This is a genomic window from uncultured Microbacterium sp. (genome assembly GCF_947488465.1).
Classification (GTDB): Bacteria; Actinomycetota; Actinomycetes; order Actinomycetales; family Microbacteriaceae; genus Microbacterium.
In genome coordinates, this window is record NZ_CANKZA010000004.1 from 1 (window position 1) to 57003 (window position 57003).

The window sequence follows — 57003 nt, forward strand, 5'->3', positions numbered from 1 at the left end:
CTCCACTCTCGCAACCGGAGGCCTTCACCCCTCAGAAATCACGAGCGATTCACGCAACAACGTCCCTGGACATCACAGTTAGCTGGGCGCCGAAAACGTTCGCTGGAAACCAGGCGGACACGGTCACAGCAGTACGACCGGATGAACTCAGCCGCGATAGGCGTCAAGCATCCGTCCGACCAAGCCGCGAACGGCGGCGGCGACCTGTGCGGCATCCTCGACGCCAGCACGGTCGTCGATCGCGAGTCGGGCGAGCGGTGACTGGTCGCGGAGCTGCGCACTGAGCCAGTCGACCGCTGCCGTGGTGACGGGCAAGAGATCTGGATGCGCGTCGACCAGGTCACGGAGAGATCGTCCTATGTCGTCGGCGGGGATGTTTCGAACAAGACGGAGGAGGTCTCCGGCGTCTTTGGACGACAGCCGGTCTCTCCGGTCGTCCTCGACGCGCTCTTGGATCTTGATCGACTTGGCCACCACGAGCGCTGCAGGTCCCGCGACGCGAACCAGCACCTCACGAGTGTCGGCCGGGACGAGCGAGGTGAGCAGGACGGGTGAGTTGTCGAAGAGCGCGAGTTCCAAGCCGCGGGTCCGACGGGCGGTGCGCCGACCGTGTCCATCGAGTGGTGCCGTGCGTCGGGTGCTGGGGCTGAGCGCCCCTTCGGGCACCATCAGATCTACGACGACGCCATCGGCGGAGACCCAGCTGCCAGGATTGCCTGACGGTGACGGCGTGAATCCCGCATCGCTGAGCGCCTCGGAGATGTCGGGCTGCGTAGCGAGCAGTTCGGGATCGAGCGCAAGGTCGGCATCCGTAGTGTAAGTCGGTCTCGGATCTCCGAGTGGCGCGTTTACATAGACGGCCTGCGCGCCGACGAGCACCACGGCGTCGAGGTGCGGGTGGATCGACTCGAGCGCGTCCAACAGCACCCGGCGGGCTACGACGTACTCGGGGCTCGCTGACCCGTCACTCATTCCGTTGCCTCTGCGTCAGTCAGCATGGCAAGATCTTCGCCCATCGCCGTAAGTCGACCTCCCGCGGCGAGCAGATCCCCGACGATTCGCCAATGTCGCGCGATGGCAGGATCAGCGTCCTGCGATCCTTCACGTCCGTCGCTCAAGAAGTCGCAGCCGGCAACGAGGATGCCACCGCGACGATCAGGCGCAAGGTCCATTGTCCGTTCGACGCTCGCGATGTCGTCGGTGTACAGCCAGATGCCCACCGGGGGAAGCGGCGCCACTCGACCATTCCTGGTGAACTCTGCCGCCGCGGCACGACTGCCCGTCAGCGCGTACCGGATGTCGGACCGGCGGAGACGTTCGATCGCGAGGTCCTCTCCCAGCAGCGACAGGTAGCGGCCAGGTTTGAACGTCGACACAAACCCGTAGTCCTGCGCCCACCGCGTCGCCAGCGCGATGCGATCGGGAACGCGAATGCCCGCCGTACTCACCTCGAGCACTCCGTCGGTGCGAAGAAGGTCGATGACGCGACTCGCCGTTCCCACGCCAGTTCCTGTTTTACGAGCGGCTTCTCGCACTGATGTAGCGCCGCCGTCAGAGAGGAGGCTGACAACGACCTCCGACGCAGCCTTCCCCTTCAGGGATCGGAGACTTTGCTGGTCGCCGCTGGTATCAGGATCAGGATCTCGAGATGCGCCGATTCGGTCGATCCATACGGGGGGTTCGACGCTGCGGATGAGCATGTTCCCGGTGGCGTCCCAGTACGACCACCCCGACTTCCTCAGCTCGTCACGCACCGACGGTGACAGGAATGGCGCGACCAGGGCGTTCACTGCCGTGGAGCGCCTTTTGGCGAGCCTCGTGACATCGGCGCGCGTGCGGGGCGGCATGAGCTTGACCTCCACGTTCAAGGTGATGGCAGCGTCGCCGAACTCGACCATCGCGATGTAGTCTGCGAAACCGCCCGCGCCCTCGCGCTGCACCGAGCCGAGCCGACCGCCCACATCGAAGAGGGCCTTCGTGAAACTCTGAAACAGACCCTCCGTTCCAGGAGTTCTACCGTTCCGCATAAACTGGAACATATCGATTTCTGGAACATACGTCAAGCTGATTCGCCTCAATAGGAGCTCTCGATTGCACCATGGAGGACCCACAGCCCACGTGCTCCGCGTGGACACAATGTGGACACAAGCCGCGTAGCTCAAGACCGGTTCCGCTGATCAGAACCGAACGACACGAGACTAGATCGCAGCTCGCACTCTCTTAATTTTCCGAGGCGTGACGGCACAACCGGCGTGATTCCGCGCTTCTCGAGCGTCAACGAAATCAGCGCAACCGCAGTTTCGACTCCCGCCGTCGCGTCTCTGAAAGCGACTTCTTACGATCCGCGAACGAGCGAGGATCTGGCCGCCGCACTCGTCCGCAGCGGGCGTACCCTGAGTGCGTGATGGCGGAACCCCCGGGCGGGATCGGCACTGTGTCCCTGACCGATCGACGGGTCCTCGTGGTGGACGATGATCCGACGGTCTCTGAAGTCGTCACCGAGTACCTGCGCGCCGCCGGATTCGTCGTGGACCATGCCGCAGAAAGTCATTACCGAATGCAGACAGTCCAGGTCAGGCGCCCACAGCGCAGACCGCTCTAGGCTGCCGTGCTCGAACCTGCCCGGAGCCGCCGCATCACATTGCGCTCGACGAGCACCGGTACATAGGTGCGCAGTCGCACGGCGTCGAACGCTTCGAGTTCTTCCGCGATCAGCGCGAAGGCCTCCTCCTCCGCGAGAAAGGGGAAACGATGGCCCAGACGCTCCGCCAAGTAGACGAGCGCCTCAAACTCGTTCTCGGGGTTCGTGTGGCTCATACACCCATTTTCCTCCGATCACGCGCGAAGCGACAGGGTCAGAATGGTCCCCTCGACCACGCCATCCGTCGCTACGGTGGACGCGGGACCGCATCGGCCCACGATTCCAGGAGGCGTCCGGACATGAAGGTCGTAGCGGTCTACAGCACGAAAGGCGGAGTCGGTAAGACCACCGCGGCGGTCAATCTCGCGTGGGAGGCGGCGAAGAACTTTCGGGTGTTGCTGTGGGATCTCGATCCGCAAGGAGCCACGGGTTTCCTCCTCCAGGTGAAACCGAAGAAGGTCAAGGGCGGTGTCAGCGCCCTGGTGGCCGGCCAGAGCAAGGTGTCCCACGCGATCCGCTCCACCAGCTATGACAATCTCGACGTCCTGCCGGCCGACGCGAGCTACCGAGACCTCGACCTGGTGTTCGACCACGCGAAGAAGTCTGAGCAGCGAATCGCGAAGATTCTCGCGCAGGTCGACCGCGACTACGACGTCGTGATCCTCGACTGCCCGCCCGGCGCCGCTCTCGTCGCGGAGAACGCAGTGTTCTCGGCGGATGCTGTCGTGGTCCCCCTCGTGCCGTCACCGCTGTCGATGCGGTCCCTCGAACAGGTCAGCGCGTTCCTGGCGGAATCGGTGTCGAAGGCGCGAATGGTCGCGTTCCTGTCGATGGTCGACCGCCGCAAAACGCTGCATCGTGAGGCGGTTGAAAAGCTGCCCGCGACACAGAAGTCGGTCAGCGCCGTTGTGGTTCCCGCCACGGTGCAGGTGGAGCGGATGGGAACGGAGCGGGCACCCGTCGGCAGCTATGCGCCCCGCGCCGAAGCAGCACAGGCCTACGGTGACCTGTGGGCGCTGGTGGAGAAGACCGTGAAGCCGAAGACAGGCACGCGCAAGCGCTGAGCCGGACCCGTCGCTCAGGGCGCGGACAGCCCCAGCGCCGGTTACATCTTTCCGACGGTGATCTCCAGCCCTGCCGTCAGTGCGTCGCCTGTGTGCCCCGCGCCGGGGATGACGTCGTAGGTGACGGCCATCCCCGCGGCCTTCGCCGCGGGGAGACGGTTTCGGCCGCCTGTTCGTAGTCGGGGTCGTCTCCGCCGGCAGTGAAGGCAGCGGTCATCCCGGCATACGCCCCTGGGTTGGCGGCGAAGATATTCACCGGTTTGGATGCGTCGAATGCGGCCTGGCTGCCGCTGTAGATGGTCTGGGTCACATTGTCGGCTTGTTCAGAACCGGGGTACGGTTCGCCGGAGATGTACATCACGTTCCTCCACGCGCGAGGGTCTTCCGCCGCGAACGTGATCGCGCACCCTCCGCCGTTCGAATAGCCCCCGATGACCCAGTAGCGAGGATCGTCGATGACGTGCAGGTTGTTGCGCACCCAGGCCACGACATCCTCGGTGATGTAGGTCTTCGCGTTGCCGTACGCCGTCGAATCTGCGCAGGCGGTGTCGACGACGGCCGAACGGCGCCGACGGCAACCGCCACAACTGTCCCGATTGCCTGTCGGGCATTCAGGCGTCGCACGAGGAGCACGAGCGCGAGCACCACGGACAGGTCGAGGAGGATCCACGGCACGGGGCCATCGATGATCGGCGCGGTTCTCAGACGCGCGGGCTCTTGATGAGCGCGCCCGCTGCGAGGAAAACCACGGCGGCCGCCGGTTGGATGCCGTTCCACAGTCCCTCGTCGAGAGGCAACGGGGAGACCGGGTTCCAGACGACGGCGATGACCACGAACACCGGAATCCACCACCACTGCTTCGCCTGACCGGAAAACCAGGCGATGATCAGCGCGAGAATCGACACCGCATAGCGGACGAACATGTCCCACTCGAGCGTGAAGAGCACCGGCGCGAGGAACAGCACGATCGCCGCGAGGATGCCCGGTGCGAGCGCGTTGCGCTGGAAGACCGGCGTCTGGTCTTTCTGCGACATCAGGCGATCCGGGTTCCGGGCGGCAGTGCACGCGCGGGGGTGCGGGTGCGCGCCCACGCCCACCACAGGAGCCCGCCCGCCAGCACGACCTGCACCCCGAGTCCCACGAACCAGCTCGGCACCGTGTTCGCGATGGTCTCCTCGTAGTCCGGCCCCGAGTAGACCCCGTCGGTGTAGTACTCGGGATCGCATTCGTCCCAGCCCGACTGCTCGGACATCGGGATCTGGGCGGAGCGCACGCTGTACTTCAGCCATCCGAACATGTCGACCGGATATCCGGACTCGTCGAAGCGGGTCGGCACGGCGTCGGCGAGGATGACGAACGGGTTGGCGGCCAGCATCCACCAGACGTAGTCGTAGCGCGGCATGCGCGAGGTGCTTTCCTGCCATTCGCCGCACACCATCTGGTCCGGGTCGCCCCAGCAGTCGTCCGAGCCGTCGCGGCAGACCGGGTTGCCGGTGTCGGAATCGTATTCGGCGGTGCGGTAACTGGTGGTGTACTCGGTCGAGACGGCGGCCCCGATCAGGCCGAAACCGATCACCGATCCGGCGACGAGCGCCATCACGACCAGGTACGTGGCCGCGACCGAGAACAGCGGGCGGGCGAGGATGCCGGACAGTGCCACCCCGATCGCCGAGATCACCCCGGTCTGAACGATCAGCACGACGAGCGAGACGATGACGGTGAGCGGGTCGACGTCTCCGGCAAAGGTGGCGACGACCAGGAACGGTGCCGCCACGGCGGTGAAGGCAAGACCGGTGATCCAGGCGGCGACGAACTTGCCGAGCAGGATCTCGCCGGTCGTGGCGAGCGTGACCTGGACGGGGGCGAGCGTCGCCGCGTCTCGGTCGCCGTTGATCGAGTTTCCCGAGAGAGTGGGCGAGACGAGCACGACGAGCAGGAGGGTGATGTAGACGACGATCGAGTACACACCGGGGCCTCCCGCGCCCCACCCGCCGTACGAGAGGAATGCGAGCGCCGTCACGCCGAGGAGGAGGAGCGCGAAGATCCCCAACAGCACGTACCAGGCGACGGTACGCACCCGCTGCGTGAGCTCGAGGCGGGAGATCGTCCAGAGCCGCGAGAGGGTCATCGCGCACCTCCTTCGAGGTCGAGGAAGGTGTGTTCGAGCAAGCCCGTCGCGGCGGAGAACTCCGCAACCGGGAGTCCGGCGTGCACGAGGGCGGCCAGCCCGCCGGCGGCACCGGCATCCGAATCGAACGCGACCAGCAGATCGCGCCGGTCGATCGGGATGAGTGCGGCGTCGAGGCCGAGCGCCTGGGCGACGGGAACGACGGCGGCGCGCGCGTCGAGATCGGCAATGCGAACCCGCCAGGTGCGCTGACGCCCGGCGGCCGCGGCGACCCGGTCGGCGCTGACGGTCTCACCCTGCACGAGGAAGACGGCGTCGTCGACGACCTCCTCGAGCTCGGAGAGGATATGGCTGGAGATGAGGATCGTCCGGCCCTCGGCCGCCAGGCGGCGCAGGAGCGTGCGCAGCTCGATACGCGCTTGCGGGTCGAGCCCCGAGGCCGGTTCGTCCAGCAGCAGCACGCGCGGATTGTGGACGAGCGCGCGGGCGAGTCCCAAACGCTGTTTCTGCCCCCGCGACAGCACCCGGGCCGGCGCGTCGGCGAGGTTCGCGAGCCCGACCTCGTCGATCAGTCGCGCCGCGCCCGCGGTCGCCTGATCACGGTCGAGGTCGTAGAGGCGCCCGGTCGTGATGAGCGTCTCTCGCACCGTCAACGATCCCCACGCGCCGAGCGCGTCCGGCATCCACCCGAGGAGAGCGCGAGCCGCGGCCGGATCAGCCACGGGGTCGACACCCCCGATCCGGAGCTCCCCCGCGTCGGGGGCGAGGAGCGAGGCAAGCATGAGGAGGAGCGTGGTCTTGCCCGACCCGTTGGGTCCGACGAGCCCGGTCACCGCGCCCTCCCGGGCGTCGAGGGTCACGTTGCGGACGGCGTGGACGTTCCCGAACGAACGGCGCACGCCACGGGCGACAATGCCGGCGTCTGTCATGTCTTCACCCTACGGGTGCGGGGCGGCGTCACCGCGACGACTGCGTGCCGCGGAAGAACGCGACTCCGAGATCGGCATGGTCGACGAAGAAGCCGTCGACTCCCGCATCCGCAAGGAACTGCCACTCCGCCTCGTACTCGCCGAAGGCAGCCTTGTCTCGACCCCGACGGAACTGGCCGACCAGGAAGGCATTTTCCGGGCGGCACGTCCAGGTGAAGACACGCAACCCCCGCGCGTGGGCATCGGCGACAACGGGTGCCGGCTCACCGACGCGGCCCCGGCGATCCGGCGCCAGGATGCTCCTCTTATCGAGGCTGATCCCGTCCACCCGCCCGACGAGAGCGTCGAGGCCCGCCGGTGTCATGACCGAGCGGTAGGTCGGCGCCGACGCTCCCTGTGCCGCGACGAGGTCGGCGGGCTGTCCCGCGGCCTCGAGGAGATAGATGTAGCTCGCGCGCACGCCCCGCTCGCGGAGCTGTGTGAGGACGCTCGATTCGAATGCCTCGATCGTCAGCGGCCAGCGACCGCCGTCCCAGCCAGCCGCGCCGAGCTCGTCGGCGATGATCCCCGCGTAGTCGAAGCCCAGCCCGGTGAGATAGGTGGCGTGCTTGATCTCCAGCACGACCCCGATCTCCCGGCCCTGGTCGAGTGCGGCCTGCGCCACGAGGTCGAGCACATCGCGCAGGCGCAGAATCGGCTGCTCCCCGTCGAAGCTCGCACTCCCCGGCCGTAGCCGCGGCAGACGCTCGCGGCAACGGAGGATGCTGAGTTCGGCCCAGGTGAAGTCCTCGGCGAACCAGCCGGTCAGCTCCGCTCCGTCGACGGTCTTGGTCGTGCGGCGCTCGGCGAACTCGGGGTGGTCGGCGACATCCGTGGTCGATCCGATCTCGGTGTCGTGCCGGACCACGAGCACCCCGTCGCGCGACAGCACGATGTCGGGTTCGACGGCATCCACACCCAGCGCCAGCGCCAGATCGTAGGACGACCGCGAGTGTTCGGGCCGATACCCGGGTGCACCGCGGTGACCGATCACGAGAGGACGACGGCGCGGCATGTCTCCAGGGTAGTCAGCGGCGACGGCGCTTCCCTTCATAGCGCCCTCACAGCGCAAGATCTGCCGCCCCGGACAGGATTTCGATACTCTGGTATTCCGCAGGATTTCACTGCGGCACACTTCGCATTGGAGAGAGACCACCATGGCCTCGAGCAGCAACCCCGCATTCAGCAACCCCGCGTTCCAGGAACAGCGGCCGGGGCTGACCCCGCCGGCTGCCCAGACCCAGTTCGGCACCGCGTCCGCACAGTCCGTCGACATCGCCACGCAGGCACAGATGGAAGGTGCCTACGCCTCCCCCGCCGCCGGGTCGGTAGAGACCGGCCGCATGACGGTCGAGGACACCGTCATCAAGACCCTCGCCCTGTTCGGCATCCTCCTCGTCACCGCCGTCGTCGGCTGGATCTGGACGATGTCCGGAGTCACGGCCGACAACCCCACCGGTGTCAACATGGCCCCGTGGATCATCGGCATGCTCGGCGGCTTCGTGCTGTCGATGGTCGTGATCTTCACGTCGCGCAAGAAGATCCGCCCCGCGCTCATCTTCGGCTACGCCGCGTTCGAGGGTCTCTTCATCGGTGGCATCTCGGCGTACTTCGAGTTCATCTGGCCCGGCATCGTGCTGCAGGCGACGATCGCGACCCTCTCGGTTGTCGGCGTGACGCTCGCTCTCTTCGCCAGCGGCAAGGTGCGCGCGTCGAAGAAGGCCACCAAGGTCTTCATGATCGCGATGGTCGGGTACCTGGTCTTCTCGCTCGTCAACCTCGTCATGATGATGTTCGGCGCCTTCGGCGACAACAGCGCCGGCCCGTTCGGCATCTCGAGCCAGCCGAGCTTCATCCTCGGCATCCCGTGGGGCGTCATCATCGGCGTGTTCGTCGTCATCATGGCTGCGTACTCGCTCGTGCTCGACTTCGACTCGATCCAGCAGGGTGTGCGCAACGGCGCCCCGCGCCAGTACGGCTGGCTCGGCGCCTTCGGCATCATGGTCACGGTCGTCTGGCTCTACATCGAGCTCCTGCGCATGATCGCCATCATCCGCGGCAACAACTGATCTCGCACTGACCGACAGGCCCGTCCGGCTCACGCCGGGCGGGCCTTCGTCGTGCCCGCTCAGGCCTGGGGGCTTTGCGGGACTGGGGCTTGCCAGCCGCCTGCGCCCGCGCCTGCCGCCCGCCGCCTGCGCCCGCGCCTGCCGCCCGCCGCCTGCGCCCGCGCCTGCCGCCCGCGCCCTGCGTCCTGCGTCCTGCGGACCCGCCGCCTCCCCGTATTCAGTCTGCTCGAAGGGGTGCCGCGCACGACTCCGCGCAAATCGGCGGCCAGTGCGCGCAGCGGTCACCGGCAGACTGAATACGGTAGCGGGCTGCGGCCGACCCGGCCTCGTCGGCCGGCGCACCCGTGTTCCGCAAGAAGGCTCGGTCCGTCTTCAGAAGGCTCGGTCCATATTCAGTCTGCGCAGAGCGGCACCTGCCTCGGCGCCCTGGAATTCCGCGGGGGATTCCCCGCTGAATTCACGCGCAGACTGAATACGGGCCAGCGGGAGCGGCGCCACCGGAGGCGGGAGGACCGACGGGGCATGACCAAACGACGGATGCCGGGGTCGATCCGCAGATCAGGCCCCGGCATCCGGTCAGCTCACTCCCACTCGATGGTTCCCGGGGGCTTGGAGGTCACATCGAGGACGACGCGGTTGACGTCGCGCACCTCGTTCGTGATGCGGTTCGAGATGCGCGCCAGCACGTCGTAGGGCAGGCGGGTCCAGTCGGCGGTCATGGCGTCTTCCGACGACACCGGACGCAGCACGATCGGGTGGCCGTAGGTGCGGCCGTCGCCCTGCACACCGACGGAGCGGACGTCGGCGAGCAGCACGACCGGGCACTGCCAGATCTCGCCGTCGAGGCCCGCCGCAGTCAGCTCGGCGCGGGCAATGGCATCGGCGTCACGCAGAATCTCGAGACGGTCAGCGGTAACCTCACCGACGATGCGGATGCCGAGGCCGGGCCCCGGAAACGGCTGCCGTCCGACGATCACCTCGGGCAGTCCCAGTTCGCGCCCGATTGCGCGCACCTCGTCCTTGAAGAGGGTCCGCAGCGGTTCGACGAGCTCGAACTGCAGGTCCTCCGGCAGGCCGCCCACGTTGTGGTGGCTCTTGATGTTCGCGGTGCCGGTACCGCCGCCGGACTCGACGACGTCGGGGTAAAGGGTCCCCTGCACAAGGAAGCGGATCGGCTCGCCGTCGGCCGCGGCTTCCGCGATGAGCGCCTTCTCGGCCGCCTCGAAGGAACGGATGAACTCGCGCCCGATGATCTTGCGCTTCTGCTCGGGATCGCTGACGCCGGCAAGCGCCGTGAGGAATTGCTCCCGCGCGTCGACGGTGACCAGGCGCACACCGGTCGAGGCGACATAGTCCTGCTCGACCTGCTCGCGCTCGTCCTTCCGGAGCAGCCCATGGTCGACGAAAATGCAGACCAACTGGTCACCGACGGCCTTGTGCACGAGCGCCGCAGCGACCGCGGAGTCGACGCCACCGGAGAGGCCGCAGATCACGCGGCCGCTCCCGATCTGGTCCTGGATGCGGGCGACCTGCTCGGCGATGACGTTGCCGCTGTTCCAGTCGGCCGCGAGCCCCGCCGCCTTGTGCAGGAAGTTGACGATGACGTCCTGGCCGTAATCGGAGTGCTTCACCTCGGGATGCCACTGCACGCCGTAGAAGCACTTCTCGGCGTTGCCGAAGGCCGCGACCGGGGTCGCCGCCGTCGAGGCCAGCACGTCGAAGCCGGCGGGCGCCTCGGAGACCTGGTCGCCGTGGCTCATCCACACGTTCTGGGTCTCGGGCTGGCCGCCGAGCAGCACGCCGCCGTCGCCTTCGAGCACGGCATCCGTCGCTCCGTACTCGCGGAGTCCCGTGTTGGCCACGACGCCGCCGAGCTGACGGGCCATCACCTGGAAGCCGTAGCAGATGCCGAGAGTCGGGATGCCGAGCTCCAGCACGCCGGCATCCAACGTGGGCGCTTCCGGCTCGTACACCGAGGAGGGGCCGCCGGAGAGGACCAGCGCGAGCGGGTTGCGCGCGGCGACCTCGTCGGCCGTGACGGTGTGGGGCACGATCTCGCTGTAGACGCCGGCTTCGCGCACGCGTCGCGCGATGAGCTGCGCGTATTGTGCGCCGAAGTCGACGACCAGGACAGGTCGCTGGTCGGTCTGAGTCTCGGTGGTCACCGGGTGCCTTCCGTGATGAGAGCGGATGCCGCCTCGCGCTCGGCGAGGTAGGTCTTGACCTCGCGGGCGACGCGGGCCTCCATGAAGAACGACAGGAGCGGGACGATGCCGCCGAGGGCGAGCATGATGAAGCGCGGGAAGCGCCAGCGCATCAGGCTCCAGATCCGGAAGCAGGCGAACAGGTACACCACGTAGAACCAGCCGTGCGCGACGAGGATGCCGAGCGACAGGTTGAACCCGTCGCCGGCCGACGTCAGTTCGCATCCGCTTCCGCCGGGGAGGAAGAGGGAGAACCATTGGCAGTCGGCGCCGACGATGACCGGCGCCAGCCACAGCAGCCCGCCCGAGCCGCCGGTGAACACCTCGACGTGCAGAGGCGTGTACTTCAAGATCATCTCGGCGAGCAGAAGCAGGAGCCCGACACCGGTGACGATCGAGGCGATCTGGTAGAAGGTCAGCGCCCCGCGGATCGCCGGAAAGGTGGCGAGTTTGGGCTGAGGCATGCGGTCCAGTCTACTGAACCGGCTCGGCGGCCTCTTCCAGGTCCTCGACCTCTTTCTCCCAGGCATCCTTGGCCAGGCGGTACCACATGTAGAAGGCGAAGCCGGCGAAGATCGCCCATTCCACGGCGTAGAAGATGTTGAGCCAGTTGACGCTGGACCCCTCGACGGGTGCGGGCGAGTCGATCGCGACGAGGTCGTCGGGCAGAGCGAGGCCTGTAGTGTCGATGTCGGCGACGAGGTACGCCCTGTAGACATCGAGACCCTCGACGTCGGACCACTGCCCGAGGAGGGCCGCCGGCGACATCCGCGTCATCTCGGTCGCCGCTGCACCGTCGGGCGGGAGCGCCGGGCCCTCGTCCGAGATGATGCGTCCGGTCAGCGTGGCCGTCGCTGCGTCGCCATCGGCGGCGAGAGCGGATGCCGCGGCATCGGCCGCATCCCGCGTCGGCGCCCAGGCGATCGCGACCGCCAGGAGGGCCGGGCCATCGCCTGTGCGGAACTGTCCGGTGACCCAATACCCCTCGACGCCGTCATTGAAGCGTGAGGAGACGACCAGGAAGTCGGTCGGATGCCAGGTCCCGCTCACCTCGACGCGCTGTCCGACGAGCGGCTCGGGGAGGTACTCCCCCGGCGTCGTGACGTCGGCGAGAGGCTGGACGATTTCGGTGGCGCCGGGGGGCGCCGGGTCGGTATCGATCGCGTTCCCCAGCTGCCACTGACCGAGCCAGGCGAAGACGGCGGCGACGGCGAGGGCGAACACCAGCATCCCGATCCACCAGGGACGCAGCAGGACTTCGCGGAGCGTCGGCGGGAAGACCTCGACGGCCTCCGGCGATGCCTCGCTCACGCTCGACGCCATCACTGGGCGGTATACGGCGCGACGACGACCTCGACGCGCTGGAACTCCTTGAGGTCGGAATACCCGGTCGTGGCCATCGACTTGCGAAGCGCGCCGATGAGGTTCGCCGTGCCGTCCGCGACGGGCGCGGGGCCGTAGAGAATCTGCTCGAGCGGGCCGACCTGGCCGACCTCGACGCGTCTGCCGCGGGGAAGCTTGGCGTGGTGGGCTTCGGGACCCCAGTGGAATCCCTGCCCGGGGGCATCCGTCGCGCGGGCGAGGGCGACGCCCAGCATGACGGCATCCGCCCCCATCGCGAGCGCCTTGACGATGTCGCCGGACGTGCCCACGCCGCCGTCGGCGATCACGTGCACGTAGCGTCCGCCGGATTCGTCGAGGTAGTCGCGGCGCGCGCCGGCGACGTCCGCCACTGCGGTCGCCATCGGCGCGTGGATGCCGAGGGTGGCGCGCGTCGTCGATGCCGCTCCCCCGCCGAACCCGACGAGGACGCCCGCGGCGCCCGTGCGCATGAGATGGAGCGCCGCCGTGTAGGTCGAGGCGCCGCCGACGATGACGGGGACGTCGAGGTCGTAGATGAACTTCTTGAGGTTCAGGGGTTCGAGCTCGCTCGAGACGTGCTCGGCCGACACGGTCGTTCCGCGGATCACGAACAGGTCGACGCCCGCAGCGACGACCGTCTCGTACAGGTCCTGCGTGCGCTGAGGCGTGAGCGCACCGGCGACCGTGACCCCGGCGTCGCGGATCTCGGCAAGGCGATCGCGCACCAGTTCGGGCTTGATCGGCTCACTGTAGAGCTCCTGCATGCGGCGCGTGGCATCGGCATCCGAGAGCCCCGCGATCTCGGCGAGCAACGGCTCGGGGTCGTCATAGCGCGTCCAGACGCCCTCGAGGTCGAGCACGCCGAGGCCGCCGAGCTGTCCGAGCATGATCGCTGTGCGCGGGCTCATGACCGAATCCATGGGCGCGCCGAGCACCGGAATGCCGAATCCGAACGCGTCGATCGACCAGGACGTCGAAACGTCCTCGGGGTTGCGCGTGCGCCGCGAGGGCACAACGGCGATGTCGTCGAATGCGTAGGCGCGGCGGGCGCGCTTGGCGCGGCCGAGCTCGATCTCCATGCTCACCCCCTCAGCCTACCCGGGTGCCCGCGTGCGCCAGGATGGATGCCGGAGGTCAGAATGCGGATCATCATCATCGGCGGCGGTGTGATGGGGCTGTCCGCCGCGTGGCAGCTCACCCGCCGCGGCGAGCGCCCGATCGTGCTCGAGCGCTTCGCGCGCGGGCATCACGAGGGTGCGTCGCACGGCGAGACCCGCAACTTCAACAACGCGTACGGCGAGGATCACTACCTCGATCTGCTCGCGCGCGCCCGCGAGGGATGGGACGCGCTCGGCACCGTCGACGGCGAGCCGCTGCTGCGGCTACACGGGCTCGTGTCGCACGGGGCCGGTGCGGCGCTCGGGTCTGGCAGCGGCGCGGGGCTGGCGGAGATCGCGGCCGGACTGACCGCGCGCGGGATCCCGGCGGAGCTCCTGGGTGGCGCCGAAGCCGCGCGGCGGTGGCCGGGCATGCGCTTCGAGGACACCGTGCTGTACTCGCCCGATGCGGGCGTCGCGCGGGCTGCGGCCGCGCTCCGCGAACTCGAGCGACGCACCGTCGAGGCAGGCGGCGAGGTGCGCTGGAACACGCGGGTGCGGGCGGTCTCACCAGACGCGGACGGCGTCGACGTCGTGACGGATGCCGGTGTCCTCCGCGCCGACGTCGCGATCGTTGTGGCCGGCGCGTGGACCGAAGGGCTGGTGAATGGCGGCATCCGCCTGCCGCGCCTGCGCGTGACGGAAGAGACACCCGCGCACTTCACCGCGCGGATCGCGGGGCCGTGGCCGTCGTTCAATCAGTTCGTCGCACCGGGCGCGCAACCGGCGAACGTGTACGGCATGCCGACACCCGGCGAGGGGATCAAAGTCGGGTTCCACGGCGTCGGCGACGAGATCGATCCGGATGCCCGGCCCCACCGGCCGACGTGGCAACGCGAACTCGCCGCCTATGTGGGCGAGTGGCTGCCCGGCCTCGATCCGGAGTCGGCCGTGCCGATCTCGTGCACCTACACGACGACGCCGACCGAAGCCTTCGTGCTCGATCGCGTCGGCCCTCTGGTGATCGGCGCCGGATTCTCCGGCCAGGGCTTCAAATTCGCTCCCGGTGTGGGAGCGACACTCGCCGACCTCGCTCTGGATCCGACCGCGCGCGCCGCCGCGCCCTTCCGCCTCCCGGCGTAGCGCGCCTTCCGCCTCGACCGCTGCTCCGGCTGGACCGCTCTTCCGGCTCGGCCGCTGTTCCTGCTCGACCGCTCTCCGGTCGCACGATCTCCGCAGAATGTCGCGATCTCCGCACCGGATGCCGGCATCCCCTGCGGGAATGACGACATTCTGCGGCGATCGTCGTTTCCTCCCCAGGGCGGGGCGCCGTCGAGTTGTCCCCACACGCGAGGTGCGACAGCCGCAGGAAAGAATGCCAGCGACAGGATGCCGGTATGTCCGCGCCACGGAAGTCGCTCGAGGACCTGTTCGCCCAGATGAGTGCGGTCGGGATCGCGCATCGCGCGGCGCTCCTGCAGATGGCCCTCATCCTCTGGGAGTCGGCGGCCCGCTCCGAACGTCTCGCTCCGGAGGCGCTGCGCGCGATTCGCTGGACATCCCGCGCGGCCGTCGAGATCGCTGCCGAGACCACCGGACTCGCGGACTCCGGGCTCGAGGTGATCGTCGTCCGCCCGCTGCGCTCCCTCGGGGTGCGCGTGCGGCAACAGGTGTGGATCGTGGGCAAGCCGGTCGACGCCCTCGTGGGTGAGCGACTCGCCCTGCAGATCGACGGGTGGATGCACCACTCGTCCTCCGATCAGCGCTTGTAGTTCGGGGCCTCCACGACGATCTGCACGTCGTGGGGGTGGCTTTCCTTGAGACCTGCCGAGGTGATCCGCACGAACTTGCCTTTGGCCTTGAGCTCTTCGATCGTGCGGGCGCCGACGTAGAACATCGACTGCCGCAGGCCTCCGATGAGCTGATGGGCGACCGCCGAGACCGGGCCGCGGTAGGCGACCTGACCTTCGATGCCCTCGGGGATGAGCTTGTCGTCGGAGGGCACATCGGCCTGGAAATAGCGGTCCTTCGAGTACGACGTGTTCTTGCCACGCGTCTGCATCGCGCCGAGCGAGCCCATGCCGCGATACAGCTTGAACTGCTTGCCGCCCTGAAAGACGACTTCTCCGGGCGACTCATCGGTGCCGGCGAGTAGCGAGCCCAGCATGACGGTGTCGGCGCCGGCGACGAGGGCCTTGGCGATGTCGCCGGAGTACTGCAGCCCTCCATCGGCGATGATCGGGATGCCGGCTTCGCGCGCGGCCTTGTACGCCTCCCAGATCGCGGTGACCTGCGGCACGCCGACGCCGGCGATGATGCGGGTCGTGCAGATCGATCCCGGGCCGACGCCGACCTTGACCGCGTCGACACCCGCGTCGATCAGTGCCTGTGCACCCTCGCGGGTCGCGGCCTGGCCACCGATGACGTCGATGTGGGCGAACGTGGGGTCGGACTTGATGCGCGTGACCATGTCGATGACGCCGGCGGAGTGTCCGTTCGCGGTGTCGACGACGATCACATCGACACCCGCGTCGCGCAGCGCCTCGGCGCGCTCCCACGCGTCGCCAAAGAAGCCGATCGCGGCGCCGACCCGCAGCCGACCCTGCTCATCCTTCGTGGCGAGCGGATACTTCTCGCTTTTGTCGAAGTCCTTGATCGTGATGAGGCCCGCGAGCTTTCCGTCCTCGTCCAGCAGCGGCAGCTTCTCGACGCGGTGGTGCGCGAAGAGTGCGATGACCTCGTTCGCAGCGATGCCGACGCGGCCGGTGACGAGCCCCTCGGTGGTCATGACGTCGCGAACCTTCGTGGTCTGACGCTCAAAACCCGAGACGAACCGCATGTCGCGGTTCGTGATGATTCCGACCAGCCGCCCGTCGTCGTCGACGACGGGGAGACCGGAGATGCGGTACTGGGCGCAGAGGTTGTCGACCTCTTCGATCGTGGCATCCGGTGTCGTCGTGATCGGATCGGTGATCATGCCCGACTCGCTCCGCTTGACGCGATCGACCATCGCCGCCTGGTCGGCGATCGAGAGGTTGCGGTGGATGATGCCGAGACCGCCCTCACGGGCGATCGCGATCGCGAGGCGCGCTTCGGTGACGGTGTCCATCGCGGCTGACAGGAGCGGCGTCGCGACCGTGATGCGGCGGGTGACCCGAGAGGACGTGTCGGCCTCGGAAGGGATGACGTCGGTGTGTCCCGGGAGGAGGAGCACGTCGTCGTAGGTCAAACCGACGAAACCGAAGGGGTCGTTGTAATCCATGCGCTCTCCTGCGTGCTCTCGGGATGTACCGATTCTAAGTCGCGCAGAACCCGAACAATTCCGGTCTTCTCCAGCCGAACCGCCGAGAAACCAGGCAATTGCGCCGCGACAGACCGGGGAGACCAATAGGCGAAACAAAGCCGACACATTACGCTCGTACCGTCGTGGTCACTGCCGACTGCGACCGCATCACCCAATACAGGTGCGCCGGACTGGAGGATTCGTGAGTCCCACGACCGTCACCGCACGCCATCCGATGAGATGGATCGTGCTTTTCCTGGGCGCCATGCTGGCCGCCGGGTTGCTGTTGCTCAGCAGCCCGATCGCCGCGCATGCCGCCTCCCCCGACACCCCGGGAGCCGACCAGGAACAGACCGACTTCTACTTCGGCGGTGTGATCACTTTCGACGAGAAGCCCGTTCCCGACGTGACGATGTCGATTTCCGGCGGCGGATTCGAAGCCGAGACGATCACCGACGCCGAGGGCAAATGGCGGCTGTACGTCCCCGAGAAGGACACGTACACGCTCACGATCGATGAGGACACCCTGCCGGAAGGCGTCATCGTCGACGCAACACAGCTGACCGAGGGCCTCCAGCCGATCCAGGGCACCACAGGATCGTTCGAAGTCGAGTTCGGCCTCACCAAGACGAAGATCGTGAACCTCTTCCTCGGTCAGGGCGAGCGCATCACACAGTCGTTCGTCGATCAGCTCGCCGTCCGCCTCGTCAACGGGCTGAACTTCGGCCTTCTCCTCGCTCTCGCGGCGATGGGAGCGGCCCTCATCTACGGCACGACGGGCCTGTCGAACTTCGCCCACGGCGAGATGGTGACCTGGGGTGCGCTCGTCGCGATGGTGCTCTCCACCACGTGGCAGCTGCCGCTGTGGCTCGGGATCTCCGCCGCCGTGATCGGCGGTGCCGCCCTGGGGTTGGCGACGGATGCCGGACTCTGGCGGCCGTTGCGCCGTCGCGGGCTGGGCGTCGTACAGCTCATGATCGTGTCGATCGGTCTGTCGCTCGCGCTCCGCTACGTCTATCAGTTCTTCATCGGCGGCAAGACCTACCAGCTGCCGGGTGCGAGCCCCGCCCCGATCCAATTCGGGCCGATCTCGCTCTCCTACATCGACCTGATCAGCATGGGCGTGAGCATCGTCGTCATCTGCGCGGTTGCGTACTTCCTGCTGCGCACCCGCATCGGCAAGGCCACGCGCGCGATCTCCGACAACCCGCAGCTGGCTGCGGCATCCGGAATCGATGTCGACCGGGTCGTGCGCATCGTCTGGGTCATGGCGGGCATGCTCGCCGCGATCTCGGGTGTCCTGTGGGCCTACTTCCGCCCGGGCGTGCAGTGGAACATGGGCACCCAGATGCTGTTGCTCATCTTCGCCGCGATGACGCTCGGCGGGCTCGGCACCGCGTTCGGCGCGCTGATCGGCTCGATCATCGTCGGTGTCGTGGTCGAGACCTCGACGCTCTGGATCCCGTCGGACCTCAAGTACGCCGGAGCGCTCGTGGTGCTGATCCTGATTCTTCTCGTGCGACCCCAAGGTCTGCTCGGTCGTAAAGAAAGGCTCGGGTGACCGCCATGGATTGGGCTTCCATCCTCTCCAACACGCTCAGCTACCTGCTCAGCCCGGTCACGATCGCCTACGCCCTCGCGGCGACGGGTCTGGCCGTCCACTTCGGTTACGCGGGCCTGCTGAACTTCGGTATGGCCGGCTTCATGGCCCTCGGCGCCTACGGCTACGCCATCGGCATCCTCACCTTCGGCCTGCCGTGGTACCTCGCCATGCTCCTCGGCCTCGTGCTGGCGGCAATTTTCGCCGTCGTCCTCGGTGTACCGACCCTGCGTCTGCGCGCCGACTATCTCGCGATCGTGACGATCGCGGCGGCCGAGATCGTCCGCCTGCTGTTCACGACGCAGGTCTTCGACGAGTGGACCAACTCCGCCGACGGCCTGGGCAACTACAACGGCAGCTTCCAGTCATCCAACCCCTTCCCCGTGCTTCCCACGGGCGACCGGTACGGCTGGGGACCGTGGCAGTACACGGCACAGCAGCTCTGGGTGATCGTGTTCGGCTTGCTCGCGCTGGCGCTGTCGCTCTTCGTCGTCTGGTCGCTCATGAAGAGCCCGTGGGGCCGGGTGCTCAAGGGCATCCGTGAAGATGAGGATGCCGTGCGCTCGCTCGGCAAGAACGTCTTCGCCTACAAGATGCAGGCCCTCGTCGTCGGTGGTGTGATCGGTGCTCTCGGTGGCATCGTCTACGTCCTGCCCTCCGCGGTCATCCCGTCCAGCTACACGACGGCCCTGACCTTCTTCCTCTGGACGATCCTGCTGCTCGGCGGCGCGTCGACGATCTTCGGACCGTCGGTCGGTGCCGTCATCTTCTGGATGGTCATGGCGCTGCTCGGCAACCTGCTTCCCGAGATGGCGAAGGCCGGATGGCTGCCGATGACCGACATCCAGGCCGGAACCCTCCGGTACATCCTCGTGGGCGTTGCGCTCATGCTCCTCGTGATCTTCAGGCCGCAGGGACTCCTCGGCGACAAGAGGGAGATGACCTTTGTCAAGTGATCAGAATGCGGATGCCGTCACGGCACCCGCGACGGGAAGTATCGCCCGTCCCAAGGCGACCGGGCTCGCGAAAGGCGACGCCGTGCCCGGTGTCGCCAAAGTCGACCCGATCATGGTCATCGACGGTGTCACACGGCGCTTCGGGGGCCTGACCGCCGTCGACGTCGAGCACCTCGAGATCCCGCGGAACGCCATCACGGCCCTCATCGGCCCGAACGGCGCCGGCAAGACGACGCTGTTCAACCTGCTCTGCGGGTTCGACAAGCCGAACACCGGCGAGTGGTCGTATGACGGCAAGAATCTGGCCGGCATCCCCGCCTTTAAGGTGGCGCGGATGGGCCAGGTGCGCACGTTCCAGCTCACCAAGGCGCTGTCGCTGCTCACGGTGCTCGAGAACATGAAGCTCGGCGCGCCCGATCAGAAGGGCGAACGCTTCTGGCAGTCGTTCCTGCCGGCCACCTGGCGTGGCCAGGAGACGGCGAACGAGGAGAAGGCCCGGGGCCTGCTCGCGCGCTTCAAGCTCGATGCCAAAGAGAAGGACTTCGCCGCGTCGCTCTCGGGCGGCCAGCGGAAGCTCCTCGAGATGGCCCGCGCCCTGATGAGCGATCCCAACCTGGTCATGCTCGACGAGCCGATGGCCGGGGTGAACCCCGCCCTCACCCAGTCGCTGCTCGACCACATCCTCGACCTCAAGGACCTGGGCGTGACCGTGCTCTTCGTCGAGCACGATATGCACATGGTCCGCCACATCGCCGACTGGGTCGTCGTGATGGCCGAAGGCAAGGTCGTCGCCGAGGGGCCGCCCGACACCGTGATGGAAGATCAGGCCGTCATCGACGCCTACCTGGGCAGCCATCAGGACGTCGACCTCGGTGTCGTCACCGGACGCGTCTCGGGCGAACTCGACACGTCCGCGATCGCTCTCCTGGAAGAGATCAAAGAGGACGAGGCCGCGGCGATCGCCGACGCCGAGGAGGAGAAGAAGTGACCGGCGAGACTGCTCCTGTACTGACGCCCACCGAGGGTCCGTCGACGGCTGAGATCGTCGTCGACGTCAAGGACCTCACGGCGGGCTACCTGCCCGGCATCAACATCATCAACGGCGCCAACCTCGTCGCCCGCAAGGGTGAGCTGATCGGCATCATCGGGCCCAACGGTGCCGGCAAGTCGACGCTGTTGAAGTCGATCTTCGGCATGGTGAAGGTGCGCGGTGGTGACATCACCCTGAACGGTGAGTCGATCGTCGGACTCAAGGCCGACAAGCTCGTGCACCGCGGCGTGGCCTTCGTGCCGCAGAACAACAACGTGTTCCCGTCGCTGTCGATCGAAGAGAACCTGCAGATGGGGCTCTTCCAGAACCCGAAGATCTACGCCGAGCGCCTGGAGTTCGTCACCGGCATCTTCGCCGAGCTCGGCAAGCGCCTGAAGCAGCGGGCCGGGTCGCTCTCCGGTGGTGAGCGCCAGATGGTCGCGATGAGCCGGGCACTCATGATGGATCCGTCGGTGCTGCTCCTCGACGAGCCTTCGGCCGGTCTGTCGCCCGTCCGCCAGGACGACGCGTTCATCCGGGTCTCCGACATCAACAAGGCCGGCGTGACGACGATCATGGTCGAGCAGAACGCGCGGCGCTGCCTGCAGATCTGCGACCGCGGCTATGTGCTCGACCAGGGGCGCGACGCGCACCACGGCACCGGTCGCGACCTCCTGAACGATCCCCAGGTCATCGGCCTGTACCTGGGAACCCTCGGCGAGGACGAGAAGCACTGACGCGCCCACAGCGCGCGTAGGGGGGTGGATGCCGGTTCCCGGCATCCACCCCCCTCTTTTTCGCGCCGCACCCGCGCCGCCCCTCCCCCGCGAGACGCGACATCTGCGGTGAGACGCGACGTCGCGCAGGGCGTCTCACCGGGAATGTGCCGTCTCTCACGAGGAGGCGCGGGGCGGGATGCCGGGCAACACGCGGAAAGGGCCCCGGATTGCTCCGGGGCCCTTCCGTGCGTGAGAAACTCAGCGAGTTTCGACGCGCTCGTGCATGTTGTCGGCACCGAACTGGAAGATACCGATGGATGCTTCGGTCGGGTCGCCGGCGTCGTCGAACGTGACCGGTCCGGAGTATCCGTCGTAGTCGGCCACGCCACCCTCGAGGATGATGTCGGCGCACTCGGCGAACGAGGTGCAGGTCGTGCCCTCACCGCTGCCGCCGGAGACTTCCTGGAGCTTGGTCGCGATGTCCGGACCCGTCGTCGAACCGGCGGCGAGCGAAGCCAGCGCCAGCAGGATGACCGCGTCGTAGGACTCAGCCGCGTACGAGAAGTCCTCGAGGTCGGTGTTGCCACCCTCGACCCAGGCAGCGTTCAGGCGCTCCTTGAAGTCGTCCTCGAGCACCGGTCCGGGCGTCGTGCCCTTGGCACCCTCGAGCGAGACCGACACGCCGTCGCCCCACTGCTTGAGGTTTCCGTCGACCAGGTAGAAGTTCTCGGCGCTCTGGCCGGCGTTCACCAGCAGCGGCGCGATGGTCGCGAACTGTTCGAACGTGATCAGCACGATCGCATCGGGGTTGGCCGCCGTCACGGTCGCCACCTGCGCGTCGAACGAGCTGTCGCCGTCGTTGTAGGACGCCTCGGCCACGACGGTACCGCCGGTGGACTCGAAGACCTCCTTCACGACGCCGAAGAGGCCGGTGCCGTACGCGTCGTTCTGGTAGATGATGCCGATGTTCTTGTGGCCGTCTTCGGCGACAAGGTTTCCGAGCACCTCACCCTGCAGCAGGTCGCTGGGGGCGGTACGCCAGTAGAGGTTGTCGTCTTCCCACGTGGTGAAGTCCGGCGAGGTGTTCGCCGGCGAGAAGGTGATGATGCCGGCCGCGACGTTGGAGTCGAGGAAGAGCTTGGTCACACCCGATGCGGCGGCGCCGATCATGGCCGACACTCCCGCGTTCTGGAGCTTGGGAACCGTGGTCTCGAACGCCTTGTTGTCCGCGTCACCCGAGTCACCCGGAGTGAAGTCAACCGTGAGGCCCTTTGCGGCTTCGTTGACCTCGTTGACGGCCAGCAGCACGCCGGCTTCCTCGGGCGGGCCGAGGAAAGCGAGGCTACCCGTCTGGGGCAGCACGCTTCCGATCGAGAGGGTGAGGTCCTCGGCGGGAGCGCTGCTCTCGGACGGGGTGGTGGTGGTTCCTCCGCCGGCACAGCCGGCGAGAAGGACCGCGCTGACAGCGACAACGGCGATGCCGCCGAGTGTCTTGCCGGCGCGTGAACGTGTGAAGACGCTCATTTTGCTCCTTGGTGTAGGTGAACACGGGACAGCTCAGGAACGGCCCCAGTGGGATAAACCTAACCGCAGGGCGGTCTCGCGAGTGTTGCAATGTGTTAACGACATGTAACGCGACTCAATCGTTACTTTGCCGCGCGATCACGCGGAAGGGAGCGTTCTCACACCACGGGTCCGATCGCGGCGATGCGCACCTTGCGCGCGGCCCGCAGCGAGTCGACGGTGAGGATGATCAGCGCGACCCACACCAGGGCGAATCCCATCCACCGCTCGAGCGGCATCGGCTCCTGCAGCAGCCACGCACCGGTGATGAACTGCAGAATCGGGGCGACGAACTGCAGCAAGCCGATGACGCTCAGCGGCGCGCGGCGCGCACCCGCGGCGAACAGGAGCAACGGAATCGCGGTCACCACACCCGCGAGCAGGAGCAGCGTCGTGTGCCCGAGTCCGAGCGTTCCGATCGTGAGGCCGGTCGTCGCGCCCACGACGACGAGTTGGATGCCGGCGATCGGCGCCAGCCAGAGGGATTCGAGCGTGAGGCCGCTGACGGCATCCACTTGCGGACCGATCTGCTTCTTCACGAGCCCGTACGTGCCGAACGACGCCGCGAGAGTGAGGGCGATCCAGGGGAAGGCGCCGTAGCCGACGACGATGACCATGACGGCGAGCGCGGCGATGCCGATCGCGACCCACTGCGCGACGCGGAGCCGTTCCTTCAGCACGAGCACGCCGAGAAGCACCGTGACGATCGGGTTGATGAAATAGCCGAGGCTTCCCTCGATCACGTGCCCCGTCAGGGTCGAGATGAGGAACACCTGCCAGTTCACGTAGATGAGCAGTCCGGCGATGATCGTCCAGAACACGAGGCGCCGGTCGCGGAGGATCGCGATGAGGTTCGACCATGTGCGGGTGACTGTCAGCAAAATCGCGCAGAACGCGAGAGAGAAGAGGATGCGCCAACTGACCACCTCCCACGGCCCCGTGGGCGCCAGCGTGAGGAAGTAGAGGGGCATGAAGCCCCAGAGGAAGTAGGCGACGAACGCGTAGACCCCGCCGAGTCGCTGGTCGCGGGTATGCTCGTCGGGTGTCATGGGTCCAAGCCTAGAACGGTCGTGACACTTCGCGGGCCACGCGGCATCCGACCCGCCCCTCGTCGCCGAGCCGACAAACTCCGCGCGAGCCGACAAGATCATCCCGCAAAGAAGCTGTCGGATCGCGCGCAAGGTGTCGGGTCGGGCGAAAGCGCCGGGAGGAAACGACGAAGGCCCCCGGACGGATCCGGGGGCCTTCGTCGAAAAGCGGTGTCAGCGAACGACGACGGCGAGCACGTCGCGAGCCGACAGAACGAGGAACTCCTCGCCGCCGAACTTCACTTCGGTGCCACCGTACTTGCTGTAGATGACGCGGTCGCCGACGGCGACGTCGAGCGGCACACGGTTGCCGTTGTCGTCGATGCGGCCGGGGCCCACCGCGTGGACTTCACCCTCCTGGGGCTTCTCCTTCGCGGTGTCGGGGATGACGAGGCCACTGGACGTGACCTGCTCAGCCTCGACCTGCTTGATGACGATGCGGTCTTCGAGTGGCTTGATGGAAACCGACACGGTCTACCTCTTTCTTGCTGGGCGTAGAACTTCAAGACTGATTGGCACCCACACCGGTGGAGTGCTAACTCAAGTCTAGGGCGCAGTTGGCACTCGTGCAACGCGAGTGCCAATTCTCCGGTGATCCGCCTAGGCTGGCCGAGTGGACCACGCCGAGTTGACTGCACTGCTGACCCCCGAGGGACTTCGGCTGGTCGATGAGCTCGACGGCGCCAGCGATGTGACCGGGGCAGTCTCGCGCCTGCGCGCATCCGGTCTCTCCCCCGACCTCGTCTCCGCCGCCGTCGGGCAGGCGCGACTCCGCGCCCGCGCGCGCGCCAAGTTCGGTCCGTTCGCCGACCGGATGCTGTTCACCCGCGCCGGCCTCGAACAGGCCACGCGACTGTCGGTCGCGGCTCGTCATGCCGGCCGGTTCCGCGACAACGGCGTCCGGCGCATCGCCGACCTCGGCTGCGGGATCGGGGGCGACGCGCTCGGCTTCGCGGGCATCGGCCTGGACGTGCTGGCCGTGGATGCGGATGAGATCACCGCCGCGATCGCGGCGTACAACCTGGCGCCGTTCGGCGATGCGGCGACGGTGACATCCGCGCGCGCCGAAGATGTCGACCTCTCCGGCGTGGATGCCGTCTGGCTCGACCCCGCGCGCCGCACGGTGGGGCACACCGAGACGACCCGGGTCGGCGCCGGTGACTGGTCTCCCTCGCTGGCCTGGGTGTTCGACCTGATGAGCCGGATGCCCACGGGCGTGAAGCTCGGCCCCGCGTTCGATCGCACTCTGATCCCCGACGACGTCGAGGCGCAGTGGATCAGTGTCGACGGGTCGACGATCGAACTCGTGCTGTGGTCGGGGACGCTGGCGCGAGACGGCATCCGTCGGTCGGCGCTCGTGATCCGTGGGGATGCCGCGCACGAGCTGACCGCGGCAGGAGACACCGCTGATGCCCCAGTGCGCGGGCTCGGTGAGTACGTGCACGAGCCGGACGGAGCGGTCATCCGTGCACGGCTGATCGGCGAGGTGGCTCGGTCACTCGAGGCGGGCATGCTCGATCCGAAGATCGCGTATCTGACCTCGGATGCCGCGGTCACGAGCCCGTTTGTGCAGAGCTTCCGCGTGCGCGAGAAGCTGCCGTCCGATGTGAAGGCGCTCGCGCGAGCCCTGAAGGAGCGGGACATCGGGACACTCGAGATCAAGAAGCGCGGCGTCGACATCGACCCTGCCGTGCTCCGGACGAAGCTCAAGCTCCGAGGTCCGGAGTCGGCGACGCTGATCCTGACCCGCGTCGGCTCGACGCGACTCGCGCTCCTCGCCGACCGCGTCTGAGGCGACACCGGCGTTCAGCGACGCCGGCGTTCAGCCGAAGAGCGGGCCTTGCGTCGAGGCCCACCAGAGCCACCCGGCGCTGTAGAGGACCGACAGCAGACTGAGGCACAGCGCCCAGACGGATGTGCTGCGCGATTCCCACGGCCGCCGCAGCGCGACGACGGCGAGGCCCGCACCGACGAGCCCGATGAGGAATCCCCAGCCGACCAGGAACGACACGATCAGACCGAGGATCGCGAACGTGAGCGCCCATGCGGCGCTACGCGGCAGCGGCGCCGCCACCGGTGCCCACTGGACGTCGACGACGTGGGTGGATTCGGTGATGGGGACGGGCTCGGTCATCGGGCGGTGGAATCCGCCGCGGTGCTCGCCCGGCAACGCCGAGTCGGCCGACACCGCTGCGACGGCTTCGGACGGCGCCTCGACGCGGGGAATCTTCTGCTCCTCGTTCACGCCTGCACCGCCACCTGGATCTCGGTGACCGGAAGGGTGGAGTCCGCGCCGAAGGCAAGCGTGGATGCCGGCCGCCCGCTGCGGATGAGCTCGGACGCGAGCGCCGCGATCATCGCGCCGTTATCGGTGCAGAGGCTGAGCGGAGGGATGCGGACGGCGACTCCGGCGGCCGCGGCGCGTTCGAGCGCGACGTCGCGCAGGCGCCGGTTGGCGATCACTCCCCCGCCGAGCAGCAGACGGGGAACATCGTGGCGGGCACACGCATCCAGTGCTTTCGTCACGAGCACATCGACGACGGCTTCGCGGAACGACGCGGCCACATCGGCGATGTCGACCCCGTCGGCTTCGTGCTGCTCGACCCAGCGGGCGACCGCGGTCTTCAGCCCCGAGAACGAGAAGTCGTACCGGCGAGTGGCCATGTCGGATGCGCGGGAGAGGCCGCGCGGGAAACGGATGGCGTCCGGGTTGCCGGTCGCGGCGACGCGGTCGATCTCGGGACCGCCCGGGTAGGGCAGTCCGAGGATTCGTGCAATCTTGTCGAACGCTTCGCCGGCGGCATCGTCCATCGTCTCGCCGAGCATCTCGACATCGCTGACGAGGTCGCGGACGAGGAGGAGGGAGGTGTGCCCACCGCTGACGAGCAGGGCGACGGTCGGGTACTCGACCTCCTCGCCGGTAAGGAGGTCCGCGGCGATATGGCCTACGAGGTGGTTCACGGCGTAGAGCGGCTTGTCGAGGCTGACAGCGAGCGCCTTGGCTGCGCCGACGCCGACCATCAGCGCGCCCGCGAGGCCCGGGCCGCTCGTGACGGCGACGGCATCCAGGTCTCCGAGCCGGATCCCGGCTTCGGCCACAGCCGCCTCGATCGCCGGCTGCAGCGCCTCGAGGTGCGCGCGCGCCGCGACTTCGGGCACGACGCCGCCGTAGCGGGCGTGCTCGTCCATCGAACTGGCGATCGTGTTGCTGAGCAAGGTCCGTCCGCGGACGATTCCGATGCCGGTTTCGTCACAACTGGTCTCGATCCCCAGAACCAGGGGTTCGTCGCGGCTCATGTCGTGGCCTCCGTGTGGCTCACAGGGATCGAAGCCTGCTTCTCGCACGCGATCATGAGCACACCCCTGCATCCGCGGCGGCGCGGGCTGCCCATCCGACCAGGTCGAGCTTCATGACCACGGCATCCACATCGTCGGGCTGGTAGTACCGCGGGCGGCGGGCGATCTCGAGGAACCCCTCCGAGGCGTAGAGGGCTGTCGCGACCGGATTGTCGGCGCGCACCTCCAGGAAGACCTCGCGCGCGCCGCGCTCGCGAGCGGCGCGGAGCAACGCCGTGAGCAGCTCACGACCTCGGCCGCGCCCTCGAGCTGTCACGGCGATCGCGATGGTCTGGATATCGGCGTCGGCTCCGCCCTGAACGGCACGCACACCGCCATACCCGAGGAACAGGCCGGCCTCCTCGAGGACCAGGTAGTGACTGTGAGGCGAAGCGAGCTCGTCGCGCATCATCGCGTCACTCCAGGCATCCGTCGGAAAAGACGTGCGCTCGAGGTCCATGATGGCGGCGAGGTCTTCCGTCGTCGCGTCGCGCAGACTCATGTCCCCACCCGCTTGGGCGCCGACGGCAACGTGACATCCGGCGCACGAAGATACAGCGGCTCGGGGCCGGTGAGGTCGCGGCTGGCGGCGAGCGCGCGGGCAGCGACCAGACCGATCATCGCCGCCGGGATCGCCGTCACATCGCGGCGCGCAGCACCGTGCTCGGCGAGCACCACATCGATCTGATCGCGGGGGGTCAAGGCGGCACCCACGACCCGGATCGGGAGGCCGTCGTCGTCGAGGCCCTCGTAGATCGAGTAGGCGAACTCGCGCCGACGCGCATCGGTCACGACCCCGAACCGCGGCATCTCGGCGAACGGGTCGGCCAGCAGGATCGCGAGGGCGGCGGCATCGTGGCTCGGCACCGGGATCACGGGTAGCGCCCGACCGAGGGCGAACGCCCGCCCGGCGGCGATCCCGACCCGCAGGCCGGTGAAGGGCCCGGGCCCCATGCCGGTGGCGACATGTGTCACCTCGACCGGTGCGGCGGCCACGGTCGCGCCGATCGCGCCGTGCGCCGCGTCGGCGAGGGCCTCTCGCAGCAGCACGCCGATCACCTCGGCATGCCCGAGGGGATTGTCGCTCGACACCTCGGCGCGGACCACTCCATCTGCCTCGACTACGGCGACGGCCGTGCCGAGGGAGGTGTCGATGCTGAGGATCACCTCTCCAGGGTATCCGGGCGGTGGCTCACGGTCGGCGCGAGACGCGGACGCGCCGCGGCGCGGCATCCTCCATGTCGGCGATGTGCGGGCCGCCGGTGCCGCACGCGGTATCGAGCCCCGTGCCACTCCAGCCCCGATCGATCTCGATCTCCCACCACGTGTGGGCGACCGCGGCGGCGAAGGGTGCCGCCCATTCGGCGATGACTACCGAGCGGGCGAAGTCGATGTCGAGGTCATCGAGCTCGCCGTCGGTGCCGAGCCGATACGCATCGACGTGGACGAGCGACGGCCCTCCGCGGAGAGACGGATGTGTCCGCGCGATCACGAACGTCGGGCTCTGAATCGGTCCCCGTACGCCGAGCCCTTCCCCGATCCCGCGGGTGAGTGTGGTCTTTCCGGCCCCGAGCGGGCCCGTGAGCACGACGAGGTCGCCCGCCGTGAGGGCGGCGCCGATCTCGCGGCCGAGCGTCTCCATCTCCTCAGCCGAGGTGATCTCGCGCTCCCCCAGGAACGCATCCAGCCCGGTCATTGCGCCACGCCGTTCGCTGTACAGGAGATGTGGTCAACGAGCGCGGCGCGACCCCCGCAATCACGCGAAAGGTCGGTCCGGCGCTCACCGATTGTCCTGTAGACGGAACGCCCGGTCATTGCGCCACCTGCCGACGCGGGACGCGGGGACCGATCCGCGTGACGATCTCGTAGTTGATGGTGCCGGCCGCGTCGGCCCAGGCTTCGACCGGCGGCATCCCGAGCGTCGGGTCGCCGAAAAGGACGGCCTCATCTCCCACCGTGACGGGGGTATCGCCGACATCGACTACGAACTGGTCCATCGCGATCCGTCCGGCGACGGGGAACGTCGACCCGCCGATCCGCACCGCCGCACCGCCCGAGGCGTTGCGCGGAACCCCATCCGCGTAGCCCAGCGGGATCAGCGCGAGCGTCGTGTCGCGCTCGGTCCGGTGCAGATACCCGTAGGACACGCCCTGCCCGGCGGGGACGCGGCGCACGGCCGCGACCGGCGCGCGCAGCGTCATCGCCGGCCGGAGCCCGAGTTCGGCCGAGGTCCGGTCGGTGAAGGGCGAGAGGCCGTAGATCGAGATGCCGAGGCGCACGCATCCGAGCCTCGCCTCCGGCAGGGCGATCGCGGCGTGCGACGCCGCGAGATGTCGCAGCTGGGGGGCAAGCCCGTGCGACGCGGCGAGCGCGAGCGCCTCGCGGAAGCGGCCGAGCGACGCGCGGTCATCCTCGGGCGTCGTGTTGGAGAGGTGGCTGAAGATGCCGATGACGCGGATCTTGCCGATCCGCTCGAGGCGTGCCGCCTCAGCGAAGACCACGGCGTAGTCGGCGGGGGCGATCCCATTGCGGCCGAGCCCCGTCTCGACCTTCAGGTGCACGCCGACGGCGCGCACGGCGGATGCCGCCGCTGCGGCCGCGAGGAGCTGATCGAAGCTCGAGATCCCGAGTTCGATCCCCTGCGCCGCCGCGTCGACGAACGATGTTTCCGGGGCGTGCAACCAGGCCACCACCGGCGCGTCGATCCCGGCGCGCCGGAGCGCGAGCGCCTCGCCGATGTCGGCCACGCCAATGCGCGAGGCGCCGCCGTCGAGGGCCGCGGCGGCCGAACGGACGGCGCCGTGCCCATAGCCGTCGGCTTTGACCACGGCGATGACCTCGGCATCCGTGAGACGCCGCAGGTGCCGCACGTTCGCGGTGATCGCGCCCGTGTCGATGACGGCTTCGCGGAGGACTCCCGCCGGCATCGGGCTCATGCGGCCGACTCCGCGATCACATAGGCCGCGGCAAGACCCGCATCGTGCGAGAGCGACAGGTGCAAGGCGCTGATCCTGCGCGCGGCCACGACGGCAGCCGTCGATCCGGACAGGGCGAACACGGGCTTGCCGCTCGGCTCGGACGCCACTTCGATATCGGTCCAGTGCACGCCGTCCGAACCGCCGAGGGCCTTGATCAAGGCCTCTTTGGCCGCGTAGCGCGCCGCGAGCGAATGGGGCCGGAGGCCGCGCTCCGCGGGCGAGAACAACCGATCGAGCAACCGCGGCGTGCGCTCGATCGAGCGCTCGAACCGCGGGATGTCGACGAGGTCCACGCCGATGCCCACGATCATCCCGCCAGCCTATCGCCGCTGGACTTCCGCGCGAGCCGACAGCTTCCGCGCGAGCCGACACGCTCGTCGCGCGCACAGCCTGTCGGCTCGCAGAAAGGGTGTCGGCTCGCGGGCGGGCGGGCGGGGGCCGGCTACTCGACGGTGACGGACTTCGCGAGGTTGCGGGGCTGGTCGACGTCCAGGCCCTTCGCGGTCGCGAGGCCCATCGCGAAGATGTGCAGCGGGACGACGGCCAGCAGCGGCTCGAAGAACGGTCCGGCCAGCGGGATGCGCAGCACCTCATCGGCGAACGGGAGGACGGCGGCATCACCCTCTTCGGCGACCACGATGACGCGGGCGCCACGGGCGCGGATCTCCTGGATGTTGGAGACGACCTTCTTGTGCAGTTCGGCCGATTCGCGCGGCGACGGCACGATCACGAACACCGGCTGCCCGGGCTCGATCAGGGCGATCGGACCGTGCTTGAGCTCACCGGCGGCGAAGCCCTCGGCGTGGATGTAGCTGATCTCTTTGAGCTTCAGCGCACCCTCGAGCGCGATCGGGTATCCGACGTGACGGCCGAGGAACAGCACCGACTGCGTGTCGGCCATCCAACGCGAAAACTGCTCGATGTGTGTCTGCTCCTCGGCGAGAACGCGAGAGATCTTGTCGGGGACCGCCTCGAGCTCACGCACGTGCTCGGCCGACTCGGCAGCCGACAGCACGCCCCGCACGCGGCCGATGTGCAACGCCAGCAGGTACAGCGCGGTGATCTGGGCGACGAAGGCCTTCGTCGAGGCGACCGCGACCTCGGGTCCGGCGTGGGTGTAGACGACAGCATCCGACTCGCGCGGGATCGTCGCCCCCTGCGTGTTGCAGATCGAGAGCGTCTTCGCACCGCGCTCACGCGCGTACTTGACGGCCATGAGCGTGTCCATCGTCTCGCCGGACTGGCTGATCGAGACGACGAGCGTGTCTTCGCCGATCACCGGGTCGCGGTAGCGGAATTCATGCGCGAGCTCGACATCGACGGGCACGCGCGTCCACTGCTCGAGGGCGTATTTGCCGGTCTGGCCGGCGTAGGCGGCCGTGCCGCACGCGACGATGATGATGCGACGGATGCCGGCGAACAGCTCGTCCATGCCGGAAAGCTCCGGGATGACAACGGCCCCGTCGTGCAGGCGCCCGAGAATCGTGTTGGCGACGGCTTCGGGCTCTTCCGAAACCTCCTTCGCCATGAAGGACGACCAGCCACCCTTCTCGGCGGCGGAGGCATCCCACACGACCTCGAAGGGTTCCGCCTCGACGGGGGTCCCGTCGAACGTCGAGACCTCGACGCTCGACGGCGTGATCACGACGATCTGGTCTTGGCCGATCGCCAGGGCGTTGCGGGTGTGTTCGACGAAGGCGGCGACGTCGGATCCGAGGAAGTTCTCGCCCTCGCCGAGGCCGATCACGAGCGGCGAATTGCGGCGGGCGCCGACGACAACGCCGGGCTGGTCCTGGTGGACGGCGAGCAGGGTGAATGCTCCCTCGAGGCGGGAAGCGACGGCGCGGAAGGCTGCGACGAGATCGCCGGATGCGTCGAACTCGCGGCCGAGGAGGACGGCGGCGACCTCGGTGTCGGTCTCGGAGCGGAAGGTGTAGCCCTGGCTGGAGAGCTCGTCCTTCAGCTCGGCGAAGTTCTCGATGATCCCGTTGTGGATGACGGCGAGCTTGCCGTCATCGGCGAGATGGGGGTGGGCGTTCGCGTCGTTGGGGCCGCCGTGGGTGGCCCAGCGCGTGTGGCCGATGCCGGTCGTGCCGTTGGCCATGGGGTGGGCGGCGAGGTCGTCGCGCAGCACCTGGAGCTTGCCCGCGCGCTTGCGGAGGCCGAGCTGACCGTCGCCGTCGATCACGGCGATACCGGCCGAGTCGTAACCACGGTATTCGAGGCGGGCGAGACCCGAGATCAAGATGTCCTGGCTCGGCCGCGGGCCGACGTATCCGACGATTCCACACATGGAAACCATCGTAGGCGGCATCCGGCACCCCGACCGTCGCGCCGACGTCGGAAGAAAGAAGAAGGGACCCCTGGAACTGACGCCCTTTGGGGAAGGGCGTCTCACAGGGGTCCCACGCCACGTGCCCGCGGCGGGACACCGGGGGATGTCGTCGCCGTAGCGTTGCGGGGAGCAACTCGGGGGGAATTACGCGGACGGGTCGATTCTATCGTTCACATGGCACCCGTTCCACCGAAGGACGCGCGCCGATTCATGAAAATCGCGCGGCGACTCTTCCCCCCGCGCGGACGCCGTGCAATACTCAACCCGTCAGCCTTCGGGGTGGCGGGTACCGAGGGGTCGGAATCCGCACACACGCCAGCTTGGGAGCCGGAACGGCTGACGACATGCGGACGGGGGTCCGCACGGGGGAACTGCGGGCGCGAGCTTGCGAACTGGGGACACGGGGAACAGCAATGGGGAAGCTTTGCCGTACGCATTCGCGTGCACACACTGTCGAATCACGACAATCAACATCTGATCGCGGGCCGCGGACATGACCGCCCCGGCGCTTCCCCTGAGCGGGATCAGCGCCGTGGGTGCCCCTCGGGCGATGCCACTGCTGGAACAGCGGATCATCAACCGTCGGCGGCACCACGCGCGCTCGGGGGCCCTGGACTCGGCGATCATCATCGCCGCGACGGCAGCGACCGTCACGCTCCAACTGACGACCGGAGCCGTTACGGCCGCCGGGCCCGTCCTCTACAGCGCCATCGTTCTGGCATCCGCCTGGACGATCGCGCTCTATATTCTGCGCCGGGAGGCGCACCGCCGCGGCGCCGGTGAGCGGCTGGAGCTGTGGCCGATCCTGCACTCCGCGGCGATCGGGACAGCGGCCTTGGCGGTGGTTGCAGGAGTGACCGGATGGCCGGTCCTCGCCCCGCACATCGCCCTCACACTCCCGGCGGGTGTGGCGATCCTCGTGACGTCGCGTCTCGCCCAGCACGCCTGGTCCTCACGGCCGGCCTCGCACGCGACGCTCGCCTCGCGCACGCTCATCGTGGGCAGTCGCGCCGGCATCGCCCACACCATTCAGTCGCTCCGCGGCGGCCGCTCCGGCCACGACATCGTCGGCGTGGTCGTCGTCGATGACGGCGGACTCGAACCCCTGACCGTCGACGGGACGCCGTTCACCGTCATGGGCGGAAGCGTGGACGTCGCCCAGGTCGCCCGCGATCAGTGCATCGAGACGGTCGTCGTCGCCGGCGGCGTGACGGACGATCCCGACTACGTCCGTCGGCTGAGCTGGAGTCTCGAGGGAGCCGCCACCGACCTGGTGCTCGCGACGCGGCTGGCCGATGTCGCGCAGTCGCGCATCCGCTTCGACCGCGCGCAGAGCCTCGCCCTCATCCGGGTGAGCCTGCCCCGGTTCGACCGCCCGACGATGCGAGCGAAGCGGCGGCTCGACGTCGTCGTCGCAGCCCTCGCACTGATCCCGATCGGGCTGGTCACACCGCTCATCGCCCTCGCGATCATGCTCGATTCGCCGGGCGGCGTGTTCTTCCGCCAGCGGCGCATCGGCCGCGATGGTCGCGAGTTCGACATCCTCAAGTTCCGCACGATGGGGGTGGATGCCGAGGCTCGCCGCGCGGAGCTCGCGGCTCAGAACGAGGGATCCGGTCCGCTCTTCAAGCTGAAGAACGATCCCCGGGTCACGCGCGTCGGCGCGATCCTCCGGAAGTTCTCCCTCGACGAGTTGCCGCAATTCTGGAACGTCCTGATGGGCGAGATGAGCGTCGTCGGGCCTCGACCGCCCCTCCCCGACGAGGTGCGCGACTACGACCGCGACATGATCCGTCGGCTCTATGTGCAGCCCGGGATCACGGGTCTCTGGCAGATCAGCGGCCGCAGCGACCTCACCTGGGAGCAGAGCGTGCGCCTCGACCTGCACTACGTCGAGAACTGGTCGGTCGCTGCCGATCTGAAGATCATGCTGCAGACCGCTGCGGTCATGGTCCGGCCCAAGGGAGCGTACTGATGCGGGGGCGCGTCGCGCACCGGCACCCGAAACCCGTCTCGTGCAGTTTGCGTCGCCTGGCGCGACGATCTGCACGCGACACAGATGTGGCGGCTCATGCTCGAGCCCGGACGACCGGCGATGAGGTATCGGGTGGACAGGCCACCCGCTTGCCTCGCTGTGCGCCGGCCGCGGCTCTCCCCTGACAGCAGGAGAAGTCCACATGAGCGGCGCGCCCGCCCGGTTCCCCACACCTTGGGCGGGCGCGTCGAACATCTCGCGACGAATTGTGCGGTAGCTGTTCCGCTCCGGCGGTCGGCGCGGTAATCTCGGCCCACAGGCACTGCACGTGGGGGCTTTCCGTCGGGGGACGGGGGCTGTGCAGAAGTCGGTGGGGAAAGATCGGGTTCGTCCCGGTCGTCAATGGGGGAACGTGTAATGGGGACACGATCAGATGCGCACGCGCGTCCACAGACCGGGAAGCTGTCCACGGCGATGCGCTGGACGCTCGCCGCGGTAGGCGCGGTCGTGGTGGCGGGAGTCGTGGCTACGCTCATGCTCTTTTTCGCGCCAGCAACCACACCGCAAGCGGCGACGCCATCGACATCGACATCGACCACGGCCGGCCCGGCACCGAACGCAACACCCGTCGACGGCAGCGAGGTCCAACCGCCCGCAGATCAGTCTGCGCCGTCCGACCGTCTTCCGCCCCTCCCGGTCGCGGTGCCACTGGTGACTGCCCCGCTGCCGGCGACGTCGTCGGCGCGCGGCGAACTCGTGACCGGATTCCCGATCGCCGTAGCGGGGCCGGCCCCGGGAACCGATGTGATCGAGAGCTCTGTCTCCTCGAGCGGAACGGTGATGCAGATTGCGCTCACGGCGCGAACGGACGCGACACTGGAGGACGTCACCGCCCATTACCGATCCCTCTGGGCGGGACTCGGGCTGTCCGATGCCGGAGGCGAGGACGCGCTCGCCTATGCCAGCCCGTTCTCATCCATCACCCTCGCCTTCACCGACGGCTCGGGCACCGGCACGGTATACGCGGTGTACGCGACGTTGCGGACGGAGTGACCGTGTACATCTCACTCGACAACTCCCCCGCTGCGACGACGCCCCATCCGCCGCGTGGGGTGCGGACCGTGTCGTCAACGGTCATCACTCTCGGCATCGTGTCGATGCTCACCGACATCTCGTCGGAATCCGTGTCGGCCATCTTACCGCTGTACATCACGGGCTTCCTCGGGCTCTCCACGATCGCGTTCGGCGTGCTCGACGGCATGTACCAAGGCGTGAGCGCAGTCGTACGCATCGCGGGCGGGTACGCCTCGGATCGTCTCGACCAGCCGAAGTGGGTCGCCTTCGTCGGCTATGCACTGGCAGCGGTGGCCCGCGTCGGCTTGTTGTTCTGGTCGGGCTTCGCGGCGCTCTCGGCGGTGATCACCGCCGATCGGATCGGCAAGGGGATCCGCACGGCGCCACGCGACGCGCTCATCACTGCGACGTCGGATCCTGCGTATCTCGGCCGATCCTTCGGCATCCACCGGATGCTCGACAACATCGGCGCCGCCCTCGGCCCGCTCATCGCTTTCGTGATTCTGCTGGTCGTTCCGGATGGGTTCCACATCGTCTTCGTCGCCTCGCTCGCGTTCGCCGTGATCGGTGTGGCAGTACTCGCGCTCCTCGTCCCGAACGTGCGACGCCGTCGTCGTGAGGATGCCGGGACGCGCCCCCCGCGAGTGCCGTGGCGGAGCATCGTGCGCGGTCCGATGCGACGGGTACTCGCGGCCGCAGGCATCCTCGGGCTCGTGACGATCGGCGACGGATTCGTCTACCTGGTGTTGCAGGCGCGTAGCGATTTCGCGGCCCTCTGGTTCCCTTTGCTCTATGTCGGAACGAATGTCGCCTTTCTCGCGTTGGCCGTGCCGCTCGGCCGCCTCGCGGACCGAGTCGGGCGCGCGCGTGTGTTCGTCTGGGGCCACGTGGGGCTCCTGGCGGCCTACGTCGTCGCCGCCTTGCCGTTCGCCGACATCGCCGCGACGATTCTCTGCTTGGTGTTCCTCGGGGCCTTTTACGCCGCGACGGACGGCGTGCTCTCCGCACTGGTCTCGCAGCTGAACGGGCCCGAGTCACGCGCGACCGCTATCGGGACCGCCCAGACCGTCATCGCCGTGACACGTTTCGCGTCCGCCGCAGGCTTCGGCATCCTCTGGTACGCGCTCGGGAGGGAACCCGCCATGCTCATCGTCGCGATCGTGCTGGCGGTCGCGATCCCGCTCGTCGCCATCCTCCTACGGCCGCTTCTGGGCGCGCCGCAGCCGCACGACAGCGTGGCGATGTGAGCGTGCGAGTGCGTTGGGTTCTCGTCATCGTGATCTCGGTCATCGCGCTCGGCAGCACGGGAGTGGTCGGCGCCGTCGCGTGGGCACAGTTCCAGGCGCGCCAGTCCGCACCGAGCGAAGTCGAGACGACCACCGCTACCGCCACGGGCGACCGCATCGTCTTCCGCAGCACCGCATCCGGCGCCGGGTACGGCCACGTCGCGTCCGTTCCTCGAGACGACCCGGCGGGGGCCCGCACCGTCAGCGACCTCGCGTGCGACCGGATCGACGCGACCAACGCCCTCATCTCCTGCCTGCGCATCGTGCGGGGGATCACACCGACATACACGGCGACGCTGTACGACGGTGACGGCGCGGAGAGATCCGCGTGGGCGCTGTCGGGCGTTCCGAGCCGCACACGGATCTCGCCGGCCGGAGATCTCATCGCGTCCACGGCCTTCGTCACGGGGCACTCGTACGCGACAATCGGGTTCTCGACCGAGACGACGATCCACACCGATGCCGGGGTGGACCTCGGCAATCTCGAGGACTGGACCCTCCTCATCGACGGCAGCGAGAGTGCGCCCGTCGATCGCAATTACTGGGGCATCACTTTCATCGACGATGCGTCGTTCTATGCCACCGCCGGGATCACCACGGAGGGCACGACCTACCTCGTCCGCGGCGATGTCGCGACTCGGACCCTCACCGCACTTGCGGAGAACGTCGAGTGCCCCTCGCTCTCCCCTGATGGAACACGCATCGCGTTCAAGCGGGTCACAGCGGGCGCGGGGCCGACCGTGCACTGGACTCCCGCGATCTACGACATCGCCTCCGGCGACATCACGGTTCTCCCGGAGCAGCGCAGCATCGACGACCAGATCGAATGGCTCGATGACGACACGATTCTGTATGGAATACCGCGTGAGGGCGTTCCCGGCGATACCGATGTGTGGTCACTCGCCGCCGACGGGACGGGCGACTCCGCAGTGTTCATCGAACATGCCTGGTCGCCGGCGGTGGTGCGGTGATGAACGACACCTCAGCTCTCTCGACGCGCCGCCGCTCGGGAACGCCGCAGCACGACCAGCCAGGCGATCGCCGCACCGATCGCGGCTCCGAGTCCGTTCGCGACGACATCGCGCACGCTCGGCATTCGCGCGGGCAGCAACACCTGGACGAGCTCCACGCCGACCGACAGCGCGATCGCGATCGCAGCCCCGCCCAAATGGTGACGGACCAGAAGCGTGAGCAGCAGGCCCAGCGGAATGAACATGATGACGTTCGCGGCGAACTCGATCCACCCCGACCCGAAGAACGCAAGGCCGAGGTCACCATGGAGCCAACGGCCGATCGCCGCCACGATCCCGCTGTAGGACACCGGGCTGAAGACCACGACGGCGATACCGACCAGGTAGATGCCGAGCCCCCACCACACCGCGGGCGCCGGCTTCGCAGGGTCTCTCATGGGACAACTCTGGCACGACCAGGCGCCGGCGACGCGAAGAAGATCGTGAGGGATGCGTCGTGACGCAGAGCGAGTCCAACACCACCCGAGACTCGGTCGAGTCGATTCCCGTCGGACGCTTTGTGGGGTCTAGCGAAAAGGCCGATGTGGTCATCATCGCCGTCACCTACCGCAACGAAGCCGATGTCGACGGGCTCCTCACCTCCCTACGAAGTGAAGCTTCCGCACACCGCCTGCGTGTCATCGTTGCAGACAACGATTCCCCCGACGACACCCTCGGTCGCGCGCGTGCGCACGCCGACGTCATCGCCGTTCATACAGGCGGCAATCTCGGGTATGCGGGCGGCATCAACGCCGCAATGGCCTTCGCGGGCGAGGCGGATGCGGTCCTGGTACTGAATCCAGATCTGGTGGTGAACCCGGGCGCCATTGCTGCTCTGCGCGAGCGTCTCACCCAGCCCGGTGTCGGCATCGTCGTCCCGCTGATTCTGGACGGCACCGGCGACGACACGATCTCGCTACGCCGCGAACCCTCCGTGTTGCGGTCGTTCGGCGACGCATTGTTCGGCTCACGACTACGGCGCCGACCGGGATATCTGAGCGAGCTGGTGCTCGCGCCGGACGCGTATGCCGTTGCGCATCCCATCGACTGGGCGACAGGTGCGGCGCTCCTCATCTCCAGTGAGGCCGCGTCGGCGATCGGCACATGGGATGAACAGTTCTTCCTCTACTCCGAGGAGACCGACTACTTCCGCCGCGCACGCGACGCCGGTTACGCGACCTGGTTCGAACCGACCGCGATCGTGAGGCATTCGGAGGGCGGATCGGGCGCATCACTCGCGCTCGAACAATTGCTCGCGGTGAACCGCATCCGCTACTTCGCAAAGCACCACGGCCGGTTGACGACGACCCTGTTCCATGGCACGGCCGTGCTGAACGAGATCACGCGATGCTCCGATCCCCGGCATCGGGCGATCCTGCGCACCGTGGCAACACCGCGATCGTGGCGGAGCCTTCCGCATGCGCAGAAGTCGACCGGCGGACCCGACCACGACGGAGGCGGACCACGATGAGCATGGCGATCGTCACGACCAGTCATCGGCCGGATGCGGCCACGTTCGCACGGCTGCACGCATCGGTCGTCGCGCACACCGATTCGACTACACGGCACATCGTCGTCGTCCCGCACATCGACGTGCCGTTGTTCGAGTCGATCGGATCGCCGCGACTCGAGGTATTGAGCGAACGGGAGGTCCTGCCCCGACGGTTCGTCGCCGCGACACGACTCGCCCGTATCCCGCGGATCCCGCGAGGATTGCGTATCGCCGCAGTGAACGTCCAGCATCCGTGGCCCCCGATCCGCGGCTGGATCTTCCAGCAGATCGTCAAGCTCGCCCTGGTGTCGGAACTCGACACCGACGTCGCCGTCATCATCGACTCCGATGTGCTGCTGGTCGGGCGACTCGACGAATCGATGTTCCGCGACAACGACGGGGTCGCCCGACTGTACCGACTCCCGGGCGGGATCACGGCAGACATGACGCGCCATCGCACGCAGCAGGCGAAGGCATTGAGCCTGCTGGGCCTCGACCGGGCAGAGACGGACTCGCCCGATTACATCGCCGGGATCGTGAGTTGGGATCCGGCTCTGGTGCGCACGTTGCTCGCCCGGATCGAATCGACCACCGGTCGGCGATGGCAGGACTGCGTCGGAGGAAGCCTCGACTTCTCCGAGTTCATCACCTACGGGACCTACGTCATGTCGCTGGCCGAGCCGAGTCGACGTGCGTTCGTCAGCGACCGGAGCCTGAGTCACAGCCATTGGGGGCCGACCCCCCTCACGATGGCGACCGCACACCTCTTCGTCCAGGCATTGGATGACGACGACATCGCCGTGCACGTGCAGTCGAACACGTCGACTGATGACGCGGTCCTTCGCTTCATCGCCGAAGAAGCGGCCACGAAGAGATGAGGGGATGTGACCCGACTGTCCGCGTTCCGCTTCGCCTCGGTGACTAGTGCCTGCGCCGAAAGTCTGTGATCGCGGGGCGGCTGACGTAGTTCATGGCGTCCTTGTCCTCGTTGTCTCCGAACTCGACCGCAGATGTCGGCCCACGATCGATCCACGTCGCATCCGCACTCGCGACCGTGCGGGATGCGGCGCACAGTCCGATCATGACGAACAAGAATCCCGCGGACATCGCGAACGACAGTCCGTCGAAGAAGGAGAGGACGACGGCGGCGGTGATCACCGACGCCGCTAGTGCCCGGCCGCTGAGCCGTAGCTCGCTGCGGGTGTCGACGTTCGCTGCCCGCCATGCGCTCCAGACCGCCGACGCGATGAGGAGCGCGAATGCTGCTACACCGAGCAGTCCCAGCTCGATGGCGAGCCCTGCCCACCCGTTGTCGAATATGTAATAGCGCGGGAGGAACAGACCGAACCCGATCCCGACAAGCGGCGATGCCGAGACGAATTCTGGAAGCCGGGCGAGAGCACCCGTCCGCGACAGGGTGCTCCCGTCGCTACTCGCGAATAGCCCGAACGTGGTGCCCGCGAGCCCGGGGACGACGGCAATGAGTCCCGCGACGACCACGCATCCCGAAAGGATCACCCACGTTCGATATTTGACAGGCACCATCGGGATCGTCAGCGCGACCGCGACAGCCAATCCGACGATAGCGGAACGGGACACGCTCATCAGCGCCATGAGTGCCAGGAGCACACTCGCTGCCCACCACATCAGTGCTGTTCGCCACGAGCGCCCGCCACGGAATCCTCCGGAGAGTGCCGCCGCCACGCACAACGGCAGTGCACCGTTAAGCACAGTGCCGAACTCAAGCGGATGCAGCGCAGTCGCAGCGGCTCTCGTCCGACCCCCGCGTTCCACAACGCCGCCGTCTCCGAGGGTAATGCCCGGGATACTGCCCCAAAAATCGAGAAGGGTCTGGCCGGTCAGATTTTGAAGAAGCGCGAGCACACCGAGGAGCGCGGCGCCCGCGGCCACGAATCGCATCAATCTCGTCAGGTCGCGGAGCGTGCGCACCCCGTCGAGGATGACAAGAAGCACACCGCCCAAGGACAGAAGACGGAGCAAAGAGGAGATCAGAGGACTCACCTGATCTCCCGGCTGACCACGAAGCATCGCCGCGGCGAAACTGACGAGAGCAATCACGAGCAAAACCACGTACGCGACACGTATCGGTTGAGAAACGCTGGCGACATCGACGCTGCGGATCTGGAGCCGCGACAGTATCCAAAAGCCCAGCATCAGGAGCCCCCACACAAACGAAGGACGTCCGTACGAGCCCAGGCTCCCGATTGTTGCGTAAGAGGGCACAGCGAAAAGCAATACGACGTACACCATCACGAGGTGGACGGAATCCCAGGGCAGCTTTCCGGCAACCCCGACATGGTGAAGGGCCGGGACGGGCGCTCGATGCGGCATGCTCATCTAGCGACGGTTTTCGTCTCACTGTCGTTGAGCTCAGGTTCGTCGACGGTCGACTCGGTCGCATCGATCATCGACTGCGTCTGATCCGACGGGGACTCGGCGGGATCCGCCGCATCCGTCGATGGACGGATCCGACGGCGAGTGCGGCGCGGTCGGCGTCGCACTGACCCGTCGATGAGAGCGGCGAAGACGAGCACAACCACCACAACACCGAGACCGACGACCGCCGCAACGACCATGCGGGTGCGCTGAAGCAGTGTGCTCTCATTGTCGACTGTGAGGGTCGCAATCTCGATGCGCGAGTCCAGTGCGACGCCCTCGGTCGATTGCAGCTCCTCCAGCGTGGCCACCGTATGTGCCATCACCAGCTGGAGGGCGCGCGCAGCTCCTACGTCGTCTGGATACGTGACGGTGGTCTTGATCACCGGAGCGGACCCCGGTGCGCGTTGAATCACGACTTCTGCGCCCGGGTGGTCTGCAAGTACGTCAGTGAGTGCGCCCTGCCCACTCACCGATTGCACGATGACGTCCGCGGGGAGAGCGAGTCCACCGATGAAGAGAAAGGGATTGGTCACCCCTTCGGGAAGATTGCCCTCGCCCGGGAGAAGCATCTGCGTACCGGAACGCTCGTACTCGGGGCCGACAAAGTTCCATGCACCAACGGCAGCGATAGCCGCCAGCATCAGACCCGGGACGACGATGTACCACCTGCGGAGCAACCGCCCCAGAGTTTCAGCAGGCTTCATTGTTCACGCTCTCTTTTCATTCCGTGTGGTGCGCCGGCGACGACGCACCGTCGAACGTTCCCAAAGGAGCGCGCTACCGACGCCAACGATCACGCCGGCGGCGACCATTGCGCCGAATGCCGTTGTCTGACTCAGCCGGGAAGGCGTGATGTAGTCGATCGCGGCCGACAGCGGCCGGACTTCCTGCTCGATGAAGTCACTTCGCTGTGCGCCGGCATCTGCCTGCAGCTGAACCGCCGTGCGGAGCACCTCATCGACGAGTGCCACCTGGCGCACTCTCACATCGTCCTCGTCGCGCCCGATGACCTGCACTTCGATGGCCGCATTCGGGTACGCCGTGGTGAACTGACTTCCGACGAAAGCAGCCTCGACGAAATCTGCCTCACGCCGCCCCGCGCCGTAAAGCGGCGCTTCCTCGGTCGAATAGCGCTGGGGTTCATGCCCGTCGTTGACCTGCCGCGCGACAAGGCCCACGAAGGAGATGACACTCTCATCCACGAACCCGTTGAGCGGCTCGATCCGCGAGGCACCCGGCCAGCGGAACTCGATCACCGTGCGCGTCGCGTACGTGCCGGAGTCGTGCACCATCGCCATCGTGCACAGGGTCGCGAGAACGATCGCGACAGCAGAGGTATACCAGCGTCGTGCGACCACGCTGAGAATCTCTCCCACTGTCATGACAGCCACCTCCCCACCGCGCTCCCCCGCACGTGATCGACAGGGTAGTCGGAATTTCTCCGGTGTGCCTGAATGATCACACGCGGGTGAGGCGTGGCGGGTCCAGACTCAGCCGTTGGCCGGGATCAGCGTGAACGTGTCATCCCAGCGGTTCCCGACCCACGACCCGCCTGCGATGTAGCCGATACCGTAAGCCGCCCGGTGGGTGAAGCGGTTGTCTTTGACCAAGACTCCCTGCACGGGGCTGTTCGAGTCGTTGATCATCCAGGCTCCGCCGTCGATCAGGTTCGACTCGATCGTGAGGCCTTTGCCCGTTCGTCCCTGTACTCCGACTTGAAAGACAGAGTTGACGTTCGACTGATTGCCGAGCTTGAACGTGGTGTGCCGCACAGTGACATTGCCGGATGCGGTCGTCTGGAGGCCGTCATTGTGTGATTCATCGCCCGCACCGGGACGCGACTCCGGGGAGTAGGCGAGCGCGGTGACGTAGCTGTCTTCAATGAGAACGTCCGAATCGGCGCGGAAGCCGTCCTGGCACCCGTGCACGTACACGCGCCGCGCCGTGTAACCGTTGAAAGCAAGGCCTACCGCACAATCGGCCCCTTGGCCGGCAATCTCGGTGTTCTCGACAGTCAGGCCGAGGCAGCTGTGCGCCGCACGCGTCGCGCCCGCGTAGTCGCAGTCGATGGGGTAATATCCACCCGATTCGAGATACACATCGCGCACCGTCACACCCTTGTGTTGCACGAGAATCAGACCGCCGACCAACCGCACATTCTGGATGGTCGCGTTGTCACCCGTGGTCTGGATCGCGCGGATGTCCGACCGGTAAGTCCAGCCGGGACCACTCGTCGCATCCTGAGGGACGTTGATGAGCACTGCACCGGGCGAGACGCCGGTGTTCGTCTCGTCGGGATATCCGCAGGCGCTCGGAACGGTGATGCAGTTGAGCTGAGCACCGACGGTCGGAGGCGCGGTCGGAGCTGGAGTCGGCTTCGGCGTGGCCGTTGGCGACGGAGTCGCCGTCGGCTTCGGAGCGGGAGCCGTGGTTGCCGTCGGCTTCGGAGCCGCGGTGACGGTCGGAGTCGCCGTCGGCTCGGGAGCGGAGGTCGACGTCGGCTTCGGCGGCGCAATCGGCTGCGAGGTCGCCGTCGGCTTCGGCGTGGCAGCCGGCTTCGAGGTTACTACCGGTTTCGAGGTCGGGCGGTAAACGATGTCCACCAGGAAGTTCGATCCGCGAGCGGACCTCTGCGGAAAGCCGCTCTCACCGTGCCGGTACACGCCCGCCCCGCGCGAGAGCGCGAATCCATTCTGCGTGCGGAACGATGTGAGGTCGCGCTTTGTGACCGGGTAACGGCCCTGCGGCGCGTAGTACGACGCGGTGTAGGTCTCGCCCGCCTTCAGCGCCACCGGCGCCGTCAGCGACACCGTCCGCCAGCCGACGGTCCTCGACGCATCGAAGGTAGCGCGTGCAAGGACGGTGCCACCCTCAGACCACAGGGTAGCCTGGGTGACGCCCGATGCGGAGCGGCCCTGGTAGTACTGCAACGCGGTGACGGTGCCGTCGCTCCGGGGCGTGAAGGCAACTCCGAGTTCCACCGCCGACCGGGAGTGGGTGGCACTCCTGCTGGGTTTCAGATCGTCGGCGAAGATCCCGACGGTGCTTGATGCGGATGCGACGCTGGGTACGGCGACGAGGGCCGTGAGGCTGAGGACCCCGGCGACGATGACGGCGAGGCGGGTGCGAAAGGAACGCGCCGCTGCGTGGCGGCGTTGACTACGGGATGACATATCACGTCCAGACAGTTTCGGGCAACTACCGCCGATGCTAGTTCGGGCTTTCTGGCCGCATTCACCACATGAACAGAAACTAATGCGGTCCCGCTAGGATTCGAGGAGGGGCATGGGGACCCCGTCGCGTCATGGGGGTGAAGCGTGCAAGAGACCGCTGAAGAGACGAAGGTGCCCGTCTCGATCGTCTGCGTGTACAACGATCCGGAGGTGCTGGAGAGTTGTCTCGCTCGCTCCATCCGCGAGCTACTCGACTCAGCGCCGGCGACCGAGTTCCTCCCGATCGACAACCGCAACAACGCGTTCTCGACCGCCGGAGGTGCACTCAACGAGGGGGCACAGCGCGCACGCAACGATGTCGTGGTTTTCGTGCACCAGGATGTCGTCCTTCACTCGCTCATCGCCCTCGAACGGGCGGCAGCCGTCCTTCTGACACGCCCGGACATCGGCGTTGCGGGGGCGGTCGGCATCGACGCGCGCCACCACATCCTCGGCCGCATCCGTGACCGCGTCGTACCGATCGGGAAAGTGGCGCTCGAGCCACTCGACGTCGACACTCTCGACGAGGTCCTTCTGATCGTGAGCCGTGACCGTATTCTGAGCGAACCGCTGAGCGAGGATCCGCTTCTGGCGTGGCACGCGTACGGAGTCGAATACTGTGCGCGGTCACGGCACGCGGGCCTGCGGGCCGTGGCGCTCGAGGCACCCCTCACGCACAACAGCCTCACGACGAACCTGAAGGATCTTGACCTCGCTCACCATCGGGTGGGAGAGATCTATCCACGTCTCCTGCCTATTCAGACGACGTGCGGCACCATCCACGGCGACCGGGCGCCGAAGCGCACCACGCTGTTACGCCGGCGCATCCGGAATGCCGGAATCTGGTGGCGCGAGTCACTCGAAGCCCGCGCGGTGGCCAAGGTCGCACCGACAAGTACCGTCGTCCTCGCCGACGTGCGGCTTGTCGTCGATGAGGCGATGGATCGCGCGGGGATGACGTCCCTGCGGGTGGTGGATCTGGTCGACGACGGCGCTCCCACGGCGGCCGATGGTCTCTCAAGGTATGGCCGATCGTTCTCCGCCGCGACCGGGACGGCGCAGGTCGCACGCGAGGCGATCCGTAACCGCGCGGCAGGCGAACTCCTCCTGATCACCGCGCCCACTCGATCCGCTATCTCCCTCCTCGGCCCACTGGGTCCATACCCGCACGTGATCGGGCACACGCGCGAAACGGGCGTCTGGGTGCTCGTCGGCGCCTCCGCCCCCACACTCCAGCCTCTGTGGTCGACCCGCCGTAGCCGCCCGTTCGCCGGGTGGGCGGGATCCCGCAAGCCGGCACAAGCGTCGTCGAGCCCCGCGTGAGAGGCGCGCACCGGGGTGCGGGATTGGCAGCAAGAGGATTCGGCGCGGTCGTAACCCTCACCGATCTCCTACCGCCCCGCATCCGTTATGGCTACGTCCATCGGGTGACCACCAAGATCTTCAGCCGCCCGCTGCCCACGCTCCCTGCGATAGAAAGGATGCCCGCCGGACGCGAGGCCGTGGACACCCTTTCGGTGCCGGCAGACCTCACGGGCGCGCTCGTCACCGACCATCTGGATGTCGGGGGCATCGGCGCGGTCATCGAGACACTCGCGCGGGGACTTCCGCGTTACGGCGTACGACCCATCGTGGTGTGCCCCGGAGACGGCGCACGAGCAGCGCGGTTACGTGCGCACGGCGTGGAGGTGCGCTGCGCGGCATCCGCGCAGGAGGCCGTCGACGCGCTACGCGGCGTGGACGTCATCGCGCTCCACAGTGCTCCCGATCATCTGGAGCGCTGCGCGATCGAGAGCGATCTGCCGCTCGTAACCGTCATGCACAACACGGAGATCCACTTCACTCGGCGTCGCTGGATCACCTTCCGCGAACTGCTGAGTCGATCCGTCACGGGTGTGGCGGTCAGCGAAACCGTCCGCGAGTTCCACATCCGGCACGTGCCCGCAGAGATCGCCACCCGCATCCGTGTCGTTCCCAACGGCGCGACCGCGGAGACCGCCGGCCACCCGCGGGAACGGGACACCGCTCGTAATGCACTCGCCGCGGCCGTGAACACGCCCCTCCGTGACGATGTCGTCTTCGCGTGCCTCGCGCGCTACGACTCGCAGAAGAACGTCGCGGGCACAGTGGCTTCCTTCCTGCACGCGGTGGAATCAGGCCTCACCGGCGCGCGCCTGGTCTATGCCGGCGACCCCTCCGATTGGGCGGAACTGCGGCGCGCCGACGCGATTCGACTCAGCAGTGCGCACGGCGACCGCGTTCACTTGCTCGGCAACTCCCACGCAAGCACCCTGCTCCTGGCCGCCGATGTCTTCCTCCTGAACTCGTTCTTCGAGGGGTGGGCCGTGGCGGCCACCGAAGCCGCCGCGTCTGGGATGCCGCTGGTACTCAGCGAGGTCGGGGGTGCGGCCGAGCTCATCGCATTCGATGGCGAGCGATCCGTGCTCATCCCGAACGCCGTCGGGGACGCCGGGTCGGTCACCGATGCGCGTGTCGTCTCAGCGCGGCGACACTCTCGGCATCAGTCCAACCGGGCCGATCTCGCCAAGGCGCTCGCGGCGGTCGCGAGCCGCGTACGCGCCGACCCGGAGCGACGGGTTCCGCCAGCGATCCGCACGAGCACTGCGGAGATGATCGGCGGTCACGCGGATGCCCTGCGCGAAGCGCGCGATGCGCACGTCGCTATCGGCGACGTTTGACCTGCGACGCGAGGGCGTTTCGGATCTCCCGCGCCCGCGATCGGTGACCGATGATGCCCTCGACCGTCACCGCGGTGTCGGCGGCCGTCACGCTGTAGCGCGGCTGGAACCAGGTCCCCGGCCGAGCGGGCAGTCGATCGCTCGTGTACAGCGCCCGATAGCCGCGCGCGCGCACCTCACGGATCGTCGCCCGTTCGTAGAGGCCGAGGGGCGCGGCGATGAGGTCGATCGGCGCGCCCGCGACGTCGGCGAGCACTGTCCTGGCCTCGTCGAACTCGCGGCGGACAGCATCAGGACCCAGACGGCGCCAGGGTACGTGATCCCACCCATGACTGCCGATCGTCATGCCGTGTGCGCGCAGTTCATGTAGGTCGTCCCGGCCGAGGCTCATCGGATCGTCCAGTCGGCCGGCGAGTGGAAAGAACGTCGCGCGCAGATTTCGCTCACGCAGGGCAGGAAGGGCAACGTCGACGTCCGTCCGATTGCCGTCGTCGAAGCTGAGTTCGACGCCGTCACTGCCGGCGACGACATCGAGCACACGCAGAAACTCCGACTGCGGCATCCAGTACTGTGCTTCGCCCGGCTCCCGCTCGTTCATGCAGGTGCCCACTCCGTGAAAACACACATGGATCGTCATTTCACGGTCTCCGTCGTCTCTGCTCTGTTACGTGTGCTGTCGTCCCGCTCCCATGCGGAGCTTTGGCGGTCCCGCCGCGCGCGCACTGCGGCCATCAGGGTGATCGCCACGTACGGCACCGCCGCTGGGATCAAACGAGGGTCGCGCACGACCACCCACAGCCATGCCGAGCGGTTCGATTCGCGCACCGCTCCCTCGATCTGCCCATCGGCCGACGCCGCGCGTAGTTGCGCGTTGCCGCGCCGCACCCTCACCAACCGGGTGATAAGCGCCCGCGTGGTCAGGGGCGTCTCGACGACAACCTCGACACCCTGCGCCTCGGCCTTCTCAGACTCCACGAACTGTGCATCGAGGAAGAGATCGTCGGAGATCAGCGGAGGAAACTCAGCGAACCGCTTCCGCCCTTCCTCCGAAAGGACGATCACGCCACGCCCGAAGAGACCGGCGCGGAAGACCGGCAACCGCGAGTTGATGGCGGCGTAGGACCGTACGGGCCACGGCCGGCCGACGGTGTTGAGCACTCGGCGGGGCACGACCGCAAGCACCTCTGGTCGCGCGGCGAATACCGCGGCGATCGTCGTGAACGCCCCCGCGGGCAGGACGATGTCGGCATCGACGTAGGCGCGTGGGAACCCGCGGGCGATGCGGTCGGCCGCGTTGAGCGCGGCAGCCTTGCCCGGCGCGCGCCGATCGACCACACGGACGCCACGACTGCCCGCCACTGCCACCGTTTCATCGGTGCAGCCGTTGGCGCTCACGATGATCTCGTATTCCCCCTGTTGGGCGCGCAGCGCGTCGAGGGTGCGTCCGATGACGGCTTCCTCGTTGTGGGCAGCGACGATCACGCTGAACATGAGCTTGCAGCAGCGCTCTCGATGTCAGGTCCGGCGTTCGTCGACGAACTGCGAAAGGGATCCGATCGTCGAGAACACCTCTTCGGTGAAGTCTTCGTCGCCGATGACGAACCCGAACTCCTCTTCCAGAGCCGCGGCCAGTTCGAGCAGTGCCAGCGAATCGAGCTCGGGCATGACGCCGAACAACTCCGTGTGCACGTCCAGAGTGTCCGCCCTGTCGGCGATGTCGAGGGTGGTCGCGATGACCCCGGTGACCCGTTCGACGGTCGTGCTGTTCACGTTCACGCTCATGATTTCTCATCCCCATTGTTCGTGTGCGAACCGGCGAGCATCATCATACGAGCACCTCCAACGGCATCGGGTGGCTGAGAAAAGCGGTGGGGCTGGCGGTCAATCCGTAGGCGCCGGCCTGGAACAGCACGATGAGATCTCCGACGTCGGCACGCGGCAGTTCGACGCCGTTGCCGAGAATGTCGAGGGGGGTGCACAGGCATCCGACCACCTGCACACGCTCTGCGTCGTCGCTGTCGATTCTGTCGGCGACGGCGATCGGATAGTTCCGCCGGATCACCTGACCGAAGTTGCCCGATGCCGCCATCTGGTGGTGCATCCCTCCGTCGACAACAAGGAAGGTCTTGCCCCGAGAAACCTTCCGGTCGACGACGCGCGTGACGTACACGCCGCACTCCCCGACGATGTACCGGCCGAGTTCCAGCACGACACGGGCGTGGGGAAGCACCGGGCGGATTCGCTCGCGCAGGAGCATCTCGAGATTCTGTCCGACGGCGTGCAGGTCGAGCGGCTCTTCGTTCGCGTAGTACGGGATGCCAAGGCCACCCCCGAGGTTGAGATAGACCGGCGGTGAGGACATCTCCCGCGCCAGCGAAAGGAGCAGGTCGACCGTCTTGGCCTGCGCCTCGAGGATGATCTCGGTGTGCAGGTTCTGTGAGCCGGCGAAGACGTGGAAGCCCGTGAGATCGACATCAGCGAGTTCGAGCTGTCGGATCAGGGCGGGCACGTCTTCCGCATCGACGCCGAATTGCTGAGCGCCGCCCCCCATACGCATTCCCGAGCCCTTCACCTCGAAATCGGGGTTCACACGAATCGCCACGTGCGGGCGGATGCCCAGTTCGGCGCCGATGCGGGTGACACGGTCGGCTTCGGTCACCGATTCGAGCTCGATGATCACGCCGGCAGCCACCGCCTGGGTGAGCTCCGCGATCGACTTCGCCGGGCCAGCGAAGCTGATCTCCCCGGGCGCGATCGGGGTGTCGAGCGCGAGCTTCATCTCTGCGCCCGATGCGACATCGAGCGAGTCGACGATCCCGCTGAGGTGCTGCACGAGCGCCGGCATGGGATTGGACTTGACGGCGTAGCTCAGTTCGAGGTCCGCCGGGAGCTCAGCTCGCAACAGCGCGATCCGATTACTGAGAAGCGTGCGGTCGTAAGCGAAGAACGGGGTGCTCCCCACCCGCTGGGCAAGGCGCTCCACGGGGACACCGCCGACGAGCATGCCGCCGCCGCTGGTCGCGAACTCGTGTCTATGGGTCACAGATGTCTCCTTCGGACTTCAGCATTCATGGTCGCGCCCGCATCCGTCTACCATTCGAGACACGTCAGCTCGCTGTAGAGGTAGTCGATATCGCTGGCGGACAGGGTGTCGCTCTTGAACATCTTCGGTCGGCCACGCGGGAGCAGGATCGCTCCCGAGGGTTTTCCGCCGACGACGCGCGGCTCGAGCAGCGTCGCCACCACGCCGTGCCGGAGAAGCAGGTGACTACCCAGCGGCCGGATCCCCCGGCGAAACAGGGCCGCGTCACCGACGTGGAGGATCGAGGCGAAGGCACGCACGCCCTTGCGCGTGTCTTTGCGGAAGACGACATAACAGACCTCGTCACCCGACACCAGAACGACGTGCTTGGCGGCACGGGTCTCGCGATGGTCCTCGTAGATCTTCTTGTCAGCGCCCGTCAGCACCGACGCGAGGACGGCCGGGTCGTCGCTGACTCTCACCCGGCCGAACGTCGGCCAGGGAAGATTGGGCATGATCACCGTCGTCGTGTCGAGGTCGACGAAGTTGAGTTTTCGATTCAACGGCACGACATTGCCACTCGGCGAGAAGTCCGTGAAGTGGTATCCCTTCTGACGCAGCAGCGACATGAGGAGCCGAAGACCTTGCGCCCGGTGGGAGTCCAGGACACACCATGCGCCGAGGTTGCAAAACTGCTCCACGCGACCGCCGACCACGCGTTGGGAGTAGTAGGCCAGATAGGCACCCACCACGTCTCCGTCGCTGCGGAGGAAGTAACCGTGATTGGGTGCCGCGACCGCCCACGGCACCTGGAGCGCGCCGGTCCAGGCGGCGGCGCTCACACGGTGATTGAGGTTCTCGTTCAGAAAGCGGGCGACTGCCGGCAGATCCGCGTCGGTGATGGGCCCAAGCTCGACGGCCACGGGCTACCACTCCCCTCTCTGCGGCGACATATCCGGCGACGGGACGGGCTGGCTCGCGAAAAGCGCTTCGGCGAGAGCTGAGGCCGCACCCTGATCTACTTTGCCGTTGGCGAGGCGCGGCAAGCGAGGCACCGCGACGAGATCGGGAAGCACTTCGGGTCGCAGCACGGACGCCGCATCACGACGGAGGCCGGAGATCTCGCCCCCCGGCCCTTCGACCAGGCTGACCAGCTGCCCAGCGAGCGTCATGACGGTGAAGGTGGGAATCGTCCGTCCGTCACGGAGCGCTTCGTCGATTTCATCGAGGTCGACGAAACTGCCACTTCTCTTCACGCGGCGGCCGGCACGCCCCCAGCAATAGAGCGATCCGTTCACCCGCTCCCCCACGTCACCGGTGAGCACGCTGCCGTCACTCTGCCATCGGGGATAGTCGTCCGTCTCACCGAAGAAGTACCCACGCGGCAAATGCGGGGAGGCGATCGTCAGCATGCGGATGCCGTCGATGTCGACGGTGTCGGTGGCCCACAACCCGACGGACCCCCGCCCGATGGGCACGGTGCCGCGTTCAGACGGCACGTCGTCGGATGCCGCGAACCGGGCGGTGCTGGCGAAGCCGATCGTCTCACTTGTGCCGTACGTGTTGACGACGGCCGGAACCCCGAAACCGAACACCTGATTGACGTGGCCGATCGGCAGGCGATCGCCGCCGGAACCCCACACCCGCAGTGCGGTGCCGGCGTGCGCACGACGCTCGGCGACACCGAGCTCGATGAAGCGCGGCGCGAGGCGCACGTGCGTCGCAGCGACTCGGTCGATGAAGCGGAGCGGTCTCAGCTGATCACCCAACGCGCTCGACACGTGGATCTCGGCGCCGCTGGCCAAAGCGATCAGGAGGTTCGTGATGGCCATGTCGTACGCGGGGTTGGAAACCTCCGCCCATCGGCCTTCGTGGTCGAGTTCGAGTGCATCCGCGCCCGCCGCCACGAACGCCGCGATCGCCGTCCAGGTCGACAGCACGCCTTTGGGCCCGCCGCCCGTCGATCCGGACGACATCGCGACGTAGCCGGCGGCGGCGACCTGCAGCGAGTCGAGGTGCCGCACGGACGCCTCCCGCGCATCGTCCGCCCCGACGACGATGTCGGGCTGAAGCGCAGCGAGGATCCCGCCCCGACGGCCCATCGGAGTCGTCGGGTCGAGGAAGCAGATCGAGTAGTCGCCGAGAATCGCGGCGAGCAGATGCACGACGGAGCGGTTGGACAGCGGCAGACTGACCGCGACGAGAGGCGACTCGCGCAACGCGGAGCGTCGAATGTCGGCTGCGGTCACGTGCGCCGCCGCGATCAGCTCGCGGTTCGTGAGCGCGTCCTTCGGATCACTGATCGCGCGAGCGTCGGAGCGGCCCGCGCGAACGGCGAGGATCCGGTGAGCGAGTTCGTTCATGCGGATCAGACCACCGCGTGCGCATAGTCGGGCCAGTGTCGCGCCGGGACGTTGGCGTCAAGCACCGGCAACCCCGCAGATTCGAAGGTGCCCTCCGGCACGCGATCCGACCCGAGGATGACGCCGTCGACCCCGTCGATCGCCACCGCGCGCGACTCGGAGAGCAGGCGCTCCAAGTGCGGCAACCGAAGGCGGATATACGACTCGTTACTGCCGATGAGCTCCGCCGGGTTGACGACATCATCGTAGATGCGCACATCGACGCCCTTCCCGGTGAGGGTCTCGGCGATATCGACATACGGGCTCTCGCGAAGGTCGTCGGTCCCGCTCTTGAACGCGAGTCCCAGCAACGCCACTTTGCGCCATCCGAGGGCGAGCACGTGATCGACGACCCGGCGCGTGTGCGCGGCGTTGCTCGCCAACAAGCTCTCCAGTAGCGGCGCGGAGACGTCGGCGCGGCGCGCCGCGTAGGTCAGCGCGCGGACATCCTTCGGAAGGCACGACCCACCGAACGACCCACCCGGTCGGAGGTACCGCTCGGATACGTTCAGAATCTTGTCCTCCGCGAACACCGCCATCAGTGTGTTTGCATCGACGCCGTAGGCGTCAGCGAACCGTGCCATCTCATTCGCGAACGTGATCTTCACCGCATGGAAGGCGTTGCTCGCGTACTTGATGGATTCCGCCGTCGACACGGTGACGTGGCGGATTGGCGCGTCGACGGCGCGGACCATCTCGGTCACGGCGCGCAGTGCCGCATCGTCGTCAGTGCCGATGATCGTGAATGGGGGATGCCGGAAATCCGCAATCGCGGTTGATTCGCGAAGGAATTCCGGGCAGTAGGCGACGCTGTACTGCTCCTCCCTGCCGCGCGGCATGAGTGACTCGACGATTCGATCGGTCGTCCCCGGCAGGAGTGTGCTGCGGACGGCCACCGTCAGATGCGGCTCGTTGACGCCCGCCTCGATGAATGCCGCGATTTGCGCGAGAACGCCTTCGACGAAGCCGGTGAAGAGCGAGCCGTTCGGGGCGGATGGCGTTCCGACACAGACGATCGCAACATCGGCGCCGTGCAGTGCTGCTCCGGCATCCGTTGTCGCTGTCAGAAGCCCCGATCCGACGACACGCTGGGTAAGTGTCTCGAGGCCGGGTTCGGCCAGGGGCGCACGACCCTGCAGGATCGCCTCAACTTTCGACTCTGCGAGGTCAACGCCGACGACCTCGTGCCCGGCATCCGCCAGGCACGCCGCCGTGACACTGCCCACATATCCGAGTCCGAACACCGCTACCTTCACTTCGCCACACTCCTTCTCGATCGTTCGGCCATTAACTGCGCGTAAGCAGCGGTGAGCTTCTCCGCCTGAATTTCCCAGCACAAGACCTGTTCGAACCGCGCGCGGCCGGCCGCGCCCATCACTGCCGCACGCTCGGGCTCGCTCAGCACCTGCTCGACGGCGTCGGCGAAACTCTGCGCCTGGTTCGCTGGAACCGCGTACAGCGACGCGTCCTGAGCGGAATAGCGACCTTCGCGCACGTCGAACTGCACGATGGGACGGCCAAGTGCCATGTACTCGATGATCTTGTTCATCGTCGAGAGGTCGTTCATGGGGTTGACCTCGTCGGGGTTCACGCACACGTCCGCGTCCGACAAGATGCTCTTCATCTGCTCATCGGGCACACGCCCGTGAAACTCGACCCGGTCGGCCACACCCCTGGTACGCGCGATGTTCTCTAAGCGTTCGCGGTCGGGACCCGAACCGATCAACGCGAGATGCACATCGAGGTGCCGCTCCGACACCAGGATCGCGACCGCATCGATCAGGTACTCGATGCCTTCTTGGCGCCCCATCACGCCGACGTAGCCGAGCAGGAAGCTGCGGCCGCGATGCCAATCCTCGCCCGTGGACCGGTATGCGGCCCACGACCGGTACGGCCCTGAGCGCACGACCGTCACGTCGTCGCCGTCGAACCCGCCGCGTCCGCGCGCGATGGCGCGGTAGCTCTCGTTCGTCGAGATCACGTGATCCGCCCACCGATAGGTGCGGCGCTCGAAGTGACGAGCCACGGTGCGGAACAGCCACGGGAGAGGCAGTTTCTTGGCCGCCACGAGCTCCGGCCCGATGTCGTGTTGATCGAAGACCAGGATGCTGCCGTCCGTGCGCTGGGCCGGACGCGCCACCAGATACAGCAGGTCGGGCGGGTTGCAGAAGTGCACGATGTCGAAAGGCTTCTCGCGTCGCGCCTTCTCGAAGACGGCGGACATGCGGCGGAGGGACACCCCATACTCGTTGACGTACCCGGCGACTCCCTTCGCCTCGCGCGGCGCCAGATAGCGGTGCACGGTGACACCGTCGATGACGAAGTCGCCCACCGGGTGGCGTTCGTCGCTCGGGCACACGACCGTCACGTCGGCGCCCGCCGCGGCGAGCGAGGTCGCCTCCTGCCAGACTCGCCGGTCGAAGGGGACCGGCAGGTTCTGTACGAGAATCGCGATCCGCGATCCGCTCAGCGACGCGGGCGCCATCACGCGGTCATCGTTGAGCCGTCCCACACGAACATCATCTGATCGCTCCATCATCACGCGAACCTCCGGAGGTAGGGGACACGAGCTCCGGCCTTTGACCGGGCGAGCATGGATGCCGCTTCAGGGAGCACCTGCGGAGCAATCACACGCGTGGCGACCAGGTGCACGATCAACACCGCAAACCCGATGAAGATCAGCGAGATGAAGGGCGGAAGTGCGGCCGTCGCCTCCTTGACTGCCCACCCCGCGGTCCCCGAGGCGATCACCACGACGGCAACGAACCAAAATGGTCCCGCAACGACACCGGCCCGCGTGGCGAGCAGCCGCGAAGTCAGGAACCAGCGGGTCACCGTGGCGACGATGCACACGCCGAGGAAACCGAAGGCGATGGCGACGAGTCCCATGTGCGCGAGCGCCAGCGTCGTTCCAAGAGTGAGCGCGTCGATGATAAGCGCGTACAGGAGCCACACACCCGGTTTGCCCGTTCCGTAGAACAAACCGTGATCGAGCCAGGCGCTCACCGACATGATGCCCGTGAGTGCGAGGATCTGGGCGACCTGATAGCTCTGCTCCCACCCGTCACCGAAGATGATGGGGATGATCAGCGGCGCGGCGACGGCAACGATCGTCAAAGGCAACGCGAGGGCGAAGTAGATCAGTCGCGAGGCGCGCAGATACGCACTGCGCAAGCGTTCGGCGTCGTCGCGGATCTTGGCGAACGCCACCTGGGTGACGGGCACGATCGCGCTCCCGCTCATGTCCTGAACGACCTGAACGAGGCGTTGCGCGATTGTCATGTAGCCGAAGGCGCCCACGCCGAGGGTGGCGCTGATTACGACGGCTTCGCCCAGAGCGCGCAGCATCGCGACGAACTCCACGACGAGCACCTTGCCGCCGAAACTGGCCATCGCGAAGAAGTCCGACCGCACGAACGTGCGCTGCGGATGCCATCGCGTCGTCATCCACGCCAGGGCCGACATGATCGCGGGCCCCACCAGGCTCTGCACCACAAGCGTCCACGCCCCCGCCCCAGAGAACGCGAGGATCAGGGCGATGACCTGCGCGACGACGGCAGCGCCCGCACCCTGCAGGGCGATGACCGAGAACCGCATGTCACGGCGAAGGATCGCCATGGGCACCGAGCCGAAGGCAGTGAGGACGACCCAGATCGACAGCGCCTGGATGATCGGGACGACATCGTTGTTCCGGAAGAGAAGTCCCAGCGCAGGTGCCAGCGCAATCATCACGAGACACAGGGCGACACCCGCCCCTAGGGAGAACCAGAAAGCCGTGCTCAGCATTCGCTGATCGACGCGCTTCGCCTGAACGATATAGGCGGCGAAGCCCAGGTCAGCGAAAAGGAAGAAGAAGGGCAACACCGTCGAGGCCGCCGCGACCGTGCCGAAGTCTTCGGGACTCAGCAACCGTGTGAGCACGGCGATCGTGACGAAGCCCAGCACGCGTGTCGCCCACTTTTGCGCGGTGAGCCAAAAGACTCCCGCGGTAGCGCGGCGTCCGACGCCAG

Annotated in this window: 55 protein-coding genes (1 of these 55 only partly in view); 17 read left to right on the forward strand and 38 right to left on the reverse strand. The window is 67.4% G+C overall.

Going from position 1 to position 57003, the window contains the following annotated elements:
* Positions 1 to 147: 147 nt before the first annotated feature.
* The 3 genes from Q0653_RS09550 to Q0653_RS09560 form a co-directional block, all read right to left on the reverse strand.
* Positions 148 to 972: a GSU2403 family nucleotidyltransferase fold protein gene (locus tag Q0653_RS09550; RefSeq protein ID WP_298944391.1), complete on the reverse strand. Its 825-nt coding sequence runs from the start codon at positions 970 to 972 to the stop codon at positions 148 to 150.
* Positions 969 to 2078 (reverse strand): hypothetical protein, encoded by a 1110-nt coding sequence (locus Q0653_RS09555; protein WP_298944392.1) that lies wholly within the window; start codon positions 2076 to 2078, stop codon positions 969 to 971. Before Q0653_RS09555 ends, Q0653_RS09550 begins: the two co-directional genes overlap by 4 nt.
* A gap of 520 nt (positions 2079 to 2598) precedes the next feature.
* A complete protein-coding gene (locus Q0653_RS09560; protein ID WP_298744346.1) occupies positions 2599 to 2817 on the reverse strand; it encodes a three-helix bundle dimerization domain-containing protein in 219 nt (72 codons plus the stop codon).
* 123 nt (positions 2818 to 2940) lie between these two features.
* Here Q0653_RS09560 and Q0653_RS09565 point away from each other — a divergent pair, with 123 nt between their 5' ends.
* On the forward strand, positions 2941 to 3705 hold the full coding sequence (locus tag Q0653_RS09565) for an AAA family ATPase (RefSeq protein WP_298944393.1): 765 nt from the start codon (positions 2941 to 2943) through the stop codon (positions 3703 to 3705).
* Positions 3706 to 3781: 76 nt separating this feature from the next.
* Here Q0653_RS09565 and Q0653_RS09570 read toward each other — a convergent pair whose 3' ends face one another.
* The 5 genes from Q0653_RS09570 to Q0653_RS09590 all read right to left on the reverse strand — a co-directional run bounded on the left by Q0653_RS09570 (position 3782) and on the right by Q0653_RS09590 (position 7816).
* On the reverse strand, positions 3782 to 4192 hold the full coding sequence (locus Q0653_RS09570) for a hypothetical protein (RefSeq protein ID WP_298944394.1): 411 nt from the start codon (positions 4190 to 4192) through the stop codon (positions 3782 to 3784).
* 214 nt (positions 4193 to 4406) lie between these two features.
* Positions 4407 to 4739 carry a DUF6804 family protein gene (locus Q0653_RS09575; RefSeq protein WP_298944395.1) on the reverse strand — a complete coding sequence of 111 codons (333 nt, stop codon included), beginning with the start codon at positions 4737 to 4739 and terminating at the stop codon, positions 4407 to 4409.
* A complete protein-coding gene (locus tag Q0653_RS09580; protein ID WP_298944396.1) occupies positions 4739 to 5833 on the reverse strand; it encodes an ABC transporter permease in 1095 nt (364 codons plus the stop codon). The genes Q0653_RS09575 and Q0653_RS09580 overlap by 1 nt, the downstream gene beginning before the upstream one ends.
* Positions 5830 to 6762 (reverse strand): ABC transporter ATP-binding protein, encoded by a 933-nt coding sequence (locus Q0653_RS09585; protein WP_298944397.1) that lies wholly within the window; start codon positions 6760 to 6762, stop codon positions 5830 to 5832. Before Q0653_RS09585 ends, Q0653_RS09580 begins: the two co-directional genes overlap by 4 nt.
* A gap of 28 nt (positions 6763 to 6790) precedes the next feature.
* Positions 6791 to 7816, reverse strand: coding sequence for a glycerophosphodiester phosphodiesterase family protein (locus Q0653_RS09590; protein WP_298944398.1), 1026 nt, complete (start codon positions 7814 to 7816; stop codon positions 6791 to 6793).
* A 142-nt stretch (positions 7817 to 7958) separates the two neighbouring features.
* Between Q0653_RS09590 and Q0653_RS09595 the strand changes: the two genes are divergently transcribed.
* The gene (locus tag Q0653_RS09595; RefSeq protein ID WP_298744334.1) at positions 7959 to 8870 is read left to right on the forward strand and encodes a Bax inhibitor-1/YccA family protein; all 912 of its coding nucleotides are present in this window, start codon (positions 7959 to 7961) and stop codon (positions 8868 to 8870) included.
* Positions 8871 to 9451: 581 nt separating this feature from the next.
* Here the strand turns inward: Q0653_RS09595 and guaA are convergent.
* From guaA to Q0653_RS09615, 4 genes are read right to left on the reverse strand one after another with little or no spacing between them, the layout of a single operon-like run.
* Entirely contained in the window at positions 9452 to 11035 is a 1584-nt protein-coding gene (guaA, locus tag Q0653_RS09600) for a glutamine-hydrolyzing GMP synthase (protein ID WP_298944399.1), read from the reverse strand.
* Positions 11032 to 11538, reverse strand: a complete 507-nt coding sequence (locus tag Q0653_RS09605) for a DUF3817 domain-containing protein (protein WP_298944400.1) — start codon at positions 11536 to 11538, stop codon at positions 11032 to 11034. The genes guaA and Q0653_RS09605 overlap by 4 nt, the downstream gene beginning before the upstream one ends.
* Positions 11539 to 11548: 10 nt before the next feature.
* Positions 11549 to 12397 (reverse strand): SURF1 family cytochrome oxidase biogenesis protein, encoded by an 849-nt coding sequence (locus Q0653_RS09610; RefSeq protein WP_298744330.1) that lies wholly within the window; start codon positions 12395 to 12397, stop codon positions 11549 to 11551.
* Entirely contained in the window at positions 12397 to 13515 is a 1119-nt protein-coding gene (locus Q0653_RS09615; RefSeq protein ID WP_298744467.1) for a GuaB3 family IMP dehydrogenase-related protein, read from the reverse strand. The genes Q0653_RS09610 and Q0653_RS09615 overlap by 1 nt, the downstream gene beginning before the upstream one ends.
* Before the next feature lie 60 nt (positions 13516 to 13575).
* Here Q0653_RS09615 and Q0653_RS09620 point away from each other — a divergent pair, with 60 nt between their 5' ends.
* Positions 13576 to 14676, forward strand: a complete 1101-nt coding sequence (locus Q0653_RS09620) for an FAD-dependent oxidoreductase (protein WP_298944401.1) — start codon at positions 13576 to 13578, stop codon at positions 14674 to 14676.
* A 254-nt stretch (positions 14677 to 14930) separates the two neighbouring features.
* Positions 14931 to 15305, forward strand: a complete 375-nt coding sequence (locus Q0653_RS09625; RefSeq protein ID WP_298944402.1) for a hypothetical protein — start codon at positions 14931 to 14933, stop codon at positions 15303 to 15305.
* On the opposite strand, the gene guaB is transcribed toward Q0653_RS09625, so the two are convergent.
* Entirely contained in the window at positions 15293 to 16795 is a 1503-nt protein-coding gene (gene guaB / locus Q0653_RS09630; protein WP_298744325.1) for an IMP dehydrogenase, read from the reverse strand. The genes Q0653_RS09625 and guaB overlap by 13 nt on opposite strands.
* A gap of 286 nt (positions 16796 to 17081) precedes the next feature.
* Between guaB and Q0653_RS09635 the strand changes: the two genes are divergently transcribed.
* The 4 genes from Q0653_RS09635 to Q0653_RS09650 all read left to right on the forward strand — a co-directional run bounded on the left by Q0653_RS09635 (position 17082) and on the right by Q0653_RS09650 (position 21139).
* Entirely contained in the window at positions 17082 to 18377 is a 1296-nt protein-coding gene (locus Q0653_RS09635) for a branched-chain amino acid ABC transporter permease (RefSeq protein ID WP_298944644.1), read from the forward strand.
* A gap of 5 nt (positions 18378 to 18382) precedes the next feature.
* A complete protein-coding gene (locus tag Q0653_RS09640; protein WP_298944403.1) occupies positions 18383 to 19372 on the forward strand; it encodes a branched-chain amino acid ABC transporter permease in 990 nt (329 codons plus the stop codon).
* A 112-nt stretch (positions 19373 to 19484) separates the two neighbouring features.
* A complete protein-coding gene (locus Q0653_RS09645; RefSeq protein ID WP_298944645.1) occupies positions 19485 to 20360 on the forward strand; it encodes an ABC transporter ATP-binding protein in 876 nt (291 codons plus the stop codon).
* Positions 20357 to 21139, forward strand: coding sequence for an ABC transporter ATP-binding protein (locus tag Q0653_RS09650; RefSeq protein ID WP_298744321.1), 783 nt, complete (start codon positions 20357 to 20359; stop codon positions 21137 to 21139). Before Q0653_RS09645 ends, Q0653_RS09650 begins: the two co-directional genes overlap by 4 nt.
* Positions 21140 to 21379: 240 nt before the next feature.
* Here the strand turns inward: Q0653_RS09650 and Q0653_RS09655 are convergent, their stop codons facing one another.
* The 3 genes from Q0653_RS09655 to groES all read right to left on the reverse strand — a co-directional run bounded on the left by Q0653_RS09655 (position 21380) and on the right by groES (position 24243).
* On the reverse strand, positions 21380 to 22645 hold the full coding sequence (locus tag Q0653_RS09655; protein WP_298944404.1) for an ABC transporter substrate-binding protein: 1266 nt from the start codon (positions 22643 to 22645) through the stop codon (positions 21380 to 21382).
* Positions 22646 to 22803: 158 nt separating this feature from the next.
* The gene (rarD, locus tag Q0653_RS09660) at positions 22804 to 23733 is read right to left on the reverse strand and encodes an EamA family transporter RarD (RefSeq protein WP_298944405.1); all 930 of its coding nucleotides are present in this window, start codon (positions 23731 to 23733) and stop codon (positions 22804 to 22806) included.
* Positions 23734 to 23946: 213 nt separating this feature from the next.
* The gene (gene groES, locus Q0653_RS09665) at positions 23947 to 24243 is read right to left on the reverse strand and encodes a co-chaperone GroES (RefSeq protein ID WP_261607191.1); all 297 of its coding nucleotides are present in this window, start codon (positions 24241 to 24243) and stop codon (positions 23947 to 23949) included.
* 142 nt (positions 24244 to 24385) lie between these two features.
* Between groES and Q0653_RS09670 the strand changes: the two genes are divergently transcribed.
* On the forward strand, positions 24386 to 25564 hold the full coding sequence (locus tag Q0653_RS09670) for an SAM-dependent methyltransferase (RefSeq protein WP_298944406.1): 1179 nt from the start codon (positions 24386 to 24388) through the stop codon (positions 25562 to 25564).
* A gap of 30 nt (positions 25565 to 25594) precedes the next feature.
* On the opposite strand, the gene Q0653_RS09675 is transcribed toward Q0653_RS09670, so the two are convergent.
* The 8 genes from Q0653_RS09675 to glmS form a co-directional block, all read right to left on the reverse strand.
* The gene (locus tag Q0653_RS09675; RefSeq protein WP_298944407.1) at positions 25595 to 26017 is read right to left on the reverse strand and encodes a hypothetical protein; all 423 of its coding nucleotides are present in this window, start codon (positions 26015 to 26017) and stop codon (positions 25595 to 25597) included.
* Complete coding sequence (tsaD, locus tag Q0653_RS09680) at positions 26014 to 27069, reverse strand: tRNA (adenosine(37)-N6)-threonylcarbamoyltransferase complex transferase subunit TsaD (RefSeq protein WP_298744310.1); 1056 nt, start codon at positions 27067 to 27069, stop codon at positions 26014 to 26016. Before tsaD ends, Q0653_RS09675 begins: the two co-directional genes overlap by 4 nt.
* Positions 27070 to 27121: 52 nt before the next feature.
* Positions 27122 to 27610 carry a ribosomal protein S18-alanine N-acetyltransferase gene (gene rimI, locus Q0653_RS09685; protein WP_298944408.1) on the reverse strand — a complete coding sequence of 163 codons (489 nt, stop codon included), beginning with the start codon at positions 27608 to 27610 and terminating at the stop codon, positions 27122 to 27124.
* Positions 27607 to 28275 (reverse strand): tRNA (adenosine(37)-N6)-threonylcarbamoyltransferase complex dimerization subunit type 1 TsaB, encoded by a 669-nt coding sequence (gene tsaB / locus Q0653_RS09690; protein ID WP_298944409.1) that lies wholly within the window; start codon positions 28273 to 28275, stop codon positions 27607 to 27609. The genes rimI and tsaB overlap by 4 nt, the downstream gene beginning before the upstream one ends.
* 25 nt (positions 28276 to 28300) lie before the next feature.
* Positions 28301 to 28804 (reverse strand): tRNA (adenosine(37)-N6)-threonylcarbamoyltransferase complex ATPase subunit type 1 TsaE, encoded by a 504-nt coding sequence (tsaE, locus tag Q0653_RS09695; protein WP_298944410.1) that lies wholly within the window; start codon positions 28802 to 28804, stop codon positions 28301 to 28303.
* A gap of 115 nt (positions 28805 to 28919) precedes the next feature.
* Positions 28920 to 30044: an alanine racemase gene (gene alr / locus Q0653_RS09700; RefSeq protein WP_298944411.1), complete on the reverse strand. Its 1125-nt coding sequence runs from the start codon at positions 30042 to 30044 to the stop codon at positions 28920 to 28922.
* Entirely contained in the window at positions 30041 to 30397 is a 357-nt protein-coding gene (locus Q0653_RS09705) for a holo-ACP synthase (RefSeq protein WP_298944412.1), read from the reverse strand. The genes alr and Q0653_RS09705 overlap by 4 nt, the downstream gene beginning before the upstream one ends.
* A gap of 131 nt (positions 30398 to 30528) precedes the next feature.
* The gene (gene glmS / locus Q0653_RS09710; RefSeq protein ID WP_298944413.1) at positions 30529 to 32379 is read right to left on the reverse strand and encodes a glutamine--fructose-6-phosphate transaminase (isomerizing); all 1851 of its coding nucleotides are present in this window, start codon (positions 32377 to 32379) and stop codon (positions 30529 to 30531) included.
* A gap of 592 nt (positions 32380 to 32971) precedes the next feature.
* On the opposite strand from glmS, the gene Q0653_RS09715 reads away from it, so the two are divergent.
* From Q0653_RS09715 to Q0653_RS09730, 4 genes are all read left to right on the forward strand, one after another.
* The gene (locus tag Q0653_RS09715; protein ID WP_298944414.1) at positions 32972 to 34396 is read left to right on the forward strand and encodes a sugar transferase; all 1425 of its coding nucleotides are present in this window, start codon (positions 32972 to 32974) and stop codon (positions 34394 to 34396) included.
* A 711-nt stretch (positions 34397 to 35107) separates the two neighbouring features.
* The gene (locus Q0653_RS09720; protein WP_298944415.1) at positions 35108 to 35449 is read left to right on the forward strand and encodes a hypothetical protein; all 342 of its coding nucleotides are present in this window, start codon (positions 35108 to 35110) and stop codon (positions 35447 to 35449) included.
* Positions 35450 to 35451: 2 nt separating this feature from the next.
* Positions 35452 to 36717, forward strand: a complete 1266-nt coding sequence (locus Q0653_RS09725; RefSeq protein WP_298944416.1) for an MFS transporter — start codon at positions 35452 to 35454, stop codon at positions 36715 to 36717.
* Positions 36714 to 37727, forward strand: coding sequence for a hypothetical protein (locus Q0653_RS09730; protein ID WP_298944417.1), 1014 nt, complete (start codon positions 36714 to 36716; stop codon positions 37725 to 37727). The genes Q0653_RS09725 and Q0653_RS09730 overlap by 4 nt, the downstream gene beginning before the upstream one ends.
* Before the next feature lie 11 nt (positions 37728 to 37738).
* On the opposite strand, the gene Q0653_RS09735 is transcribed toward Q0653_RS09730, so the two are convergent.
* Positions 37739 to 38164 (reverse strand): VanZ family protein, encoded by a 426-nt coding sequence (locus Q0653_RS09735; RefSeq protein ID WP_298944418.1) that lies wholly within the window; start codon positions 38162 to 38164, stop codon positions 37739 to 37741.
* 59 nt (positions 38165 to 38223) lie between these two features.
* Between Q0653_RS09735 and Q0653_RS09740 the strand changes: the two genes are divergently transcribed.
* Positions 38224 to 39237, forward strand: a complete 1014-nt coding sequence (locus tag Q0653_RS09740) for a glycosyltransferase family 2 protein (protein ID WP_298944419.1) — start codon at positions 38224 to 38226, stop codon at positions 39235 to 39237.
* The gene (locus tag Q0653_RS09745; RefSeq protein WP_298944420.1) at positions 39234 to 40136 is read left to right on the forward strand and encodes a DUF6492 family protein; all 903 of its coding nucleotides are present in this window, start codon (positions 39234 to 39236) and stop codon (positions 40134 to 40136) included. Before Q0653_RS09740 ends, Q0653_RS09745 begins: the two co-directional genes overlap by 4 nt.
* Before the next feature lie 43 nt (positions 40137 to 40179).
* On the opposite strand, the gene Q0653_RS09750 is transcribed toward Q0653_RS09745, so the two are convergent.
* The 4 genes from Q0653_RS09750 to Q0653_RS09765 all read right to left on the reverse strand — a co-directional run bounded on the left by Q0653_RS09750 (position 40180) and on the right by Q0653_RS09765 (position 44831).
* Complete coding sequence (locus tag Q0653_RS09750; protein WP_298944421.1) at positions 40180 to 41259, reverse strand: O-antigen ligase family protein; 1080 nt, start codon at positions 41257 to 41259, stop codon at positions 40180 to 40182.
* Between the two features lie 353 nt (positions 41260 to 41612).
* Positions 41613 to 42362, reverse strand: a complete 750-nt coding sequence (locus Q0653_RS09755; protein ID WP_298944422.1) for a hypothetical protein — start codon at positions 42360 to 42362, stop codon at positions 41613 to 41615.
* 3 nt (positions 42363 to 42365) lie between these two features.
* Positions 42366 to 43040 carry a hypothetical protein gene (locus tag Q0653_RS09760; RefSeq protein WP_298944423.1) on the reverse strand — a complete coding sequence of 225 codons (675 nt, stop codon included), beginning with the start codon at positions 43038 to 43040 and terminating at the stop codon, positions 42366 to 42368.
* 108 nt (positions 43041 to 43148) lie between these two features.
* Positions 43149 to 44831, reverse strand: coding sequence for a DUF4082 domain-containing protein (locus Q0653_RS09765; RefSeq protein WP_298944424.1), 1683 nt, complete (start codon positions 44829 to 44831; stop codon positions 43149 to 43151).
* 144 nt (positions 44832 to 44975) lie between these two features.
* On the opposite strand from Q0653_RS09765, the gene Q0653_RS09770 reads away from it, so the two are divergent.
* Positions 44976 to 46193, forward strand: coding sequence for a glycosyltransferase (locus Q0653_RS09770; protein WP_298944425.1), 1218 nt, complete (start codon positions 44976 to 44978; stop codon positions 46191 to 46193).
* A 158-nt stretch (positions 46194 to 46351) separates the two neighbouring features.
* A complete protein-coding gene (locus tag Q0653_RS09775; RefSeq protein ID WP_298944426.1) occupies positions 46352 to 47569 on the forward strand; it encodes a glycosyltransferase family 4 protein in 1218 nt (405 codons plus the stop codon).
* On the opposite strand, the gene Q0653_RS09780 is transcribed toward Q0653_RS09775, so the two are convergent.
* The 9 genes in view from Q0653_RS09780 to Q0653_RS09820 are tightly spaced (at most 47 nt apart) and all read right to left on the reverse strand, a layout consistent with a single transcriptional unit that may run on beyond the window.
* Positions 47553 to 48167 carry a polysaccharide deacetylase family protein gene (locus tag Q0653_RS09780; RefSeq protein WP_298944427.1) on the reverse strand — a complete coding sequence of 205 codons (615 nt, stop codon included), beginning with the start codon at positions 48165 to 48167 and terminating at the stop codon, positions 47553 to 47555. The genes Q0653_RS09775 and Q0653_RS09780 overlap by 17 nt on opposite strands.
* Positions 48168 to 48202: 35 nt before the next feature.
* Positions 48203 to 49051: a glycosyltransferase family 2 protein gene (locus tag Q0653_RS09785; RefSeq protein WP_298944428.1), complete on the reverse strand. Its 849-nt coding sequence runs from the start codon at positions 49049 to 49051 to the stop codon at positions 48203 to 48205.
* Positions 49052 to 49084: 33 nt separating this feature from the next.
* Positions 49085 to 49351, reverse strand: coding sequence for a phosphopantetheine-binding protein (locus tag Q0653_RS09790; RefSeq protein ID WP_298944429.1), 267 nt, complete (start codon positions 49349 to 49351; stop codon positions 49085 to 49087).
* 43 nt (positions 49352 to 49394) lie between these two features.
* Positions 49395 to 50612, reverse strand: a complete 1218-nt coding sequence (locus Q0653_RS09795) for a pyridoxal-dependent decarboxylase, exosortase A system-associated (protein WP_298944430.1) — start codon at positions 50610 to 50612, stop codon at positions 49395 to 49397.
* Between the two features lie 47 nt (positions 50613 to 50659).
* The gene (locus Q0653_RS09800) at positions 50660 to 51514 is read right to left on the reverse strand and encodes a hypothetical protein (RefSeq protein ID WP_298944431.1); all 855 of its coding nucleotides are present in this window, start codon (positions 51512 to 51514) and stop codon (positions 50660 to 50662) included.
* Positions 51515 to 51517: 3 nt separating this feature from the next.
* Complete coding sequence (locus tag Q0653_RS09805; RefSeq protein WP_298944432.1) at positions 51518 to 52954, reverse strand: AMP-binding protein; 1437 nt, start codon at positions 52952 to 52954, stop codon at positions 51518 to 51520.
* Between the two features lie 5 nt (positions 52955 to 52959).
* Positions 52960 to 54249: a nucleotide sugar dehydrogenase gene (locus tag Q0653_RS09810; RefSeq protein WP_298944433.1), complete on the reverse strand. Its 1290-nt coding sequence runs from the start codon at positions 54247 to 54249 to the stop codon at positions 52960 to 52962.
* Positions 54246 to 55532, reverse strand: coding sequence for a glycosyltransferase family 4 protein (locus Q0653_RS09815; protein ID WP_298944434.1), 1287 nt, complete (start codon positions 55530 to 55532; stop codon positions 54246 to 54248). The genes Q0653_RS09810 and Q0653_RS09815 overlap by 4 nt, the downstream gene beginning before the upstream one ends.
* Positions 55532 to 57003: the 3' portion of a lipopolysaccharide biosynthesis protein gene (locus Q0653_RS09820; RefSeq protein WP_298944435.1), read on the reverse strand. Its footprint extends 28 nt past the window's final position; 1472 of the gene's 1500 nt are visible here — the last part of the coding sequence; the start codon falls outside the window, past its right edge; the stop codon is at positions 55532 to 55534. The genes Q0653_RS09815 and Q0653_RS09820 overlap by 1 nt, the downstream gene beginning before the upstream one ends.

Excerpts from the sequence above, each read along its gene's own strand:
- Q0653_RS09550 (WP_298944391.1), bottom strand. The coding sequence starts at position 972 with ATGAGTGACGGGTCAGCGAGCCCCGAGTACGTCGTAGCCCGCCGGGTG.
- Q0653_RS09615 (WP_298744467.1), bottom strand. The coding sequence starts at position 13,515 with ATGGAGATCGAGCTCGGCCGCGCCAAGCGCGCCCGCCGCGCCTACGCA.
- Q0653_RS09755 (WP_298944422.1), bottom strand. The coding sequence starts at position 42,362 with ATGAAGCCTGCTGAAACTCTGGGGCGGTTGCTCCGCAGGTGGTACATC.
- Q0653_RS09775 (WP_298944426.1), top strand. The coding sequence starts at position 46,352 with ATGCCCGCCGGACGCGAGGCCGTGGACACCCTTTCGGTGCCGGCAGAC.
- Q0653_RS09605 (WP_298944400.1), bottom strand. The coding sequence starts at position 11,538 with ATGCCTCAGCCCAAACTCGCCACCTTTCCGGCGATCCGCGGGGCGCTG.
- tsaE (WP_298944410.1), bottom strand. The coding sequence starts at position 28,804 with ATGACCGGGCTGGATGCGTTCCTGGGGGAGCGCGAGATCACCTCGGCT.
- Q0653_RS09790 (WP_298944429.1), bottom strand. The coding sequence starts at position 49,351 with ATGAGCGTGAACGTGAACAGCACGACCGTCGAACGGGTCACCGGGGTC.
- Q0653_RS09735 (WP_298944418.1), bottom strand. The coding sequence starts at position 38,164 with ATGAGAGACCCTGCGAAGCCGGCGCCCGCGGTGTGGTGGGGGCTCGGC.
- guaB (WP_298744325.1), bottom strand. The coding sequence starts at position 16,795 with ATGGATTACAACGACCCCTTCGGTTTCGTCGGTTTGACCTACGACGAC.
- Q0653_RS09575 (WP_298944395.1), bottom strand. The coding sequence starts at position 4,739 with ATGTCGCAGAAAGACCAGACGCCGGTCTTCCAGCGCAACGCGCTCGCA.
- Q0653_RS09815 (WP_298944434.1), bottom strand. The coding sequence starts at position 55,532 with ATGATGGAGCGATCAGATGATGTTCGTGTGGGACGGCTCAACGATGAC.
- Q0653_RS09655 (WP_298944404.1), bottom strand. The coding sequence starts at position 22,645 with ATGAGCGTCTTCACACGTTCACGCGCCGGCAAGACACTCGGCGGCATC.
- Q0653_RS09565 (WP_298944393.1), top strand. The coding sequence starts at position 2,941 with ATGAAGGTCGTAGCGGTCTACAGCACGAAAGGCGGAGTCGGTAAGACC.
- Q0653_RS09620 (WP_298944401.1), top strand. The coding sequence starts at position 13,576 with ATGCGGATCATCATCATCGGCGGCGGTGTGATGGGGCTGTCCGCCGCG.
- Q0653_RS09645 (WP_298944645.1), top strand. The coding sequence starts at position 19,485 with ATGGTCATCGACGGTGTCACACGGCGCTTCGGGGGCCTGACCGCCGTC.
- rimI (WP_298944408.1), bottom strand. The coding sequence starts at position 27,610 with ATGAGTCTGCGCGACGCGACGACGGAAGACCTCGCCGCCATCATGGAC.
- Q0653_RS09625 (WP_298944402.1), top strand. The coding sequence starts at position 14,931 with ATGTCCGCGCCACGGAAGTCGCTCGAGGACCTGTTCGCCCAGATGAGT.
- glmS (WP_298944413.1), bottom strand. The coding sequence starts at position 32,379 with ATGTGTGGAATCGTCGGATACGTCGGCCCGCGGCCGAGCCAGGACATC.
- Q0653_RS09580 (WP_298944396.1), bottom strand. The coding sequence starts at position 5,833 with ATGACCCTCTCGCGGCTCTGGACGATCTCCCGCCTCGAGCTCACGCAG.
- tsaD (WP_298744310.1), bottom strand. The coding sequence starts at position 27,069 with ATGAGCCGCGACGAACCCCTGGTTCTGGGGATCGAGACCAGTTGTGAC.
- Q0653_RS09595 (WP_298744334.1), top strand. The coding sequence starts at position 7,959 with ATGGCCTCGAGCAGCAACCCCGCATTCAGCAACCCCGCGTTCCAGGAA.
- Q0653_RS09560 (WP_298744346.1), bottom strand. The coding sequence starts at position 2,817 with ATGAGCCACACGAACCCCGAGAACGAGTTTGAGGCGCTCGTCTACTTG.
- Q0653_RS09780 (WP_298944427.1), bottom strand. The coding sequence starts at position 48,167 with ATGAACGAGCGGGAGCCGGGCGAAGCACAGTACTGGATGCCGCAGTCG.
- Q0653_RS09610 (WP_298744330.1), bottom strand. The coding sequence starts at position 12,397 with ATGGCGTCGAGCGTGAGCGAGGCATCGCCGGAGGCCGTCGAGGTCTTC.
- rarD (WP_298944405.1), bottom strand. The coding sequence starts at position 23,733 with ATGACACCCGACGAGCATACCCGCGACCAGCGACTCGGCGGGGTCTAC.
- Q0653_RS09805 (WP_298944432.1), bottom strand. The coding sequence starts at position 52,954 with ATGAACGAACTCGCTCACCGGATCCTCGCCGTTCGCGCGGGCCGCTCC.
- Q0653_RS09760 (WP_298944423.1), bottom strand. The coding sequence starts at position 43,040 with ATGACAGTGGGAGAGATTCTCAGCGTGGTCGCACGACGCTGGTATACC.
- Q0653_RS09765 (WP_298944424.1), bottom strand. The coding sequence starts at position 44,831 with ATGTCATCCCGTAGTCAACGCCGCCACGCAGCGGCGCGTTCCTTTCGC.
- Q0653_RS09745 (WP_298944420.1), top strand. The coding sequence starts at position 39,234 with ATGAGCATGGCGATCGTCACGACCAGTCATCGGCCGGATGCGGCCACG.
- Q0653_RS09590 (WP_298944398.1), bottom strand. The coding sequence starts at position 7,816 with ATGCCGCGCCGTCGTCCTCTCGTGATCGGTCACCGCGGTGCACCCGGG.
- Q0653_RS09640 (WP_298944403.1), top strand. The coding sequence starts at position 18,383 with ATGGATTGGGCTTCCATCCTCTCCAACACGCTCAGCTACCTGCTCAGC.
- Q0653_RS09715 (WP_298944414.1), top strand. The coding sequence starts at position 32,972 with ATGCCACTGCTGGAACAGCGGATCATCAACCGTCGGCGGCACCACGCG.
- alr (WP_298944411.1), bottom strand. The coding sequence starts at position 30,044 with ATGAGCCCGATGCCGGCGGGAGTCCTCCGCGAAGCCGTCATCGACACG.
- Q0653_RS09705 (WP_298944412.1), bottom strand. The coding sequence starts at position 30,397 with ATGATCGTGGGCATCGGCGTGGACCTCGTCGACATCCCGCGGTTCGAG.
- Q0653_RS09585 (WP_298944397.1), bottom strand. The coding sequence starts at position 6,762 with ATGACAGACGCCGGCATTGTCGCCCGTGGCGTGCGCCGTTCGTTCGGG.
- Q0653_RS09635 (WP_298944644.1), top strand. The coding sequence starts at position 17,082 with ATGCTGGCCGCCGGGTTGCTGTTGCTCAGCAGCCCGATCGCCGCGCAT.